Origin of the sequence: Rossellomorea sp. FM04394 (genome assembly GCF_041889765.1) — a bacterium.
GTDB lineage: Bacteria > Bacillota > Bacilli > Bacillales > Bacillaceae_B > Rossellomorea > Rossellomorea aquimaris_B.
The window spans coordinates 984,038-1,041,708 of record NZ_CP168654.1; the positions used below are offsets into that span (position 1 = coordinate 984,038).

The following is a 57,671-nucleotide window of genomic DNA, read 5'->3' on the forward strand; positions in this document are numbered from 1 at the left end:
GCAACAGGTAAAAGCTGAAGTTTTACAGAGAATAAATAGATGGATAGAAGACCCAGAAAGAAGCTTGGAAGGGAAATCCCTAATAAAGCGACGATCATCACGGAAATATCGGTAGCAGAGTATGGTCTGACAGCCGATATGATTCCAGCGGTCATTCCAAGGACAATCGTAATGAGAATACTGTAGAAGGCCAGTTCAATCGTGATCGGTAAGCGGGTCATGATTTCCTGGATGACCGGCTGCTGGCTCTTCAGAGATTGTCCAAGGTCACCCTGGAAAACATTCATGATGTATTCTCCATATTGAACATACAAGGGGCGGTTCAAGCCGAGCTCTGTCCGTAGTTGGTCGATCGCTTCTTTCGATGCCCCTTCCCCTGCAAGTATGATAGCGGGGTCTCCGGGGACCATCTGCATGATGAGAAAGACAACCAGGGTCACACCGAATATGACGGGGATGATTTCTATTAATCTTCTGAAAATGTATAGTATCATTTCCTATTCCTCCTTATTATGATTTCAGTCTCGGATCAAGTGCGTCCCGAAGTCCGTCCCCGAACAAATTAAAGCCGAGTACGAGAATGGATATCGCCAGCCCCGGGAAGAGGGCGATGTAGGGAGCCGTGAATAAAAAGTCCCTTCCACTGGACAGCATCGTACCCCATTCGGGTGAAGGAGGCTGTGCCCCTAAGCCAAGGAAGGATAATCCCGCTGCTGAAAGGATGGCGGTGGCGAGTCGCAAAGATCCTTGAATGATGATGGGAGATAAAATGTTCGGCAGGATGTGCTTGAAGATGATGATGAAATCATTGGCTCCAAGCGAACGAATCGCATCGATATATTCAAGCTTCTTCGTTTCAAGTGTCGATCCACGGACAACCCTTGCAAATAAAGGGATGGAGAACACCCCGACGGCAATCATGACATTCACGAGGCTCGGTCCGAGGGCAGAGATGATGGCAAGAGCCAATAGGATCCCAGGGAAAGCAAGCATGACATCGAGGATTCTGCTGATGAAGGTATCGATCCATCCTCCGTAAAACCCTGAAATCAACCCCATGATGATGCCGAAGAAAGCACCGAAGCCGACTGCGGCAAAACCGACCCCCATTGAAAGACGGGAGCCGTAGAGGATCCTTGCAAGGATATCCCGTCCTTTATCATCCGTCCCCATCCAATGTTCTGTACTCGGGGGCTGGAGTTTATTGTCCAGTTGAATGTCATAAGGATCATAGACAGCGAGTAAAGGAGCAAACAGGGCGATTAAAATATAGAAGAGAATGATACCTCCTCCAACTACAGCTGCCTTGTTTTTCGAAAAGGTGTCCCAGAAGGGTTTGATCCTTTTTTCAAAAAGGCTCGGTTTTGAATCAAGTATGGGTGATTGAAGTTCTTGAACTTTGAGTTCTGTCGACATGACATTTCCTCCTCATTGAAATGATTTGTGTAATTCAAAGATAGAGGAAGAGGGGCGGAAAAGGAAGGTGATAAGTTTGAATTGTCAAAATAATTAAAAAGTTGGTAAAGATATTGAAAATCATTCACTGTTTTCTTTTTTATAATGCAGATAGGCACCAACAATACGGAAAAGGGAGAGTGGAGGAATTGAAAGAAAAGAAGAAGCATTTCAGGGGGATCGCAGGATTATTGATCGTGATGGTCATGCTCATCACCCAGGCGTGTTCGACAAGTAATGTAGAAAGTGAAACCGCAAGTAAACAAGGCGGTGAATCAGAAGGCGGGGTACTGAAGGTTGTCCGATTATCCGATGCAACCAATTTGGACCCCCACTTCATCACAGATATTCCGTCCGCCAATGTACTTTATCAAAAGGTGTACGAAAGCCTTGTGACGTTTGATAAAGAAATGAACATTGTTCCGTCACTGGCGAAAAGCTGGGAGCAGCCGGACGATACGACATGGGAATTCACATTAAATGAGGGAATCACGTTCCATGACGGTTCTGAATTGAACGCTGAGGCTGTCAAAGTAACGTTCGACCGCTTACTGGATCCCAACACCGGTTCCCCTCAAAAGGATAAACTCGGGATGATCAAAGAGATCAATATACTGGATGAATATAAAGTGCAGTTCAAGCTGGATGCTCCTTATGCACCTCTCTTATCGATCCTTGCAAGTAACGAAGGAAGCATCATGAGCCCGAAAGCCGTGAAAGAAAATCCTGATAGTCTTGCTAAGCACCCGATCGGAACCGGGCCATTTGCCTTCAAGTCATGGAAATCAGGTCAGTCCATCACCCTTGAAAAAAATGATGAGTATTGGGGAGAGCAGCCGAATATCGATGGAATCGAGTTTCAGGTTGTACCAGAGGACGCTACCCGCTTAGCGATGATTGAAACGGGTGAAGCTCATATCAGTGATCAAGTGCCCGTGACTGAAATCGAGCGCATCGAAAGCTCCGACACATTGAATCTGTACCGAACAGATGGGCTGGCCGTGGAATATGTCGGATTCAATACACAAAAAGAGCCCTTCGATAATGTAAAGGTGAGACAGGCCATTTCCATGGCCATTGAAAGAGAAGCGATCATAAAAGGTGTCTATAACGGAGTGGGTACATTAGCGAATGCTGCCATGAGCCCACAAGTATTCGGTCATAGTGATAACGTGAAACCATATGAGTATGACCCGAATTCTGCCAAGGAGCTTTTGAAAGAAGCAGGATTCGAAAAAGGTCTGGAGCTGACACTGATAACAAGTGACCGTAAAGAACGGATCAATATGGCAGAAGTCATTCAGTCCCAATTGAAGGGAATCGGGATCAAAGTGAATATTCAAGTGCTTGAATATGGTGCGTATATTGAAGCCGTAGACACAGGAGAACAAGATATGTTCATCGGAGGTTGGGGGAATGCAACAGGTGATGGAGACTACAACCAGTACAACTTGTTCCACTCTGCTTCCCATGGTTCACCAGGAAACCATTTCTATTACACAAATGAAAAAGTCGATGATCTCATCGAGCAGGCAAGAAAAGAAGTGGACCCTGAAGCCAGAAAGACATTATATGAAGAAGCGATGACCATTGAAATGGAAGAAGCGGTATACATTCCAATCCGAAACTACGAGCATTTAGCAGTGTACAACAATGAAGTGAAGGATTTCTGGTTGAGTGCCGCCAACTACTTAATGGTGAATGACGCAACAATCGAATAGACCATGGTACGGATGGTGGATGAGCACCATCTGTAACCTTGTAAACAATAAATCTTGGAGGCTGATTTGATGAAAACAGTATGGATGAAGAATGTGAGAATGGAAACGGGATTTGAGAAAGAGAATGGAGTCGTGACAGGAACCGTTACGGAATGTGCCCATGTCAAAATAGAAGATGGAAAGATTACGGCCATCACGAAAGACGAATCAGAGATTGAAGTTGGAGCAGCTGTATTGGATGCAAGAGGAAAATTGATCCTGCCTTCCTTCCGTGAGATGCATATCCATATCGATAAAACCTACTATAGCGGTCCGTGGAAGGCATGCCGGCCAATCACTAAAGGTATTTTCACGAGAATAGAAGAAGAGCAGGAACTGCTGCCAAAGCAACTGCCATACGCCCAGGATAGGGCGGAAAAGATGATCGAGTTGCTGCTTCAACATGGCCACACTCACATCCGGACCCATTGCAACATCGAACCGACTTCCGGTTTAAAGCACCTGGAAGTCACCGTTAAAGCATTAGAGAAATATAAACATCACCTCACTTATGACATTGTAGCGTTTCCTCAGCATGGGCTCCTGCGCAGCAATTCAGTGGGACTGATGAGGGAAGCCATGAAAAATGGTGCCACCCTTGTCGGGGGAGTCGATCCGGCGACGGTGGACCGTCATATCGATCAATCACTCTATACAACGTTTGATATTGCCGCTGAGCATAATGCTGGTGTCGATATTCACCTTCATGACCCGGACACGCTTGGGGCTTTCACCTTTGAACGTCTTGCAGATTTTACAAGAGAGGCGAACTTGAAGGGGCGTGTGACGATCAGTCATGCCATTGCACTTGGTGATCTTAAGGGGCAATCTCTTACAGACATGATGTCCATCCTGAAAGATCAAGAGATTGACATTACTACGACGATCCCGATTAACCGTCCGACCATTCCGGTTCCGACTCTGGATCAGTACGGTTTACAGGTATCCGTCGGGCATGACAGCTTAACCGATCATTGGTCACCTTTTGGAACAGGGGATACGATCGAGAAGCTGAATATCCTTGCTGAACGATTCCGACTGATCGATGAGTATTCCATCAACCGTACATGGAAATATGCTTCGGGTGGGATCACGCCATTGGATGACGCAGGAAAACAGGTATGGCCTCAAGTGGGGCACGCAGCAGACTTCCTCCTGGTGGAAGCGAGCTGTTCAGCTGAAGCAGTGGCAAGGAGAGCCAAAATCGATTCTGTTTATAAGAACGGGGAAAAGGTGACGCTGCCTCAATCTGAATCTGTACTGATCAATAAATAATAGAAGGGAGACGGTTCGATGATCTGGCTGAAAAATGTAAAGCTTGAAGTAGGGAACATTGAAAATGAAGGAATGACCGAAACGAAAACAGAGCAATTTCATCTCGGGGTCAAAGAAGGGAAAATCGTCCAACAGCTGCCTCATACACAATCCATACACGAGAATGCTGATGTAGTCTATGATGTGAAAGGTCTCCTTGCCATTCCCACCTTTAAAGAAATGCATAACCATTTGGATAAAACCTATCTATCCCTTGGATGGAAAGCGACGAAGCCCGTTAAAAATCTGAAAGAAAGACTGCAGTTTGAAGCAGAGGAGCTGACAGAACTCGCACCAACGACCAAACAAAGAGCGAAACGTATGATCGAGGAAATCCTTTCAAATGGTTCAACGCATATCCGCACTCACGTAAACATTGATCCATACATTGGGTTGAAGAACCTGGAAGGTGTCATCGAGGCATTGGACGAGTATAAACATGCAGTCACCGCAGATATCATTGCCTTCCCGCAGCATGGATTATTAAGAGATTCCGTGCCGACATTGATGAGAGAAGCGATGCGAAATGGAGCCACCATGGTAGGAGGCCTCGATCCTGCAGGAATCGATCGCTCGATTGAAAAGTCACTCTATGAAACGATGAATATTGCAACGGAGTTCAACGCGGATGTAGACATCCATTTACACGATAGCGGGCATGTAGGAACATACACGATTGATAAGTGGATGGATATAGTGGAAGAGACGAACTGGCAAAACCGCACAGCCATCAGCCACGCCTTCTGTATCGGGGAAATACCGGAAGTGAAACAAATGGAACTGGCAGAGAGGTTAAGAGAAAATGGAGTGGCGATCATGTCGACCATTCCTCTGACAAAGTCCCTTCCGCCAATCCAGCTTTTGGATGACCATGGTGTGAAGGTCCATCTTGGGTGTGATGGATTCTATGACTCCTGGAGTCCACTGGGTCACGGGGACGTGTTAGAGAAAGTGTATAAATACGGACAGGTGACAAGAAAAAGCGATGAAGCATCCTTACGGGACAGTCTGAAATGGATTACTGGAGGCACGACGGCATTGACGAAAAAGGGTGAATACAAGTGGCCGAAAGTGGAAGATGATGCAAGCTTTATCTTCGTCGACGCCGCTTCATCAGCGGAGGTCATTGCCCGAAGACCGAAACGGCTTGCCGTGATGAACAAAGGGAAAGTGGTGTATGGGTCTCTCTGGAGTACCCATGAGCTGGTGAAATGAAAGAAAAGATAAATGGAAAGCCCGTGTATCTCTACATGGGCCTCCTTTTTTGTGTGGTCTGCTGGGGAAGTAATTTTATTTTCGGTGCGATTTTAGTTCACTATTTCAAGCCGATGGAAATCGCTTTTCTACGGCTTATTTTTATTACTCTGTTCCTGCTAATAGTGTTCTTCAAGCCAATTAGACAATTTTCTTCGTTGAAATCCATGATCGTCCCACTGGTGTTCATCGGTTTCATTGGCGTGACCTTGAATCACTGGAGCTTCTATGCCAGCTTGACCACGGCATCACCCGTAACGGCTGCCTTGATCCTGGCTACGGCTCCCATCTGTACATCCCTCATCAATTCGTTTGTATTTAAGGAACGTAAAAGTACATTCTTCTGGATTTGGAGCCTACTCAGCTTTTTCGGCGTGCTTCTGGTCATCATGAAGAAAGGGACCCTCGTGATCGGTATGGGAGAAGGATATATCTTTCTCACGATGCTTACATTTTCCGTGTTCATGGTCCTTGTGGAACGATATGCAAAGCAGCTTTCTTCTATTCTATTGACCTTTTATTCGACCATGGTGGGGTTGATCTTGATGACCGTGTTTTTGCCGTTCTCCGAGGTTTCTTTTCTGAGATCCGTACCCTTCAGCATTTGGATGCTGCTTTTCTTTACAGCGATCATCATGCATGGGATATGTCCGCTTATTTGGAACCATTGCATATCAGAAGTCGGCTCTACGAATACATCCCTGCTCCTGAATATAGAACCGTTTGTGGCAATGGTGGTCGGATATATTGTGTTGAAGGAATCGGTGAGTGGAATGCAACTGATCGGTGCAAGTATTATTTTATTAAGTGTCACCATGGCTCTTCATTCCAATCGGATGGGACAGGGAGACAGGTACCTTATCCCGACAAAATCAAAAACACTATGATAAATTTCTTTGGGACGAGGGGGGCGACCGCCTCGTCCTCCAAATTTCTACAACTATTTCCCCGGAAATTGATAAAAAATCATAGAATTCTACAAAGAGTGTCAGGCTGATTCGTCCATATTCCTCTCCTCCGATAAATAGTCAACATTTAACTACTAAAGGCGCAAAAACTTCTGTAGAATGATACGTAAATTGAGAGGGGGATGAATGATGGAACATACATATGGCTTGGAACCAGCTTTACTTTCCGATTTGAAAGCAATGAAAGAGACTTTTTGGTCAAACTCTTCACTAATATCCGGCAATCCTAATACCAACACTGTAGAGGGAAGGGATATTTATGAAGCCGAAGAGAGGCTTCTACGGTTTGCCCCATACATAAAACATGTATTTCCCGAAACAGAAGGGAAGAATGGTATCATTGAATCCCCTATCCAAGGGCTCCCGGATATGCAGTTGGCTCTACAGGAGTTTTATCACACCACTCTACCTGGAAAGCTACTGTTGAAATGTGACAATGAGCTGCCCATCGCCGGTTCCATAAAAGCCAGAGGTGGAATCTACGAAGTACTGAAACTGGCAGAAACACTCTTGCTTGATCACGGCCTGATCCAACTGGCGGATGACTACTCCGTATTAGCCAATCCCTCATTTAAGGAGTTCTTTTCACAGTACTCCATTGCCGTAGGCTCGACGGGAAACCTGGCCTTAAGTATCGGGACCATCGGTGCAGCCCTGGGTTTCAATGTGACGGTCCATATGTCGCGTGAAGCGAAAGAGTGGAAAAAGAAGCTTCTCAGGGAAAAAGGAGTAACGGTGATCGAGCACCAGAACGATTTCTCCTATGCCGTTGAAGAAGGGCGAATGCAATGCATGAAGGACTCGAATTGTTTTTTCATAGATGATGAAAATTCGAAGGATCTTTTCATGGGCTATGCAGTAGCTGCACTGAGGTTAAAGAAGCAGTTTGAGGAAGAAGGGATAAAGGTTGACCGGGATCATCCATTGGTCGTGTATTTGCCATGCGGTGTTGGTGGAGGTCCTGGAGGGGTGACGTACGGGCTGAAGCATGTATTTGGTGATCATGTTCATTGTTACTTTGCCGAACCGACCAATTCTCCCTGTATGCTCCTTGGTCTTTCAACAGGAAAGCATGAAAATATTTCTGTACAGGAAATAGGATTAAGTAATCGGACAGAAGCCGATGGACTGGCAGTCGGGCGCCCTTCGGCATTAGCTGGAAGGATGGTGCAGGAACTGGTGAACGGCGTGTATACTGTGAACGATGAGAACCTATTTAAAATGCTGGCTCTTTTACAGAAATCAGAATCCATTTCCTTAGAGCCTTCCGCGCTTGCGGGGATGTTGGGGCCAACCTTACCGCAAATACGTAAGCATCTTGAATCCCTTTCGTTAACTAGTCATCAATTACATCATGCGACTCATCTAGTGTGGGCGACAGGCGGGGACCTGGTGCCTGCATCGATCATGGAAAAGTATACTGCTAAGGGGAATGGTCTCCTATAATGCAGAGGGACGGACCTTGTGATTCACATCAATCATGAGGTCCGTCCCTCTATTTCTCACAAAAAAAGACTGCCAAACGAAAATCAATCGTCCGACAGTCTTTCAATTTATATTGATTAGTGTAGATATTTGTGGTAAATTAGAACAGAAACACTTAAATCGAGTGAATTAAAACATATTAACTCAATATTAATTATATAACATAATTTACTCTTTCGTCAACCCTCAATTTTTTTAGGAAAAGGAGTGCTTGAATGAACCTTGAAATTCGGCAGGAGCAGAAACGCGTGGACCGTGTCATTGAGACGATTGTGGAGCAAATCGGACGTCTGGAGAATGAAACCGGACGGCGCCAGGAGGAAGTGGTGGAGATCCGCAAACACTTCTGGGATGAGGTCAAGGTGAATACGGATACGTTCGATGATTTTCTGGAAACCGTCCTCAGTTTGAGGCAGCAGGCACAAGTGTTGACCGTCAGTCAAAGCACTCACAGACAGGCTGTAAAAAAGTTATCCGCCCTACAGCGAATGAAGGGCAAGCCTTATTTTGGACGCATTGATTTTACCGAAAAAGGAGAATCGGCACCTGAAAAGGTCTATATCGGTATAGCCACCCTCACGGATCAAGGTGGAGATGATTTCCTGGTCTATGATTGGCGCGCTCCGATTTCGAGCGTTTACTATGATTATCCCCCAGGTCCCGCAGAATACACCACACCGGGTGGCGTAATAAAAGGAACGCTGGAGAAAAAATGGCAGTATCTCATCCGGGACGGCGTCATCGACTCCATGTTCGATACCAGCCTGACGATCGGGGATGAAATTTTGCAGGAGGTGCTGGGGAAGCGGACCGATACCCATATGCATAGCATTGTGGCAACCATCCAGCAGAAGCAGAATCAAATCATCAGGCACGATTACGGTCGGCTGCTCATTGTTCAAGGTGCTGCGGGGAGTGGGAAAACATCGGCAGCCCTTCAGAGGATTGCGTATTTACTTTATAAATATCGGGGCAGTCTTAAGGCGGATCAAATTATTCTGTTCTCCCCGAACGCCATGTTCAACAGCTACGTATCGAACGTATTGCCCGAGCTAGGGGAAGAGAATATGGAGCAGGTGACCTTTCAGGAATATTTGGACCATCGTTTGAGTGCGGAGTTCGAATTGGAGGTTCCATACAGTCAATTGGAGTATGTCCTGACTGAAACGGATGCCCCATCATACCGGACCAGGACGGCAAGCATCTCCTTCAAGGCATCGACGGATTTCTTTGACATCATTAAATTATACAGAGCGTCATTGGAGGAATCCGGGATGCGATTCAAAGGGATTAAGTTTCGGGGAAAGCCGATCGTAACAGCAAGTCAAATCACGGAACGGTTTTATACCAGTGATGCGTCACTGCGTTTTCATAACAGGCTGGAGAAATTGAACGAGTGGATCAATCAACAGATCGATGAAGCAGAGAAGATTGAACGGAGCAAGCCTTGGGTGGAAGAAGAAATCGAACTGATGAGCAATGAGGACTATCACAAAGCACATCAGCGGCTACAGGAGAAGAATCCTTCGAATGATTATGAAATAGAGTATGAGGCGCTTGCCCGATTGACTGTTCGAAGGAGATTCAAGGGACTGCGTAAAGCGATCGAGAGATTCCGTTATGTGGACGTGAAGGGAATGTATCTACAACTCTTTGCTGATCCTGCGAACATCTCCACATTATGGAACGGGGAAATCCCTGAAGTATGGGAAGATATTTGCCGTTCGACTGTGAACATGCTCGAGGAAGGAAAATTGTCCTACGAGGATGCGACTCCATTTTTATTGTTAAAAGAGCTGATTCTCGGCTTTCAGACGAATACGTCGATTAAGCATGTGCTCATCGACGAAGCCCAGGACTACTCACCGTTTCAATTCGAATTCATCAAGCGGCTGTTTCCTTCTGCCAAAATGACCGTGCTCGGCGACTTTAATCAGGCCATCTTTGCCCATGCCCGAAAGCACGTGGATTTCAGCACGCTGACGGGACTCTACGGAAGGGATAAAACCGAGGTGATCAACCTGACTCAGAGCTATCGATCCACTAAACCGATCATCGAGTTCACACGACGGCTTGTGCCTGGGGGCGACGAGATATCCCCATTTGACCGGGACGGGGATAAACCGGTGCTCACCCAGGTCGCCGATCACAATGAACTTCACAGGCAGATTGCAGCAAAAATAGAGGAGTGGAAGGGCCGGGATTATCATTCAATAGCCATCATATGTAAATCTGCGAGAGAAAGTGAAGCCGCATACGCCTCCTTAAGCGGTGTGAGAGGCATCAAGCTCATGAAAAGCGCCTCTCTTGAATATGAGCAAGGTGTAGTCGTCATCCCTGCCTACTTGGCAAAAGGAATCGAATTTGACGCCGTCATACTCTATGATGCATCTGCCCTATCATATGGAGACGAAAGCCTCAGACGCTTATTCTACACGGCCTGCACAAGAGCCATGCATGAGCTGCAGCTATTCAGTGTGGGCGAACCGAGTCCATTGTTGGAACAAATAGAAGAGGACCTCTATAGTAGAGAGTAGCCTGAAACTATGAGGGACGGACCTTGAACATCAGATAGGATGTTCAAGGTCCGTCCCTCTTTCTGTCATTAACGATAAGGATCTTCACTTAATCTTCAATAAAATGGATAATTCGCCTTTGAAAACAAATACTACCTCTTGAGTAAACACCTGTTTACATAAAAAAATATCAGGAGGTATAAGGATGAAAAACAAAACATTTGCTTTGATTATGGCAGTATTCATGGTATTCCTGTCCCTTTCAAATGGAGTATCAGCTGCAGAGGGCCAGGCTCCGGCAACCAAGGATATCGTTGACACGGCTGTGGAAGCGGGGCAATTTAAAACACTTGCAGCAGCTTTAGAGAAAGCCGGCCTGGTGGAGACATTGAAAGGCGAGGGGCCGTATACAGTATTTGCCCCTACTGATGCTGCATTTGAAAAGCTGCTGAAGAAATTAGGCATTACGGCAGAAGAATTACTAGCAAGAGAAGATCTGAAAGACATCCTCTTGTACCATGTCGTTAGTGGGAAAGTGATGTCTACAGACCTAAAAGATGGGATGAAAGCTGAAACGCTTGCCAAGAAAACCGTGGATATCTCACTGGATCCAGTACGCGTCAACAATGCCAATGTAGTAAAGGCGGACATCCAGGCTTCCAATGGAGTTATTCACGTAATCGATGAAGTTTTACTCCCAGAGTAAAATACTGCATAAAAGGGGTTGGCCAAAAAGTCGCATGTAGACTTGGGCCAACCTCTTTTTAATGAATTCCCCATGCCCATCTCCAAAGTATGGGATTCTTTTCTCATGAACCATGAAGAGGGACGGACCTTATCATCACCCAACAATCCTTTAAAACAAGGGATTTCTAGAGAAATGAGGTCCGTCCCTCCCCAAGTGTACGAGTTAAACAGGAATTAAATTAGTGATTGAGTTATTGGAAGTATTTTGAAATAATTAGTAATAAGGGATGTTGGATTCGTTTAGTGCCGTTTTGTACGAATAGGAGGGCTGTAAATGAAACAAAATTTAAGGTTGGCCTGGATTGCTTCATGGTTTGCCCTTGTGGGACAGCTGGGGTTTTTCATCGGAGTGTCGCTTTTTACAGGAGATTGGCGTTATGTGATGTGGAGTTTTATCGTAAGTATGATGGCGGGGGTTCCGAGTATGATTCGTACTTGGCAAGAACAGAAAAAAGCAGATACTCAGAAGGTATAAATACGCTTGAGCACGAAGTTGATGGCATGAAAGGAGAACTGATTATTTCAATAAAAACGTTATCTGTAAAAGAGGACATTCCACTTATGTTTAAGGGGGATGAATAGGAAAATTGTGCTCAAAAAAGCGGCTACAGAACATATTAAAATGAAACGTATAAAAAAGAGTCGCCATAAAGTCAGCTTTTACTGATTTTAAGACGACTTTTTTATTTACGGATCATTCTAGTTTTGAAGGGCTGCCTCAACAACTGGGAAATTTCTTTTCGCCAGGACCACTCTGATCTTAAAAATCTTTATCCTTTTCTGACTTTCTTCTAAAGAATAGGATTGTGGCGACAATAAGGATCAGAATAATGGTCATTGGTATAAATACAAATAGCGCAGTACTTGTATCACCCATTATCAGAATCCCTCCTCTCGAGTGTTTAATCATAACTGGTCTATTCCCTTTTATTATATTGGTAAAACTTTATGGAACACATTACGTTCAAATAGAGGGACGGACCTTCACCCGAATACAAAGGTTTAGTTTATCACTAATGGATCGCAGGAAATTTAATCTTCACTGTGAATTCTTCCTCTCGGTATACAAAGTCCAGGTAGCCTTGATGATCATCGACTGTATCCTGGATGACCTTGGTACCGAGGCCTTCGTGATCTTCACTTTTTGTCGTATGTCCATAGCTCTGATAAAGCTTATCCAGAATGTGGATCGGGATTGAAAGGCTCGGATTTTGACAGATGAGCACGTAAAGGCCGCTTCGTTTGTAGAACTGAAGGGTGACGCTGGCAGGTTCGCCGTAGTGATTCTGCCAGCCGATGGAAGCTTCTATGCTATTGGATAATAGGTTTCCAAGTAGTGCCACCAACTTTTTATCTGGAATGGGCAGGGTGGATAGAGGCAGATCTACATTGTAAATCATGGACAACCCCGCAGCCTTTCCACGATTGTACATTTGATGAAGGATTCCTGCTACGCTTCCCCGTTCCCCCTTTATAGAGAGGTTCGTTTCCTCATAACCATCCACTAAATCATCAATGTAGGCTGTAGCCTCTTCATGGTGTCGGTTTTCAAGCATGTAATGGATGGAGGAAATATGCTTGAGGAAATCATGGCGTTCACTGCGTACGATTCGAAAGGTTTCCGTGAGTTGAGCCCGTTCTTCTTCGAATTGTCTGTTCTCCTGGATTAACTCTGTCATGTGCCTGGTTACGTTTAGTCGTACCCATTCCATCCCGATGAACATTACCAGAAATACTCCGTAAAACCAGGAGGTCTTCATGATAAAGTATGGGGTCAGGAGTGGTAACTGCATCAGGATGAGGGCCGTGTTCCAATGGAGACCTGTCTCAAGGAAAGTGATCCCGATTTTTTTATATAAAAGAAAGACAATCAGTGAGACTACTAGAAACGTTATATAAAAAGGAACCTCCCAAGGCATATTCAAAAGGAGTGCTTGTAGATGCACGAATCCCAGACAGGGGAGGATGACCCAGTAGATGTTCAAATATTTCACAGCGTTTCCACCTTCTAAAAGTAATGTTTTTGCAGGAAATCGACCTTTTCCTTTGTAATCATGGCTTGCTTGTCGACTCCCTCGAATGTGATCACATATGAATTTTTTGCATAGAGAGAGAAATTCTTGACGTAGTGAATGTTGATGATGAAGGAACGATGAGATCGGATGAAGTCCCGTTCGCGTAATTCACCCTCAAGTTCATTCAAGGTGAGATAGGTTTTGATTTCTTCATCCTTGGTGTAGATCGTAGTCGATCGTCCGGACCTTTCAATAAAGACAATGTCCTTCTTTTGCACAATATAGATATCATTCTTTTGTTTTAAATAGAGTCTTCCAGTCAATTCAGCGGACCTTGCCTTTTCCATCAGCCGCTCGATGGATTTCATTAAGCGGTCATTGGTATAGGGCTTCATGATATAGTCATGGACATTCAATTCAAAGGCATGGACCGCATAGCCGCTATTTCCCGTTACAAATATCACGGAAATGTTCAGGGCATGAGAATGAATGATATCCGCCAGCTCATAACCTGACAAATGGGGCATCTCGATATCGGCTATCAACACGTCAATTGTTTCTTTCTTGATTTGATCATAGGCTTCTTCTGCCGAAGTGGTGGAGAACACAATCTCCACATTCTGTATGCGGGAAATGATGCCATTCAATTTATCTAAATCTATCATCCGATCGTCTACTAGACCGATTTTCATTTCTTCTCGCCTCGCATCTTCTGAAGTTCCCTTTATTTTACCATTTTCAAAGAAGAATTTGGCATTTTCACGACATGAAATGGACTTTTTACGACATAAGTGAAGATAGTTTCCTCCTTTGTTTGTATGATGGATCTAAGATAATAAATGGATGAGGTGAGAGAAAGTGATACAGGTACACGAAGTAACGAAACAGTTCAAAGACAAGAAGAAGTATGTCACAGCGCTAAAGCACGTCTCTTTTTCAGTAGAAAAGGGTGAAGTCGTTGGTCTGTTAGGGGAAAATGGGGCCGGAAAGACAACCCTGCTCCGAACAATCGCGACCCTTCTGACGCCTACTGAGGGCTATGTGCAAGTCGCAGGATATGATACGGTCAAGAATCCAAATGAAATCAAGACGAAAATCGGTGTCCTATTCGGAGGGGAAACAGGACTCTATGACCGATTGACCGCTCGTGAAAACCTTCAATACTTTGCTTTGTTATATGGATTGAGCAAGCATGAAACGAAGGTGCGCATCGATGATCTCGCGAGGATGTTCGGGATGAGGGATTATCTTGACCGGAAAGTATCAGATTTCTCGAAAGGTATGCGTCAAAAGGTTGCCATCGCGAGAACGTTGATCCACAATCCTGACATCATCCTGTTCGATGAACCAACCACAGGATTGGATATTACATCTTCGAATGTATTTCGCCAGCTCGTCCATCAGCTGAAACGCGAAGGGAAAACGATTGTCTTCTCCAGTCACATCATGGAGGAAGTGTCCTTACTATGCGACAAGGTAGCGATGATGCATAAAGGGGAATTGGTGTATCAAGGAGACATTGAGCACCTCTACCAAACAGAAAAAAGCCGGGATCTGAACTATATCTTTATGAGCAAATTGGTGAGAGGGGATGAACACTATGCTTCTTAATATCTATTTGAAAGAATTGAAGGATAGCTTCCGCGACAGAAGAACCTTGTTGCTGACGGTCCTGTTGCCCATCTTCATGATGAGCGGGCTTGTACTCTTCTATGAAAATATGGTTTCGGGTGATGAAGGGGAATCGTACACCCTTGCAGTCGATTCATCTATTAACAAAGAAGTGACAGATCTATTTTCAGGGTATGAAACGATTGATATTGTAAAAACTGCTGATCCTCAAAAGTCCGTTGAAGAGGGGGATGCCCTTGCCGCCATGATTGTAAGTCCTGATTTCATGCGTAACATTGATCAAGGAAAAGAAGCTGGTGTGACCATCATCGGCGACTCCTTAAGCCAGAAATCCAGCAACCTTATGAATATTGTCACCACTGCATTGACCGCCTATGAGAAACAAGTGACAGCAGAGAGATTGGAAGCACAAGGGACGGACCTTTCCCTTATTGAGCCATTCAACATCACTCAACAGGAGATATCAGAAGATGACACAAGCATGTTCCTACTCGCCTTTCTTGTTCCATTGATACTGGCCATTTCTATAGGGGTGGGAACGGGGCCATCTGCAGCCGATTTGTTTGCCGGTGAAAAAGAGAAGAAGACGATGGAGGCCTTACTCATGACTCCCGTCAAACGCTCCACACTTCTGATGGCAAAATGGATGACCATTGCAACAGTGGGTGTGGTCACGGGTATCGTAACGCTGATCGTGCTGGCGATTGAAATCAGTCTCTTTACAGAAAATCTTAAAGCAGCTGTATCCTTTGGAGATAATGTGTATTTAATCATCATCCTTTCCTTGCTTCTCACCATCGTGTATGCGGTGTTCGTTGCATCTCTTCAAATGATCACCAGCATTATAGGGAAAACCGTCAAGGAAGCACAAAGCTACAGCGCACCGATCATGATGCTCGTTGCCTTTCCCGGTATGATCATCACGAATGTCGGACTGAATGAACTATCTTTCCAATACTTTGCCATTCCGGTCCTGAACCTGTTCAGCCAATTTAAAGAACTGTTCATGGGTGTGATCGATTATCAGCATCTCTTCCTGACGTTCGGAAGCAATCTTATCTTGATGTTAGTCATATTTGTGATTGGCAGAATCCTGTTCCTGAAGGATAAATGGGTGATGAACTAATAGTATGGATGAGCAATCACTATAGTGATTGCTTTTATTAAACAATGAGTTGGGAGTAAAAAAATGTCTTTCATTACACCAAAGTGGTTGTCTATTCTTGGAGTTTTCCTCTTTTTAATAGGAGTTTGGTACGAGCCAACGAGGGAAGAGACTGCCGTAATCGGGGGGCTTTTCCTAGCATGGTTGATTGCTGTCGGCCTGCATGAACTTGGTCATGTAATAGTAGGAAGATGGAATGGATTTGAATTTGGTTTTTTATCAGTAGGACCGTTTCAAATCGAACAAACGGAAAATGGGTACAGATTAACGGAAAATAAGCGCTGGTTCTTTTTTGGGGGAGTGGCTATGATGGTGCCCCCCGATATGAAAAAGGATGACCTCATTCCTAAATGGACAGCGTTCGCAGCGGGTGGACCCATTCTATCTTTCCTGGCAGGGCTCATCAGTTTCTTAGTATACGAGTGGCTATCTTATGGGGGAATATTCTTTCTTGCCATCATGAATGGTTGTATATTCGTTGCTACAATCGTACCCATGAAATCAAGTATGCGGACAGACGGACATATTGTCATTACCTTAATGAAAAAGAATGAGGAAGCTGGGAAACTGATGGACGACTTGCTTATCATGAGAGAGATGCTCAGCAGAAAGCATCCTCTGGAATGGAACAGGGATTATATTCAAGAAGCTAAACAGAAGGAAGCTATAGAGGAGAACATTCAGTATGCCATGCTGAATTATTATTTTGAAATTGAAAAGCATGGTCTTCCATCCGCGGAAGTAGCAATGGCTTCGTATAGTCAGATTCCCATCACGAAAGAAAATAAATTTCACATGGGATTTCTCATCCATATGAAACAGTTATCTCATTTTTTACAAGGTGATGGCACCATAGAAGAAGTCGCCCAACTCCAAAACTCACTTTCCAACATAGAGCCAGTCTCCTACTATAGGGGGAAAGCAATCATTGCCCATCTTAATGATAATCAAGAAGAAGCGATGAAACTTCTGAAAAAAGTCTATGACATCATAAAAGAAAATCAATCGCTATACGGATTCTACAAAGCTGAAAAAACACTCACCGAATTGGTTGAAGAGAAGATGCTCAGTTGAGTGTATGAGGGAAGAACCACGACAAAAGCGGAATTTCTAATCATAGAAGTTCCGTTTTTCTTAGGGTGCCTTATGTTACTATTAAGATATTATTTAGGCGGGGCAGGAGGGAGTCTCACATGAAGTTTTATATTGGCTCAAGCTTCAAAAATATAGATCAAGTACGCGACGTCAGTGATCGCTTGAAAAGAAAAGGATATACCCATACATATGATTGGACTCAAAATAACAGGGCCTCAACGGTTGAAGAGCTAAAACAAATCGGTGAAAAAGAAATGCAGGCCATCATCGAATCCGACGTGATCCTCGTGTTATTGCCTGGGGGGAAAGGGAGTCATGTTGAACTGGGAATCGCTCTTGGGCTGAATAAAAGAGTGATCTTATTTTCACCTAACAATGAAGTACATGACTTTGCACAGACAACGACTTTTTATCATCTGTCGGAGGTTGAAGTATGTACGGGGAACGTTGATGAGCTGTTAGAATATGTTTCTACAACGGAAGGGTGAGTATATTGGAACTTAGCGAATTCATCTCGGCCATTCCATCTCAGGACAGACCCATTCTAGGAATAGACGGCCTAAGCCGATCCGGAAAAACAACGTTCGTGGAACAACTCAGGGAATGCCTGGAACAAGAAGGTATTGCCTATCATATCTTTCACATCGATGACCACATCGTCGAACGCAAACGGCGGTATCATACTGGATTTGAAGAGTGGTATGAATATTTCCATTTACAATGGGACGTTCAGTGGTTAAGAGAAAACTTCTTTGGAAAACTGGCGCATGATAAACAATTCGACCTGCCATTTTACGTTCCTCATACGGATACCCACGATACGAAATCAGTTATGCTTCCTAAGGCAGGACTCATTATAGTTGAGGGTGTTTTTCTCCAGAGGAAGGAATGGAAAGAATACTATGACCACATCATTTTCTTGGATTGCCCCCGGGAAAAGAGATTTATGCGTGAATCAGAAATCACTAAACAGAATCGGGAAAAGTTTGAAAAGAGATATTGGAAGGCGGAAGACTATTATATGGAAACCTTTCGTCCGTTGGAAAGTGCTGATTTTGTTTTAAAGACTTGAAGATTAGTTGTATAGTATAGTAAACAACCAATTTGGAGGCATAAGGATTGAAATCATCATTCATGACCTACACAACATTATTCTTGGCCGTTTTTGCTCTATCCACTTCAGCCATCTTCGTTAAATTGGCAGATGCTCCAGCAACGATTACGGCATTCTACCGGATGCTATTTGCGGCACTCCTTCTGCTGCCATTTCTAGTGGCAAGCAAATCAAACCGGAAAGAATTATCTACCCTTACCAAGAAACAATGGGGGCTTGGGTTATTGTCAGGAGTCTTTCTGGCGACGCATTATGTCTTATGGTTCGAGTCCTTACATTATACCTCTGTGGCAAGTTCGACGGTGATCGTTACATTGCAGCCGCTCTTTGCCATGGTGGGAGGCTATTTCCTGTTTAAAGAGCGATACCGGTTGGGAGCCCTGATCGGCTGTCTGGTCGCGATCATTGGAAGCTTCGTGATTGCATGGCAGGATTTTCAAATCAGCGGAGAAGCATTATACGGCGACATCCTTGCCTTCATTGCAGCGGGAGTCATCACAGCCTATTTCTTTGTCGGCCAGCATATCCGTAAAAAGCTGTCCCTCGTTCCTTATACCATCATCGGGTATGCCAGTAGTTCAATTTTCTTATGGATCTTTGCGTTGACACAGGACGTTTCTTTCGTGGAATATCCTTCAGAAACATGGTGGTATTTCCTTCTACTAGCATTAGTTTCAACGATCTTTGGACAAACGGTGTTTAATTGGCTGTTGAAATGGCTGAGCACAACCGTGATCTCCATGGGCATCCTCGGGGAAACGATTGGAACCTGCTTACTCGCTTATTTCATTTTGGGAGAAGTGATTTCCCTGCAACAAGGGATTGGAATCGCGTTGATCCTGATTGGCCTTGCCTTGTTTTTGTTGCTTCAGCGACAAAACGTTAAGATTGCAGATGATAAACGGAAAAAACTGGATTGATTGGGGAAAGCTGAGAATCATCATGATGATTCTCAGCTTTCTTTTTTTACTATCGATTATTAAGTTTGTTACCGGAGGAGTTACCGTACTTTTTTACGTTCAGCTGGAATGTGTCGGTTAAATATCAAGTTTGAAATGGGGTATGGTAATAAAAACCATAAAGTGTATAATTACACTATAAGGGGTGAGCTTCATGAACAAAATGATCCTATCTCTCGTAGGTTCAATGGCTATTTTTACCGCTACATTAGGCTTTCAAGCGATAATAAGTGCCACACTATCTTGGGGATCGATTTTTACAGCTGTTGTTGCTTCCAGTGTAGTTAATTATTTTATTGTTAAAGTTTTAATCCATAAGGGAGTTTTTTATAAGCACTCTCTTTATCCCATCGCGTTCTATAACAGCGTGTTTGTCCTTCTCTCAGGCGTGATTGTGATCATAAGCTCAGGACAGTCCTATGTCCTGGATGCCTTTGATCTCCTATCTCCATATATTACGATTGGTATCATTTCCATTTTCCACGGACTAATCATGGCCATCATCATAAGTCAACATAGAAAACTGGTATAGATTAAAGACGTATTTATGACTCTCAAAAGGATGATTTCATACGCTATATAAGAGGTGATGGATGATGTTGTGGTTTGTAATCCTGATTACAGGTACGTTATTATTCGCGTTGCTCATCGATATCAGGCGAAAGAAAAGAGGGAACGACCGGCATGTACAGGGAATACATCCTTCTACCAAACCGGGTGAAGACCAGAATTACACGATGGGCGGTGGTCGTGACTCGGGGAGCGGTACGGGGCAGTGATAAAGGGACTGAGGGACAGGTTCATTGTCCCATCTGGCAAGGCAAACCGGGACCTGTCCCTCCGTCCCTTGTCTATTGAAAAAAATTCCATTATACTTCTAAAGGAGAGATGTAGACGAAAGGGGACTTCAACCGGATATGTGGACGATCTTGTAATGATGAACGAGATCAATAGACAATGATCCCATCAATCTGACGGGAGAAGTGTGTCTGTTTGACCATCATATACAAGGAGCGCCTGGTGTGATTGAATTCCCAACACCATGAGTGGATACCTTTGTATCCGCTTTTTTTGTGCCGGGATTTATACATCTCTTAGTTGCATCTTTTAGCTTCCTTTAAAAATAGGAGGAATATGAAATGACCAATCTAATAGGAAAAGTGGCCATCGTGACAGGGGCAAGTCGTTCAAAAGGAATAGGGGCAGCGATTAGCCGAACACTTGCGAGCGCGGGGGCTGATATCTTTTTCACCCATTGGACTTCGTTTGATGAGACAAGTGGGAATGGAGTGGAGAAAGAGTTTCCGGAAACCTTATGTGAAGAATTAAAAGAAATGGGCGTAAGCGCCTTTCATATGGAAGCTGACCTGAGTGATGAGGCATCACCGAGTCGAATCATGGATCGAGTGGAAGAAACTCTGGGGACATCTTGCATTCTTGTAAACAATGCGACATTCGAATCACCGACCAATTATCAAACGTTAAATAGAGACATTCTGGATAAGCATTACCAAGTGAATAACAGCGGGACGCTCATGCTGACAATGGAATTTGCGAGGCGATATGAAAAAGCCTTTCCTGAAAGAAAAGACGGACGGATCATCAATATGGTGTCTAAGGGTCCGGACCCAAATAATTTGGCCTATATCGCATCTAAGGGTATGTTGATTGCCATCACGGAGCCATTATCCGTCGGCCTCGCGCCGATTGGCATCACGGTTAATTCGGTTGACCCCGGCCCGACTGATTCAGGCTGGATCAATGACGAGTTAAAGGGGCACTTACTCCCGATGTTTCCAATGGGACGTATTGGTGAACCAGAGGATGCTGCAAAGTTAATCCGATTTTTAGCCAGTGACGATTCCGGATGGATTACAGGACAACTGATAAAATCAGAGGGCGGATTTTTGGGTAAGTAGATAAGAGGGACGGACCTCCAGCTTAGCGGAGGTCCGTCCCTCTTATGATATTTGTAAAAAAGGAAGTATATAAACTCCGAACCTACCATTCTATCTGTAGAAAAGATGGATGGATTACTGGGTAAGCGGCAGCGAACATCCTATTAACAGGAGTTCGCAGAAACCATTGCATTTATGGGAGGGGAATAGGAGACGGTGCCGCAGTCAACCTATTTACAAAATTATGAAAAAGTGAGATAATAAAGAAAATTTCGGGGGAGGGAAAGTAAGTTTATGGAACCAACTAATTGCTAATTAATTTATTTTTAAATTAATACGGATTTTGTAATGAGCGTGAAAGTACCTACGGAGATAGGTTTATTTGTTATGCTCTTTATGGAATTAGGGCAATTAGAAGGTAACTTACTTTACTGAATATCGGGATGATTATTGATCATGGAGCGTCCAGACTTGTCTGGATCATAGTTGGCAGTGGAATGCTTTTTTAGGCATGCGCCTGCTGTTTAGGCTCTTTATGAAAATAATGATACATTGTTGATACTGGACTGTAAGAAGAGACCCTCTTCTTACGGTCTTTTTTATTTCACAAATGAATAGGGGTAAAGGTCTTCTTGACCCGTCCATAAACAGCGTAACTTCAATTATGGATGAAAGAAGGAACGCGTATGTTGGAGCTTAAATTAAATGGGATCAAAAAATATATGGAAGCGACCCTGGTCGTGGAGGATGTATCGCTTGAAGTGTATGAAGGGGATAAGGTTGGAATCGTCGGGGCAAATGGAAGCGGTAAGAGCACAATCTTGAAGCTGGTTGCAGGCATTGAGCCGATGAATTACTATCCTGGTTACCCCCAGACATCGAGCTATGGATATGACGAAGGCCTCATTCATATGTCGAGGGGAGCGACCACTGCCTATCTAGAACAATCGCCCGCCTTTCCGAAAGGGTTTAAAGTCATCGATGTGTTGAATATGGCCTTTGAGGAGATCGACGCAATAGAGCACGAAATGCGTGAATTGGAAGAAGAGATGCAGGTCTTGCAGGGAAGGGATCTAGAGAAAGCACTGAATAAATACAGCGATCTGACTCAATTATTTGAGGTGAAGGGGGGATATGAACGGGACGAGAAAGTAAGCAAGGTGTGCACGGGGCTAAAGCTTTCGCAGAGTTTTTTAGGAAGGGACTTTGGTTTATTGAGCGGTGGGGAAAAGACGACCGTCGTACTTGGGAAGCTATTGATTCATCAACCCGATATCCTTCTATTGGATGAGCCGACCAATCATCTTGATATGGAATCCATCGAATGGCTGGAGGGCTATTTGAAGAGCTATAAAGGAATGGTCATCATCGTGTCCCATGATCGCTACTTTCTGGATAACGTGGTGACTAAGATCGTGGAAATAGAGGATATGAGGTCGACTTCTTACAAGGGCAATTATTCTTCCTTCATTCATCAAAAGGAAGAAAATATGCGCATTCAATACGAGCATTTCAGGGAACAGCAAAAGAAGATCCACCGCATGGAAAAGACCGTGTTGAGTCTGCGTGACTGGGCGATGAGGGCTGATAATACCAAGTTCTTTAAAAGGGCTGCAAGTGTTCAAAAGAAGCTGGATAAAATGGATCGCATCGATAAGCCCGTATTTGAACGAAGGAATATGAGACTTGATGTGAGAGTTGCAGAGAGATCCGGGAATGAAACCATCAAGGCTGTGGGGCTTTCTAAATGCTATGGAGATAAAATGATTTTCAACAACACAAATGTCATGATTCATTTTGGTGAACGAGTAGGCATGCTGGGTCCGAATGGAAGCGGGAAAACTACTTTCTTAAAGATGCTTGTTGGGGAAGTCCGGCCGGATGAAGGCGTGTTAGAGTTTGGTGCAAATGTAAAGGCGGCCTATTTACCACAAACCATTGCTTTTCATAATGAAGAAGTCACGGTGCTGGACTGTTTCAGGGAAGATACCTCCATACTTGAAGGAAAAGCCCGGGAATACCTGGCGAAGTTTATGTTTTACAAAGGCAGTGTCTTTAAAAAAGTGAAGCATCTTTCGGGCGGGGAGAGAATCAGGCTGAAGCTTGCCATCCTGTTATTTCAGGATATCAATTTACTGATACTTGATGAGCCGACGAATCATCTCGATATCGATTCAATCGAAACACTTGAGGAAGCCCTTGAAGACTTCGGAGGTACGATTTTCTTCATTTCCCACGATCGCTACTTTATCAACCGGATGGCTGAAAGGATCATTGCTGTAGAGAATCATTCCTTGAGGAGCTACCATGGGAATTACGATGAGTATAAACGTGAAAAAGAGAAGCAAAGCCAGGCAGATAGGAACGGAGCTGTCAGTGAAAGGATTAAGAAACCAATAGGGGAATCCCAGGTGACAAATCAGGAAGTTGCTCTTGCGAAAGTAGTGAAAAGAATCGAGAGTCTTGAAAAAGAAATAAAGGAGATTGACCTGGCAATGGCGTCGGGGATGGTCGATTATGATGCTCTTAATCAGCTGTATGGTAAGAAGCTTGACTACGTCAATGAGCTGGATTCCGCGATGGAGCTATGGCTGCGTTATAGTGAGGGATAATCTGGAGGGACGGACCTTTTGCATGCAAAAGGTCCGTCCCTCTCCCTCAATAAGTGATATAATGAGTGTCTGAAAAATACTTGTAAAGGCGTAGATGAAAATGAAATACATATGGAAGCAATATATGAAAGTACCATTTGTTTTGAAGATGTCTGTCGGTTTTCTACTTGGAATCATGGCTGGCCTGGTCTTCAAAGCAGATGCTGAGATCCTGAAGCCATTTGGAACCGTGCTCATTCATCTTCTTAGTTTGATTGCGATTCCGGTTATATTCTTAACGGTGGTGCAGGCTGTGAACAAGATGAGTGTCACACAGCTCGGCAGGATGGGTTGGAAGCTGATTCTCTATTATACGGCCACGACGGCTGCGGCGGTGTTCATTGGGCTTGGGTTGGCCTTTTGGTTCAATCCAGGGATGAATTTAACGTTGCCTGACGCTCAAGTGGAAGAGCCGAACACACCACATTTCTCGGATGTTTTACTTCAAATCATCCCTGATAATCTGTTTCAGGCTTTCGCAGGGGGAGACACGCTCGCGATCATGTTCCTTTCGGTGATTATGGGGATGGCGATTTCTTGGATGAAGTTTTCTCCGGATAGTAAAACGAAGGAGTACGGGAACCTTCTTGATAAGGTATTTGCTGCGTTCAATGAAATGTTCTACATCCTTTTAAAAGGGGTCCTTGCTTACGCGCCAATCGGTGTGTTCGCCATAAGCGCAGCCACCTTTGGGCAGCAGGGATGGGAAACGATGCAATCCCTTGCCAAGTTCGTAGGTGTCTTTTATGCAGGGATCATCCTGCTTTGGGTAGTGGTGTATGCAGGTTTCTTGAAGTGGTCGGGTCGACCGGTGCTCCATTTCTTTAAACAAACGAAAGAAGCTTATAGTACTGCCTTTTTCACCTCCAGCAGCATTGCGTCCCTGCCGGTTGCCATTCAATCGGCCAAGAAAGCTGGAATCTCTGAAAAGACGGCGAATTTTGCCCTTCCCCTCGGTGCCATCTTCAATTCAGATGGTGGAGCTTTAAGAATGGGAGTATCCATTGTATTTGCGGCAAACGTGACAAACTTACAGCTTTCGGTCTCGGATCTCCTGATGATCGTTCTGGTAGGAACCCTTCTTTCGATTGGAACCTCGGGAGTCCCGGCTGCCGGACTCGTCACCTTATCTGCTGTCCTGACAATGTTCGGCTTACCACTTGAGATTGTCGCACTCATTGCTGGTGTCGACGCCATCATAGGTATGGGGGGAACGGCTTCCAACGTGACCGGTGATATCGTCGGGGCTGCGGTTGTCGATGACCTGGGAGAAAGGAAAGAGGAATCTATAACTATATAAAACCTGCATGAATAGGGACGGACCTCCAGCTTTCAGTGGAAAGCGAGAGGTCCGTCCCTATCTGCTTATGAAGAACTCCCGATTAACTCTACCAATTCCCTGACAATAGATCCCGCCTCGCCATCTTCAGGATAAACAGAATAAAAAGGACGGTGGATGACATAAGGATCAATCGGGACGAGCATCCCTTGAAGCACTTCTTCTTTTACTATCGAGCTTGAAAGGAATGCGATACCGAGGCCCCTTACTGCGAGTTGCTTGATTAAGTAATGACTGCTTGCTTCAAGGATCTCTGTCGGCACGATTCGTTCGGATCTCAGGAAATCGTCGGCATATTCCCTCGTTCCTGATCCGATTTCACGGAGGATAAGAGGAGAGGATTGCAGATTCATGCGGCTACTGGCGAAAAAACGCAGCTCATCATGACTGATCACTTCCAGTTGAAAGGGGGCAAGTCCCCGGGTCCCCTCCACAAGGGCAAGGTCGAGTTCTTTGTGATTCAGCGCCTCCACGATGGTTTCGTGATTGTGGATCATCAGCTGAAGGCGGACGTGTGGGTAGAGGACCTTGATTTTCTTGACAAAGTCGGGAAGGAGTACATCACTGACGGTGTGAGTGGCTCCGATCCTTAATAGGATTTCCTCAGACTTTTGAGTAACCTGTTCCATCGTCCGCCACAACTCCAACATCTTCTTTCCTTGTTCAAACACTTGAGTTCCTGCAGGTGTTAACTGAAAAGCTTGATTGGTTGAGGACCTGTGGATTAGCTCGACTCCTAAGGATTGTTCCAATTTTTTGATGTGGACGCTGACTGTCGGTTGGGACAGGTTCAGGAATTCACTTGTTTTCGTAAAATGCTGAAGCTGGGTAAGAGTGACAAAAGTTCGAATCCAATCCAGTTGCATAGGGACCCTCCATTACAAAACGTAATCGCCTTCATTATTATTATTTATTTCTATTATAGCTTACCGAAAGATATAATGATAAACGAAGGAAGTGAACAACAAAATGGAATGGTTTTTATTTATGTCAGCTGGTGCATTCATCGGCATCCTTTCCGGTTTTTTTGGGATTGGAGGCGGGATTGTTCTTACACCAACTCTACTTGTACTTGGCTATGAACCGGGCCAGGCTATTATTCTTTCCTTAATGCTGACACTTGGATCGACAGTGACAGGCACAATATCTCACATTCGGTTAAAAAATGTAAATGGGAAATTAGCGGGGCTCCTCGGGGTATTCGGAATGATCGGATCAGTCATCACCGTGCCATTCGTGAAGTGGCTTGATGCGATGAATGGAGCTTCTACCGTAATCTCCATCGTTTATATAGGTATTCTCAGCTGGTTTTCATACCAGTTTTTAAGCAAACGACAAAAGGAAGCGGAAGCAAAAGGAACAGTTGTGGCTCCCTTTATAGGCCTGTTCACTGGTGTCATTTCATCACTTATGGGAGTCAGCGGTGGATTTGTCATGACCCCGCTCCTATCGAAATGGCTGAAGCTTGATGTTACTAAAGCGATCGGAACCAGCATATCGGCCGCCTCCATCATCGTGTTATCCGGGATCGGCTCGTACCTGTATGCAGGGGAAGCCCTCGATTACCGACATGGAATCATGCTGATCATCGGTGCCTTGATCGGTACCCCGATCGGCTCCATCCAGCTGAAACGATTTTCAAGTGTTACCGTCAAAAAGATGCTGGCTGTTTTGTATATGGTGGTTGCGGTCAGCGTCATTTTCAATATGTTATCCATCTCCGCTGTTTCACTTGGATTGATCATTACATCAGTGCTGGTGTTTTTTGGGATAATGATTTATTCCCAGCAGCAATCAAAGAGAGCAGAGAATTATTGATTTGTTGATTGAAAGCTGAAAGTAGTAAAGCACGTTAGTAGGTCTGACGATGAGATGGGCGACACGAAAGAGAGGTCATTCGCATAACGAGTGGCCTCTTTTTTTGTCGGGTTCGGTAACATACTTTACAATTTTTGGCGATTGGCCGGATTTTTTTCGGAAACGGGCGGTATATCACAAGAATCGGCTGAATTAATCGTGATTTCGGCCGGATTTTCGTGAAAAACGGCTGGATTTACGTTCATTATAGCCGGATAACCTTCTCCATTGAACGAATACAGAGATAGACAGGCACCTAGTTACCAAAAACACGGCGAAAACCCCTGAGTCAATCGCTTCATTTTCAAAAACCTGGCAGGATTAAGTGAAAATGTTCTAGAAACTAGTCTAAATAGGGAGTGGATGTAGAAAGGGGGAAGTGCAGGTATTCTATGAGTGTATTTTTCTGAAATTTCTTTCTTTTAGTCATTCTGTACGGATAATAAGATCTTTTATAGACAAAGTGTCTAATGATAAACAAGCTTTTTCAAAATAAACTAGGTATAAGTCTATAAAAATATGTAAGCAAAGGATGATTCTATGTCAATCAATCGAGAAAGATTAAAGCGTCATCTAGAGGAGTTAGCTGAAATCGGGAAAATCGGGGAGACAGGCGTTTGCCGCTTGGCCCATTCCAAGGAGGATCGCCAGGCGGTGGAAGTGGTGAAAGGCTGGATGGAAGAAGCGGGTTTGACGACAAGGATTGACGGCTTTGGAAATTTGATTGGGAGAATAGAAGGTGCCGACAGGGATAAGCCGATCCTTATGCTCGGATCACATATTGATTCCCAGCCATATGGTGGGAGATTCGACGGGACAGTCGGGTCACTTGGCGCGATCGAAGTGGTACACACAATGAAAGACAATGGACTCGTCCCAGACCGTACCATTGAAGTGATTTGTTTTTCCGACGAGGAGGGCTGCCGGTTTAACAAGGGAGTATTTGGAGTCCGGGCTATTGCCGGGATGCTGGAGGAAGGCGAACTGGACCGTAAAGACAAGGAGGGCGTGACAAGAAGAGAGGCGTTGAAGGAATTCGGGGTAGAGCCGGATATTACCCTAAGTCCTGTTTATCAAAAAGGGGATATCGCAGCGTTTCTGGAGTTACATATAGAGCAGGGTCCGGTCCTCGAGGAGAAGGGAAAACCAGTCGGAATTGTATCCGGCATCTCCGGACCGATCTGGCTGACCGTCACACTCGAAGGATTCGCGGGTCATGCCGGATCGGTGCCGATGACGATGAGGCAGGATGCACTTGTCGGTGCTTCGGAGATCATCAGGAAATTCGATAATCTGGTTAAAAAAGAAGGAACTGAAACAACAGTAGGAACGGTAGGCAGCATGCAGGTGTTCCCGAACTCAAGAAATATCATTGCCGAAAAGGTAGAGTTCACCGTTGACCTTCGTGATATAGACGTTGAAGCCCGAACAAAACTTGAGGAAAAGCTCTATCAAATCATCGAAAAGACGGCAATCGGTTACAACCTTAAATATGAGATCAAAGAAGATACCCGGAGCGAGCCAAGATATTGTGCAGATTGGATAAAGAATATTATGGGGGAAGAAGATAAAAAGCTTGGGCTTGATTCACCGACCTTGATGAGCGGGCCTTTCCATGATGCCTTATTCATGTCCTATATCAGCGATTACGGCATGATCTTTGTCCGCTGTGAAAAAGGCATCAGCCACAACCCGTTGGAATTCGCCGAAATGGATGATATCGAAAGAGGAGTTCAGCTCTTATACGCGACGGCATTGCGGATTTGTCAGGGACATGGGGACAGTCACCTTGTCCCAAAAGACGGCTCAGCTGCTGGTCAAGGAAAGTAAGAGAAGCCTGGGACGAGGGACCTGTCCCTCCGTCCCAGTTGGGAGGTGATTGTTTGAGAGCGACGATGCTCTTCATAAACGGAGAAGTGGTTACTGTGAATTCTGAATTTTCCGTGAAAGAGGCGGTTGCCATTCAGGATAATAAAATAGTCGCAGTTGGCACGGATGAAGAAATTCTACCATATGCAGGTGAAGGAACGAAGATTGTGAATTTGGAGGGTAGGAGTGTCCTGCCCGGCTTCATAGATGCCCATGCCCACCTCGAGCTGTATGGAACCAATAAACTCGGGGTGAACGGCAAGGAGGCAGGGAGTATCAAAGACCTCCTCGGGAAGTTGAAGGAGAAAGCCCGATTGACTCCAAAGGGGGAATGGGTACGGGGCTGGGGATATAACCAAAACACCCTAAAAGAAGGAAGGCATATAACACGGTGGGATCTTGATGAGGTTTCCACCGAACAACCGATTATTGTGGTTCGTACATGCGGGCACATATCCTGCGTGAATACGAAAGCGCTGGAGCTTGCAGGTATTCATCCTGAAACAAAAGACCCGAATGGAGGGAAATATGGCCGGGAAAATGGCGAATTAACCGGACTGCTGTTAGAAGCCGCGCATATGAACATGTTTCTTTTAGCCAATTATTCTGAAGAAGAAGTGCAGCAGGGGTTGTCCCTCGCTTCCCAGGATTATTTGGAAAAAGGAATTACGAGTGTCCATGATGCAGGGGGATATGGACCTGAACATATTAGGTTCCTTCAAAAAGCTGTAAGGTCAAAGAGAGTAAAGCAGAGGGTCTACGCACTTTACGGCTCGCTGCATGATTCGGTAGAAATGGTGGAGAAAGGCCTGGAAAGCGGAATAGGGACAGGCCTTGGGGATGAGTGGATGAAAATCGGGCCTGCCAAAGTGTTTATCGATGGAAGCAGCAGTGGTCCGACAGCCAAGACGAGGGAGGCATACACAAGCAATCCGAATGACTCCGGCATTTTATATATGAACCAGCAAGAATTAAATGAGTCCCTCGGAAAAGCCCATGGAGCGGGGTGGCAAATCACCGCCCACGCCATCGGTGACGAAGCGGTGGAAATGATGGTCAAAGCTGTCCGGACAGCTCTTGAACGTCACCCCCGTGAAAATCATCGTCACCGCATTGAACATTCCGGCATGACCCCATCGGATCTCATTCATCAGATAAAAGAGTTGGATATTGTTCCGATACCAAATCCAGCCTTCATTTATGAATTCGGCGACGGCTACGTGAAAGATTATGGAGAACGGGTCGGCATCATGTTCCCCTTAAAGAGCTTTTCAGAAGCACAGATTCCTTTCGCCATCGGCTCTGACAGTCCGATCACCATAGTGGATCCGCTACACGGGATATATTCAGCTGTCACCCGCAGGAGTAAATCCGGTGATGTGATAGCGGACCGACAACGAATCACTGTAGAGGAAGCGATTAAGGCCTATACATGGAACGGTGCATATGCGAGCTTTGAAGAAACTATTAAAGGCAGCATTGAAGCCGGGAAGCTCGCCGACCTGGTTGTGTTGAATGAATCGATTTTACACTGTGAACCTGAAAGATTACGAGATTTAAAAGTAGAGTTAACGATCCTTGATGGGAAAGTGGAATATGCAGCAAAAAAGGAGGGTGTCTTATGAGTAAAAGTATGTTTACGAAGATTTATTGCATGTCTCTGATTTTACCGTTTCTTCTACTGATTTTCCCCTTGTTTTCAATTGGAAACAGGGCAACTCCGATCATCATGGGGATGCCGTTTTCGGTATTCTGGGTGATTCTATGGATCATCATTACCTTTTTGATCGTTCTTGTACTCTATCGAATCGATCCCGACAAAGATGAAGAGGAGGTCAATTAATGGCAGATTGGCAGATTGCAATGATCATGATGATCGGCTACCTTGTGATTGCACTGGTAGTTGGTGTGATGGCAGGAAGAGGTCATGACAAAAATTCTTTAGATGAGTTTACCGTTGCAGGCGGAGGCCTCGGCTTGGTCGTGATGTGGTTCCTGATGGGGGGCGCTGTGTTTAGTGCCTTTTCATTCCTTGGCGCTCCCGGGTGGGCATATTCCAAAGGAGCACCTGCACTTTATATTTTAACTTATACCGCTTTTGCGATTCTCCCATGGTATATCATCGGTCCTAAAATCGGGAAGATCGGCCGTAAATTCAATATTTACACGGTTTCGGGCTTTATGAAAAAACGATACGGAGGTAAGACGCTGCCGATCTTAATCGGTGTAATTGCGTTACTCGCTTCTATTCAATACCTTGCTACACAGATGAAAGGGATGGCCTACATCTTCAATATCATGACAGAAGGACGTATTCCTCTTTGGCTAGGAGCCCTGCTAGCGTACGGAATCGTGGTCGTCTATGTTGCAACTGGTGGGTTGCGGGCAGCGGCATGGTCTGACGTGTTCCAGGGGATCTTGATGATCGTCATCTCCTGGGTAGTCGGCCTTGCGATTGTGAACAAACTCCACGACAGTGTGGGCGGGATGTTTACAAACCTCGTTCAGGACAACCCTGCCTTTTTTGAAATCGGTAATGAAGGGTCTACCATGTCAGGGACAGCTTATACGACCACGATTCTTGTATCTCTCATAGGGTTCTTAATGTGGCCCCACCTATTTTCAAAGTCATACGCCTCCAATGCACGAACGATTAAGAAAACCGTATTGGTGTATCCGATCTTTGCCCTGTTCCTTATACCACTACTATTTGTTGGCTTTTCCGCAGTGAATGTAGTCAATCCAGCTGACATTGGAGCGCCGGATGAAATCCTTCCTTACTTGATCACCACCGTTCTTAGCCTTCCCGGTTGGGTATACGGACTTGTAGGTGCAGGGGCACTAGCAGCAGCCATGTCTACGGCTGATGCCATCACCCACAGTGCTTCGCTGGAATTTACGGACGGAGTCATTAAGAATGTAAAACCGGACCTTTCTGATAAAACCACATTGCTTCTGATGAGAATCGGAGTGTTTGTTGTTGGAGGGCTTGCTTACTTTATCACTGTGTTCGGTGGTCAGGGACTCATCGCCCTATTGCTCGGAGCCTATGGGTCCATCGTTCAATTCGCTCCTGGCGTATACGGGGCACTCTATTCGAAAAAAGTGACGGGCCCGGCTGTCATCACAGGTCTCGTTGTCGGTACATTCGTAAACTACTATTACCAGCTAGTCACAGAAACCACACCTTTCGAAATCCATGCAGGTATCCTTGGATTGATCTGCAACCTCGTCATCGTCATCGCTGTCAGTGCTTTCACCCAGCAAAAAAGTGTCAATATTGCTGAAGAGTATCGGAATATCGGATCCTAATGGGACATGGGGACAGGCACCTCGTCCCATTAAGAACCAAGCGCAGGGACGGACCTCGTTGAGGTCCGTCCCTGTTTTTATTGCATACATAAATTTCCACGTTTTTCACAAAATAAGCAGGTATTCTATCCGGTAAAGGGGTGTATAAGGTTGATTTTAGTATGGGGACTCATTCTTTTTTTAGTCATTGCCATGATGTTCGTGCCAAAGAGGTTAACCGTTAGGGAAAATCTCATCATGTTTCCGTTCGTGGGATATTTTGCTGCGGTGGCCCACGTTCTGGTGGGGCTGATGTTGGATTATGTAGATTTTGGACCAACCAAAAGTGTGGAATTTTCCGATTTTGCACTGGTGGCCTTTGCTCCCTCGTTTATTGCGCTTTTATACTTGAATATGTTAAAACCTGATAAGTCTGTGTTTTATGTACTTATCTGGACATTTTTCTCGTTCTTTATAGAACTTTTGCTGAGTTATAACGGGTATATGAAACATTTAGAGTGGAAAATCTGGTACTCGATCCCCGTATATTTAGTGGCATTCTTTACGCTGCATTGGTTTTTTCAACGTGTAGTCCGAGACGGTTCAAAAGCGGGCGAATATTGAGGACATGATAGCGTAGTTTACAATAAAGAAGGCTGTTTTTCTTATAGTACTCACTCTTCTCTATTTTTTATTTATCCCTTACTAACAACAATGCGATTTCCGACCAACTTTTTCATTAGAGCACATCCCTTATTTTTTTCCAGAGGGATCGTGTTCTTTTTTATGAAAATATGCAATCTTTAAAGGTCAAATCAATCATTCTTTTAGAAAAATTTAGAAACTGAAATGGTCCTTGTACATCATTTGTTTAACTTTTTCTTTCCTTTCGTTCAAGGACATAGTACATTACTCTTATAAGCATATGAATAAGTCATTTAGGGTATAGACCACTAAGATAGTCTTATACATTCCTGCCCGTCAAGATCATGGCTTATGAACTGATCACAATATCTTGTCTTATAGAAAGTAGGTCGAATATGCAGGTAGAGGAAAAATTTTATGAATTTATGAAAGATCGTACGTGGCAACTGACGGAGAATTGGTATGAATCACTTGATAAGAGTGATGTCTCAGGCGTTTATGCTTCAACTGATCCACAGGTCATCCTAACGTTGAAGCGCCAGAATCACGAATTTCACCAACGTTTTTGTCTTCTTTTTAAAGATATAGGTCAGGATGCACTAAATAATTTCGCTGAATGGATCGAAGAAATTGCAAAAGATGAAGAGCACTTAAAAACCCCGACTCACTATATACTGAGGGAGTTCTTCAGAACCCAGGATCAATATTTGGAGATTTTGAAGGAATTTGACCGCCAGGTTGGCAGTGATTATCCATCGGAGAGAATCGATTCATTCAGAGAGTTGATCATTAAAACCTTTGGTCTCGTCATCTCCAAATTTGCAGAAGAAAATTACGAGTATGCACAAAGGCGTTTGAAGGCACAGCAGGAAATGATCAGGGAATTGAGTTCACCTGTCATCTTAATTGATAAAAAGACAGGGGTGCTGCCTCTTGTCGGTGATATCGATACAGGAAGGGCAAGGTATATCCTCGAGAATACACTTGCCGAATGCGTCGATAAAAATGTTGAGCACTTGTTTATTGATTTATCAGGTGTCATCATGGTGGATACGATGGTTGCTCATCAATTGTTCCAGATAATGGAGAGTTTGAATTTGATTGGTGTGAAGAGTTCGATTTCAGGGATTCGCCCGGAAATTGCCCAAACCGCTGTTCAACTTGGTATATCATTTGAAAATATTTCTGTTACTTCGACTCTTGAACGAGCATTGAAAGAGCAACGGTAGAAAAGAGCAAATTATTGAGCGGTTACACTGTAATCGCTCATTTCTTTTTGTTTTATAAAAACAATTTGTTTAAAACCACTCTATATAGGGAATTACCACCATTATAGAGTGAATTTAGTATAAAATGCCCTTGGGAAATTCACGCAAAAGGAGGGGCAGCAATATGCAATTCGTCAAAATGATTCGATTCGCCCAAAATGGATTTACCTGTGGTACACCTCAGTCCGACTCTAACTACATTCAGAGAGAGCCCATTTTTATCAATCGGGAGATCGACAGTCTGTTCCATAAAGGTCAATCGATTTACATGTCGGAAATGGTCCGACCGCGAAGTACTGATCGGCAATGGTCAGGATGTTTCTGCTATTTAGAAGAGTTCACACAGGTGGCTTCTGAAAATCGCCATATAGGCTTCCTCCCCAGGGAAAGCGTGATATGGGTGAGAAATAAGAGCCATCTAGGAGGTGGGGTTCCGTACTTTATCCTCTCAGGTGGATCATGGTTGAATAGAGTGACGGAAGATGACGACACGTGGGTGAAAATGAGGGTAGAGGATGCTCTGGAACGAACGCACCTTTGGAAGAAAGAACATGGTTCGGCCCCTGGTTGGATTACAGAATGCTTCTTGATGGAGGAACAGGTGAAACGTCTTGTCTATCCTTCTGCTAAAGAAAGGACCATGGAATTTTGGTTAAGTAGAAATTAAACATACCGAGAGTGATGAATGTCCCGCCTTTTTGTTATAATACATAGTAGTTGATCTTACAATCTAATGATGGTTGAAGTGTTACGTTTTTCGTTCACTTTCTATGTAAAAGGGGAATTCATTTGAAATTTGAAGAGATTAATCCAGAACTAGTGAAATTATGCCGGACATCCGATCCATTTCATATGGCAGAGTCGGTGATCGGAGACCGATTAAGAGGGTTGGATACCCTGTCGTTAAAGTCTATCGAGCGTAAAAATGCCCTTCCTGGAGACGTGGTCAACCTGTTGATCATCTATTTCTTCTCTGAGGTCAAAGGCACGGTCTACCACAGGAACGCACTTTCTAAGTTATACAATCATTGGGTCTCTAGCGAAGTGTTTACTTTCTCTAAGGCCAAAAAGATGATCGAGCTGGACATGCATGAGCAGCTTGGTGAAATCGACCGTTTATAGATATGCAAAAGGTCTGGACCATAGGGATCCAGACCTTTTCTAATATGATCGTCTGGGGTTGATGCTGTATCCCAGGCTCTTCAATGCATGGATTAACGTAGAGTGAATATGCAAAGATCCGAGGGGGATGCCGAGTTGAACGGCAGTTTGTGCGATGGCTGGCCTGATTCCCGTGATGACGGGATCGACCCCCACCAAAGTCAGGGTGTTCATAAGTTCAAAAATTTTCTGGGCGACCATGGTGTCGATGACAGGCACGGCTGAAAGGTCCACCACTAAATGCTTGATTTCCTTTTCCACGCACTTCTCTAGTGCATGCTCCATGATATACTTTGCCCTCGTTGTATCAATATCCCCAACCAGTGGGAGTATCGCGATTGTTTCGGATAATGGAATAATGGGTGAGCTCAATTCATTAATGAGCCCCATTTGGTCCTTGAGTCTGCTTTCATAATGAGTCTTGTAAGACATAACAAAGGTTTTTATGACTTCATCAAAGATGGAATGATAGTTTTCGATCATGGCATAGCGGTCTTCCAGCAGAAGATCTTCATTTTCCATCAGCCAAGTTTTCATAAATTGAAAATAAACTTTCCTGAAACGGTGAAATTGTTCAAGCACCTTATCAATACTCGTCCCGTCATTCACACGCTCTTTGGCAATGAGATTGGACCACTCAAGAAGCTCGTTGGAGAGTTTTTGTTCTTTATCGACCAACGCCTCGGTTATATAGAGTATAAAGCTTCCTGATTCCTCCCTAAGCTTTTCTTCAATTTCCTTTGGCGCATTCACATTAAAGATGGAAAATTTATCGACTTCCCTTAGCTCCAACCATTCACCGATGATTTCACCCTGCTGAAAGCGAAAGTAATCCATCAACTTGTCTTTTATTTTCATCTACATCCTCCAGCCTCTTAATAAACTAATAAATGACTCTTCAGTAAAAAAATTATATTAAAAATGGAATAAGTTAGTCAATTGTATTAATGGTATTTTCCAGAATTTTAAGAAAAAATGAGGGACGGACCTCATACTGTTTTCATTTTACTACTTACAATTTCCTATACCATTCAAGTTTAATAAAGAAAGGGAATACAAAAAAGCTTTTGGAACTCAATTTTCAGATGGTCTGATCGAAGAGTTAAAGCAGATAATTAAGAAAAGCTGCTTTTGTAGACGAGCTGGAAAAATAAAATATTTATGAAAGAGTAAGGGCAGACCAACTTGTCCGTGATTCGGTCTACCGTTTTTTTGCCCGAAATACGCACCCTAAATATGGTAAAATGAAATTAATTGTTTTATTTTTGTAATATTTCGTATTTAGAGGGGGATACACATATGGTCACACCGCAAACAGCTCCCTTTTTGCCCAGCGGGATGAGGGAAAAGGACTTGGAATCGGTCATGAATTGGTTTGTGCAGCATAGACAGTCTTTATATGCCCTGGGGCGGATGTATGTAAGGGAGCAAGAGGATCTGGAAGAGATATTTTATCGTTCGATCATGATCATACATAATGAATTACACCAATTTAAAAAAGGGGCTTCATTCGAACTACGGGCAGTTTCTTATTTTATACAAAAAGGTCGGGTGCTTTCTAAAGATAAGAGTTTCCAAGCTTTAGAGAGTCAGAACCCGGATCAAATGCTTTTTCAAGCTTTACACCAATTGGAGGATCAGGAGAAAGAGGCGATTGCTTTAACGTATTTCAATGAATGCACTTATGAAGAGGTTGGGCAAATTATTGATATTTCAGTAGAGAAGGTTAAATCCTGTGTTTTCTCTGGCGTGCGGAAGCTTAGGGAAGAGTTGGTCCAAGGTTCTTACGGGGGCTGTCCGGAATTTCATAGGCATTATCTTGATTACCTGGGAAGGTCGATGGATCGGCCGGAAAAGGTAGAGTTTGAGATGCATATTTACCATTGTCAGGGCTGTCAGGAGGATTTGGCCACTTTTCAGGAAGTGGTGCTTGCCTTGGCAGGAATGGCAGATTCCGTGGAAATCCCTGCTGGATTCATGGAGAAGGTCAAGAGTAAGGTGGAGGAAAGAGAAGTACAAAGGCAGAGGAAGAAAAAGAAGCGGAAGTCAATCGGGATTGCCTTCGCAGGTGTTTTCGCAATCCTCATATCTATAGGATTTGTGACAGGTGGATTCTCCAGTCTCTACTATGCATGGACAGAAGAGGATGAACAATTGCGTGCCATTCTCCAGCATGACCTTGGGGAACGTCTGAATCTTGAGGCGGAAAGCAATGGGGTGAAAATCACCATCAAGAGTGTCGTCGCCGATGATGTACAGACCCTTGTCTTTTATGAAATAGAGGATACCAAGGAAGAAAATCGATATATGATGAATAATCATGAAGGTGTCCATATCGAGAATGAATATGACGTCATGATGCGTGATGTGCAAAACATGTTTTACTCTCCTCCCGTCGATCAGGACGAAATACAAAATGAAGAGAAAAATGTGTATAGGGGCACTATGAGTCTCCTGCCGGTTTCCGTGGATAAAGGAACCATTAAATTGAATGTGGCAAGGCTCATGCAAATCGTTCAGGACCCCAAAAAGGAAGGGGGGTACCGTGGGGAGATGAGATTTGCCGAAGGGGACTGGAGCTTTGACATTCCGTTTACAAAGCAATCATCCCGGGTGCATGAGCTGGATAAAGAAATCAATATAGAAGGGATTCCGGTCCGCCTGGATAAGCTGACGATCGCTCCGACCACGACCCTCCTGCAGTACAGTTTTCAGAATCAGGATAGGGACAGACGGATTGATGTCATGACCTTTCATGCTCTTGAAACGGATAAGAAGAAGGTGGAGGCAGATCTCTTTGGAAACAATATTTTTGTGGAATCCTTCGATCAGGACGGATGGAATTCGTTTGCATCCAGCTTCAATACCCTGTATTTTGAAAATCCGAAAGAGGTGAACATTCAATTTGGTTCCATCCATTTATCCGTAGACGAGGGAAAAACGATCGAACTCGATGCTGCCAAGGATATGCCGCAAACCTTTGAATATCTCGGAAACACCATTTCCATTGATGAAATCAGGGCCGGAAATCCGGCAAAGGTGATTCTGACGCACGATGTATCGAAGGACCGTGCCTATGAAAGGGTGAATTATGGCTTTTCAAGCGACCTTTTAAGGAGTGACAATATCTCGATGGGAGTCAGTGATACTGATGGTGTATTAATGGATAAAAACGGTACAGTACAAAAAGTTGATATATATGAGTATGATTCATTGGATCAACCCCGCTACTTTGAAACGGTCCAAACAATCGAATTTTATAACGATTCTTCTCAGGAAGATATAACACCGACCAAGCTTGAAATCGAAGGCTACAGTACAACGAAATATGTGGACGACCGGGTGAATGTGAAGCTGGATTAGAAATATAGAAGAAGGGACGGACCTCAGATGGACAGGGGACCTTTGCCTCAAATCGGGTTTCGCCGATAAAATGGTGATTTCGCCGTTATTTCAAGAATATCGCCGATAAAATGAAAATATCGACGATAAATTCCCTTTCAGTCCTCCTCAATAAGGATATGAGTGGCAGAAGCCAGTTTTGAAATATTAATTGGGTTAAGAGAACAGCTCCTTGCTGTTCTCTTTTTTTATAGGTGAATATTAGTGAAATCGCCACTCCTTACTTTGGTCGAAAAGGTATTATAACGATGCATTAAACCCATCCGTGTCCTTTCTGTGACGCCCCCGCACCCACGCCAATCCTACAATCCCTCCCAATCCCATCAGTCCCCTTATTTTTCATCTAAAAAAAAGATAGAATTACCCTCATTCCGGGTGTAAAATATATAAAAATACACACGCAGGAGGAAACCGCCAGCCAAAATAAAGACTACAGTTATGTTTTGCCTATTGTTGCTATCGTTTTTTCTAGATTGGAAGAATCAAAGGATGCTTCCACCAATATAAGAATTCAGAATGTTAAAAATACGATAAGAGGTTGATGAAAGTTGGCAATGGATACTACTGAAATAGCTGTAAAGGAACAAACGATTTTTCACCATACGGGGAATAAGATCAAGACGGAAGACAGGGAAATTCAGATTATCGCAAAAATGGAGGAGCCGTTGATTGTTGTTCTTGGCAATGTGTTGAGTCATGAAGAATGTGATGAACTCATCCAGCTTTCAAAGGATCGTGTGCAGCGTTCCAAGATAGGGAATACCCGTACTGTCGATGAACTTAGAACGAGTAGCAGCGTTTTCCTTCAAGAAGGCGAACATGATGTTGTGACTAGAGTGGAAAAGAGAGTCTCTCAAATTATGAATATACCCGTCGAGCACGGGGAAGGTCTTCAAATCCTTAACTATAAACCGGGTCAGGAATACAAGGCCCACTTCGATTTCTTCTCGGCATCATCGCGGCCGGTGAAGAATCCTAGAATCAGCACCCTTGTCATGTACTTGAATGATGTGGAAGAAGGCGGGGAAACGTACTTCCCGAAATTGAATTTCTCTGTTTCTCCCCAAAAGGGAATGGCGGTTTACTTCGAATATTTCTATGATAACCAGGAGTTGAACGACTTGACTCTTCATGGCGGGGCACCGGTTGTCATCGGGGATAAATGGGCTGCAACTCAGTGGATGAGAAGAAAGGTTTTTAAATAAAACGGAAGGAGGGGCACCCCAGGGTGCTCCTCCTTTTTAGCTTGCTGATTTCACCGGCTTAATCGTACCGGCATTCATTTTTTTTACGTTCACGGTGTGGATGATCATGCCTGCGATGATCAGGAGGATGCCGATCAGGGCGAATCCTGACGGAAAGGGAACGGACAGGATTGCTGCTTCTCCCATGATGACGAACAGGATCTGGGTGGACTGGGTCGCTTCCACTGCGGCAAGCTTCCCGGGATGATGCCTCGCCAAGTTCGTAGCAAGGAAAAAGAGGGAGGTCGCAATCACCCCGGAGCAAATGGCGACGATAAAGGATTGCGTCACTTGACCCGTGCTGGGTGCCCCCACCTTAACAAACGCATAGCAACCCAGGATCAGCCAGAAGGGAGTGCTCGCCATCGTCATTCCCAGTACCCGTTGAAAGGTATCAAGCTTCCCGCCGCATACCTCCATCATTTTCCGGTTTCCGAGTGGATACGCAAAAGCTGCAAGGATCACCGGTAAGATTCCAACGGCCATTGCAGAAAAGGACAAACCACTGGCATTTTCCTGTTGAATGAACATTACCCCAACTAAAATGATCGATGAGATGGCGAGAGCCCTTTTTTGAATGGAGTGCCTGCGTCTGACTGGCCCGGAAGTATAAAACAAGGGAGCGAGCAAGATGCCAGCGACGATGGTAAATTGCCACGTACCCGCGACGAGCCAGCCCGGTCCATACGCTGCCGCATAAGTGAGAGGGCCGTAAAAGAGTACAAACCCGACAAAACTCCATATCAGCCACTCGAATGGTTTCTTCTTCAGTTCAATCCAGACTTGATTTACATTCTTCCTTAAACCTACAATAAGGAAAAGGAAAGGGAGCATGAACAGGAAGCGAAGGGACGAACTCCACATCCAGCTTCCACCGGCAAGTTCCATGGACCGGTTCAGAATAAAGGTGACGGCAAAGAACATAGATGAAATGGTACCTAGAGTTAGTTCCTTGATGATGAGCACTCCTTTCTAATACATATACTATAGTTTATTATATATATATTATAATATACTTCAAAGCATTGACTATAGAAAGAGGTGGAAATATGAGCAATGACGGTTTGACGTGGCAGGACCCGGAAAAATTGGCCCGACACGTCGGAATGACACTGAGACATATACGACATGAACGAGGCCTTAAACTGCAGGAGCTTGCAGCCATGACCGATGTGAGTACATTGACTTTGGGGAAGATCGAAAGGGGAGAGGCGAATCCATCTTTGACGATCATCTGGAAAATCGCGAACGGACTTGAGATCCCGATTTCTGCCCTACTTGTGGAAAAACAGGAAGTTCAGATTTCCAGGAAAAACGAAGGAAGCAAAGTGATCAGTGCCAATGAGTCCTTGACCCTGGAACCGATGTTTACTTCCTCTGGCTATAGCTCATTGGAAACCCACAGGGCTTTCCTGAAACCGGACAGTGAATACCGTGCCGATGCCCACCAGCCGGGGGTGATTGAATTTGTCACCGTCATGGAAGGGAGAGTACGAGTGAAAGTGCAGAATGACGTTTTTGAGCTCGGTCAGTATGACTCGATCAAATTCCATGCAGATAAAGGCCACAGCTACATCAATATGGGATCAACGGAAGCGGTCCTGCATTTTGTGATGATTTATACGGGACGGGCAGATTGAAGCTTATCGATGGGGATAAGCTTCTTTTTTAAGTGAAAAGCCTTACGATGGAAGATAAAAAAGGTTTTTTCAATCTTTCTTTGGCTTTTGGCTCATTTTCATTCAATCTTGGGGGCGTATGATCCCATCCATGCTACTTAATTGCGTCGAAGTCGTCCATGATTGCGTCATTTTCGAGGTGAATTGCGTCGATTTCAAATTTATTGCGTCGTTTTTCATAGTTTATGCGTCTTTTTGAAATAAATGGTAAACAACCTCAGTCTACATTGCACGACACCCCATAAAAAAATTCCTTGAAACTTTTCCCACCCCACCCGACTCTAATGAATGACAGGAGGTTAATCAATGGATGTAAAAATTGTGAAAAAAGCAATTAAAGGGAATGAACAGGCATTTGAAAGGCTGATCCACTCAGAAAGTGAAAAGCTGTACCGGACGGCATTCCTATATGTGAGAAATAAAGAAGATGCGCTGGACGTTGTGCAGGAGACGGTTTGCAAGGCATTCACCTCGATATCCCGGTTGAAGAATCCGGAGTATTTCAGCACCTGGCTGATTAAGATCCTGATCCATACGGCATACAGCTTTCTGAAAAAGGAAAACAGACTCGTCCTGACGGGGGATGATTTTCTCGACAGTGCCCTCATTACAGAAGACAAGGATGTGGAGGGACGGATCGATTTGATCACGGCCATGGCATCCTTGAATCAACACTATCAAACAGTCATTATCTTATTTTACTTTCAGGGGCAGTCGATCAAGACAATCTCCGAGACGATGGATACGCCTGAAGGAACGGTTAAGACGTATCTTCACCGTGCAAAGTTGGAATTAAGAAAGCTGTTGGAAGGAGTGAATCAATATGGACAGAAAATGGTTTGAGAAAGAAATGAACACCATCGAGGTGCCAAAAGAAGAGGTTTTTGAGGCGATTTCATCAGGAATCCAAAAGGGTAGAAAACAAAAGGTCCGTAAAAAAACGGCCAAAATAAGTGCCTCTTTTACCACCGCTGCTGCCTCCATGGTTCTCGTATCGGGCTTCCTGTTCGCACCTGTTAATAATGCACTGGCCAAACTGCCTGTACTGGGTGGCATTTATGAAAAAGTCGGTTCCGATATCGGAAAAGAACTCTACTTCAGCGATAAAGTGACGGAAGTTAATCAGGCCGCCACTTCCAATGGCGTCGATGTAACGATTACAAGCACATATTATGACGGGAACGTCATCGGGGTCACCTTCAAGGCGAAGGGTGATGAGCTTTCCATCGAACATATGGACAAAGGGAACCGTCCGGTGAGCGGCTACAGCTATCATCTCTTCGACGGTAAAGATCAGAATCAATGGGGATCCGGGAGCTCGGGTCTTAAAAAAGATGGGGATGAGTTCATTGGCTCGATCGAATTCTACCGGGACGGGAAAGAACCGCCGGAAAACTTCACCCTTCCGTTAACTTTCACCCACATGGCAGATGTAAACGGGACCTGGACTTTTGATGTACCGGTCAAGAGGATTCCGTCTGAAACAATCCAAACAGATGCAAGGACAGAATCGCCGGATGGGGAATTTGAGCTGCTAGTGACATCCATTACTAAAGGAAAAGCTACGACTACACTGGAGTATACATATTCGGTGGAGTCTCGGAAGGATACGTTAAATCTGATTGTGTTTGATGACTTAGGGAACCGTCTGTCGAAGTCCAGTGCAGATACACTCGATATCAAAGAAATCGATGGTAAAGTTCAAAAGACGGTCCGAGAACTCTTTACGAGTAAACTCAGTGACAAGGCCCGTTCGCTGCAGGTCCAAGCTCATATGAAGCGCGTAGATGCAGACGGCATCACCTCACTAAAGGGTTCACCTCCATTGCAGGTGAAGAGCCCTCGTTTTGGTTATCAGGTCACGATACAAGATATCCAAAACGTAAAAGGGAAGGTGACAGTCGATTTCACCATTGATCACATCAAAGAAAAACAATTCCGATATGACATTTTAGAGAATTTTGCTCAATTTATTCAGGTGATCCCCTCAAATAAAATCAAACGAAATGCAAAGGGGGGACTGGATTATAATGTGATGTTAAATCATATGGTCAGAAGTGCTGCAACAAAAACCATGGATAAGGAAAATCATCGCTATCAATCCACATTCACATTGCCTCAGGGTGCCAACCTTGAGGACTACTCTCTAATTGTTCCATTCGGGACATTGAGCAGAAATGATAAGCCGGTCAAAATGAAACCGTTCGAAATCAAACTGAAATAAAATGATTCACGAAATCCCCGGGCTCCATTCCGGGGATTTTGCCTATTTCTCTCTCGAAAACCAATTGACAACTATTTCAAGAGAATGATATAGTAATGCAAACAAAATAATACGTCACTCTCTGATAATAGAGGCGCGAGTATGATTAGTACCATCTTTGAGAATAATGGATTCCGGGATAAGTTGGGAAAGGCAGATCGCCGAAGCAGAAAATAGCCAATTCTATTTTTTGTTGGGCCAGCATTGAATAAATGTTGGACTGTCACAATGAAAAAGTTGTGGAGAACTATTGAAGAGATGTTAATACATAGTCTTCATCATGTTTCCAAAACTTTTGATGATAAACCGTATGAGCATCACTTCATACGGTTTTTTTGTGTTTTTTTGGAGAGAGTCAAAAGGAGTTTAGGATATGAGTAAAGTTGATGTGAATGTTCAAGGAGATTTAACAATAGGTGGGATGGGGACAGGTGAGTTGGTCGAAAGATACGGCACACCGTTGATGGTTTATGATGAGGGAATGATCCGTGGGAATGCGAAATTGTTCCGGGATGCCTTTAATGAAAGCGGTCTGGAATATCAGGTGGCATATGCGAGTAAAGCATTTCTATGTAAAGAGATGGTGCGTCTTTCAGAGCAGGAAAATCTCTCCCTGGATGTTGTGTCCGGCGGGGAATTGTATACGGCCCTTGAGGCAGGATTTCCAGCGGAGCGTATTCATTTTCATGGTAATAACAAGTCGGAAGAGGAGCTCCTCATGGCTCTTGAGGCCGAAATCGGCTGCTTTGTCGTCGATAGTTTCCTAGAACTTGAACTGCTGCATGACTTGGCCAAGGAGCGTGAGCAAGAGGTTCAGATCCTGATCAGGGTCACGCCTGGTGTGGAAGCACACACACATGAGTACATCACGACGGGTCAGGAGGATTCGAAATTCGGATTCAGCATTTCCAACGGACAGGCGAATACGGCGATTCAGTTAGCTCTCCGCAAGCCATACTTTTCCTTACTCGGGCTGCATTCTCATATTGGATCCCAGATTTTCGAACGGGAAGGGTTTGATCAGGCGATTCAAGTACTGGCTGATTTCCTGCAGCGGATCCGGATCGAATTTAATGTGACGATGCCGGTACTGAATATCGGCGGAGGATTCGGTGTCCGGTACACGGAAGAAGACCGGCCTCTGCCGATACCAACGTATGTGAAGGGGATCACCGATAGTGTGAAGACCTATTTTGCCAAGAATGAATATCCCCTCCCTGAAGTATGGGTGGAGCCGGGCCGAAGCATGGTGGCGGAAGCTGGTACGACCTTATACAAAGTGGGATCGAAGAAAATCATTCCCGGTGTGCGTACGTACGTCGCGATCGACGGAGGGATGACGGACAATATCCGCCCTGCTCTCTACCAGGCGAAATACCATGCAGTGCTTGCCAACCGTCCACAAGAGGAATGCACGGAGCTTGTAAGCATTGCCGGGAAATGCTGCGAATCCGGTGACATGCTGATCTGGGACCTGAAGCTGCCGCCGACGAATTACGGAGATATTCTGGCTGTGTTCAGTACAGGAGCCTACGGGTATTCCATGGCGAGTAATTATAATCGGATTCCAAGACCGGCTGTTGTGTTTGTAAAGGATGGAGAATCGCGGGTCGTGATCGAGCGTGAATCGTATGCAGATTTAGTTCGGAATGACCGGTGAAGAATGATCCACCTTCCAATTGAAGAGGAGATAACTAAGGGAAGACATATTTAAAACAGGATTTAGGTTATAATGGTAGGTCTAATATCCCATTCAGAAAGCCCCGATAAATGGTAACGTGAGAGCAGGTTGAATCCTTTGTGGTTCCGCCTGCTTTTTTTCTATCAATCATCCTCTTCAGAAAGCTGCATGAAAAAATATGAACTGGACTCGGGGACATCAAGCCACAATTGACTTTATGATTTAGCAGCGTGGTTTTGGTGATCGTATAAAGGTACGTCTTGCTGTTTCTATCTAACCTTCTTGAATACCTTTCTTTAGTAAACTTTCAGGGGACTTTAGGTGGGTATTGATATGTTCGATGGAAATGTATTCGTTGATGATATGAAATTCTTCACGCAGGATATTGATCTTGGTCATGACCTCTCCATGAACGAATTTATATGAAAGAATTCAGGTTTGTGCGTAGTTCTTTGGAGTTTTCAGTGCAGCCAATCTCTCCGCTCGATATCCAGTCTTAAAAACCTGCAAGGATGTGTCAATTTTCATAAAAAAGTTGAATACAATCCAACATTCACTACAGGGCTAGTTCCCTCCTCCCGGAAAATAACCCCAATTGAGAACTGGACGGGGTTAGACTTACAATTCAATTAACCACATAGCGTCTACATGACTTCAAGAAACCTTACCTATCACATCCTCAGAACTTCGAAAAACGACCTTTAGTTGGAGGTGGTGTTTTATTCTCATTCTGGTAGTCTTCCATTCTTTCAATTGAATTATTAGGACTACATACCTTCTTCATTTTTTCCCAACAAGAGTCTGCTCATATGAAACCATCAACATTTAATAGAATAGGAGAATGTTCATGAAAAAGCTGAAACCACTTCTCGTTGGATCGATTGCCGCTACGATGATTTCAGGCCCTATGTTTCAAGCGGATGCCCAAGGTGTCTCTTCCAAAGATGCTGCTCCTTCAAAGTCAACAACCGATGTAAATGCGGACATCAAGGGGGAGCACATCATCACCCTTATCACAGGCGATGTGGTGAAGGTATCCACCCTCCAAAACGGCAAACAAATCATCAATGTAGAGTCTGCTGACAAGAATGGCGAAGGTGTCAGGGTTATGACCATTAAAGACGAAACATTTGTATTCCCGAACTCGGCCATGCCTTATATGGCCGCAGGGAAAATGGATGAAGACTTATTTAATATTACGAAATTGATAGAGTACGGGTATGATGACAAGAATCAAGCATCGGTACCCGTCATCGCAGAATATAAAGAAACCAAGGCTAAGACTTTCTCAGCAACTCCTGCCCCAAAAGGATCAAAGAAAGTGAGAGACCTGGAAAGTATTAATGGAGCGGCCCTTTCTGCAGAGAAGAAGCAGGCAGAAACATTCTGGAAAGACGTCACTGTTCAAAGTGAAAAGAAAGAAACGGAGATAGCTCCTAAATTTGAATACGGGGTCGAAAAAATATGGCTGGATGGCCGTGTGGAAGCAGCCCTTGATCAAAGTGTGCCGCAAATCGGAACGGATTCCGCTTGGGAACAAGGCTATACAGGAGAGGGAGTCAAGGTTGCCGTACTTGATACAGGAATTGACTCGGAGCATCCGGATATAGCAGGGCAGATAGATGATGCCGTAAGCTTCGTACCTGGTGAAGAAGTGAAGGACGTCAATGGTCACGGAACCCATGTTGCCTCTACCGTTCTTGGGACGGGCGCAGGTGATGGTAAACATAAAGGTGTCGCACCTGATGCCCGCTTACTGGTAGGGAAAGTTTTAAGTGATCAAGGATTTGGGCAGGATTCCTGGATTATCGACGGAATGGAGTGGGCTTCAGAAAATGCGAAAATCGTCAATATGAGTCTTGGAAGCGATATGCCGAGTGATGGAACAGATCCAATGGCAGAAGCAGTAAATCGATTGACAGATGAGAATGGAACCTTATTCGTCATTGCTGCGGGTAACAGAGGCGGGGAAGGTACAATCGGTTCACCAGGTGCAGCAGATTCAGCCTTGACGGTTGGAGCAGTGGATAAAGAGGATGAACTGGTGTATTTCTCTTCCAAAGGTCCGCGCTATGGGGATATGGGACTTAAACCGGATCTTTCAGCTCCAGGTGTGGGAATCGTGGCGGCTCGTTCTCAATACTCCAGTGGGACCGGAGATTACAAAAGTTTAAATGGTACATCAATGGCGACTCCTCATGTGGCGGGTGCAGCTGCCATTTTAGCCGAAAAGCATCCTGAATGGGATGGCACTACATTAAAACAAGTTCTGATGAATACGACAAAGAAGCTTGATGGTTACCAGCCATACCATGTCGGAACAGGACGGGTGGACGTAGCTGCTGCCCTGGATTCACAGGTTAGAGCAACAGGATCGGTCTCATTCGGATTCTTTAAATGGCCTCATGATCAAGTGGCTCCTGTTGAAGAAGTTGTCACTTACTTCAACGATAGTGATCAAGATATCACTTTAGAACTGGACAGTAATTTTACAAATGCTGAGGGTGAAGAAGCACCTGAGGGGATGCTGAGAGTCTCTGAAAGCACGGTAACGATTCCTGCAGGAGGTACTGTGGATGTAAATGTCACCTTAGATTCAACACTTGGTGAAACCGGATCGCGCTATCAAGGTTTCCTTACAGCCAAAAAGGACGGAACAGAACTCGTACGCACGGCCATGGCCATGGTCAAGGAAGAAGAGCGTTACCCGCTGACCTTGAACGCAACTGACCGTGACGGATCAAAAGGACAGGCATATGTCGTATTATTCAGTGAAAAAATGGAGCCTGAAGTAGTGAGCGTCGATGGGACACTTGAGCTTCGCCTGCCGCCAGGAACGTATTCCGCCATGTCACTCATGGATGTCGATACAGAAACGGATCATGCAGGTGTAGCATTGGTGGGGAATCCGGAAGTGAAGCTGGACGGACCAAAAACCGTCGAGCTAGATGCACGAAAAGCGAAAGAAATCAAGGTAGAGGTACCGAAGAAAGCAGAAGCCAACTACAAACGACTGGAATACCATCAAACCATCGGTGACATGCCGATGACGAGCCTTTATTTAATGCCGGTTTGGATCGATAAACTATATGCCGTTCCGACCAAGGAAGTGAAAAGTGGATACTTCGAGCAGCTGACTCGCTGGCGACTGGCCAAGCCACTATTGACAATCAATTTTAACGGAAAAGAATTGGATGATATCCCATTGGCAGGAAGCACGATGATAGATGGAAAATACAATCTGAATACTGTGTATGCCGGAAAAGGAACTCCAACTGATTTTGATCGCCTGAAAGCTAAAGGAAAAGCCGTCATAGTGGATCGAAATGCTGAAGTAAACGTGTCCGAGCAAGCTACCAATGCTGCAGCTGCAGGAGCGAAGCTTGTCATCATCGTGAACAATGAAGATAAAGAATTCAGTCAATACGCTGGGACTCCGGAGTATACGGATAATCCCCTGGCTGTTGCTGCCATCAGTAAGAGTGAAGGTGACAGGCTCGTCAAGGCGGTACGTTCGGGGAATGTGAAGTTGAAGGTGGAAGGAAACGTCGATTCTCCATACGTATATGACTTGATGGATGTCCATGAAGGATCCATTCCGAAAGACTTGACCTATGCACCAAAAGGCAAGGATTTAGCGAAAATAGATACCCGCTACAATTCACATATTGAAACGGATGGAGGAGAGTTCCGCTTTGACCTTCGTCCACATACAAGAGGAGCGGTAGGTTTCCTGCAGAAAGTTTCACTCCCTAGTGCCCGTACGGAATATGTTTCCGCAACGGAAGACACAGGCTGGTATCACCAGGCCAACGTGCTGGATGAGGGATGGCAGATCCGTCAACCGCTGAAGTCGTATGATGGTGGGGAAAAAATGACAGAGAACTGGTTCTCACCTGTGGTCCGTCCAAGTCTCGGAGATGGTTACTGGCCACCGAGAAGACAGGGTGATTCCCTTCAAATCAATGTCCCCGCATGGGCTGATGCAGGAAAAGGGAACACAGGGGGGACAGGATGGGATGTATCTTTCCAAAACCAGACTTCTCAGTTATACAAAGGGGATACATTACTGAAAGAAGGAAAGGGACAGTCGTTGAATGTTTGGGACATCTTACCTCAAGAACGTACCCAATATCGATTCATCACAGACGCCAAGCGTGATGAAAATCGCTGGAATACATCCACCCGCACACATACGGAATGGACCTTCTGGACAGAAAAAACAGAGAACTGGATGGAAGACCTCCCGTTCCTGATACTTGATTACCAAGTGGATACAGATGTCAATGGAGAAGCCCTCGCCAATCGTCCGACCAACCTTGAGCTATCTGTAGGTAAGGTCGAAGATGCTGTAGGATATGGAAATGTAGAAGGTGCAACCTTGGAGGTATCGTTCAACGAAGGGAAGACCTGGAAGAAAGTGAAACTTAATCAAGAGGGGGAGACGTTCAACGTAACGATTCAAAACCCTAAAAACGCCACATCTGTTTCATTGAAGGCAAGTGCTTGGGATGATGAAGGAAATAAGATCACTCAAGAAATCATCAAGGCGTATGGATTAAGGTAGTTTTAGTAAAGAAGATGCCTATTTTTTAGGGGCATCTACTTTTGCTTTAGTAAGGCGGAATCATCTTTTAGAAAATTAATTTGGAGGGAAAAATAAAATAGGGACTTCCTGAAATAAAGGAAGTCCCTATTTTGTTTACTGAAATGTACATTATGGTTTCAATCAGCTGAAAATCAGTTCACTGTCGGGAAACCAAATCCTGAAGCATAGTCATCACCAGCTGCAGCACCGGAGCCGCCCAAGATATCATTGCTCTTAGCACGATTTTGGATTTCGGCACGAAGCTGGGCTGCAGATAAGTTAGGGTTTGCGGCCCAAATTTTTGCTGCTAACCCTGAGACATGCGGGGTAGCCATGGACGTTCCACTGATTGTATGGTAAGTTCCATCATACCATGTAGATTCGATTGCTCGACCTGGGGCAGAAACCTCGACATCACGCACCCCGATAACATAGTCTCCATCCGTATTTGGGTTTCCTCTAGAAGAGAAGTCAGCTACACGATACGTTCCATTTTGCTGAACATCTTCAAGTGCGGCTACTGCTACAGCATTTACCAGTGCTCCAGGATAACCTATGGTGTTTGCACTTGGACCTGAGTTACCTGCTGCCGCTACGACTAATACACCTTTATTATAAGCGTAATTAACTGCATCCGTTATAAGTGGACTTTCGGAACTTGAGCCTAGTGACATGGAAATCACTGTTTTTACATTTAACCGATCTGCTTCGTCTGCGGCATAACGAATCGCTGCTGCGATGTCATCCGAGTAGCCCGAACCACGATCGTTCAGTACTTTATATGCCCAAAGCTTTGCATCCGGTGCTACACCGTAAATCCCATCACCGGCTCCGCCATCTGCAAGCACCGTTCCGGCTACGTGAGTACCATGTCCGTTTTTATCTTCACAAAAGTTTGTAACAAGATTGGATTTTCTCTGTGAGAAGTCATTACATTGTTCAACGTTATTCGTGAGGTCAGAGTGATTGGTATTCGCCCCGGTATCAAGTACGGCAACTTTAATTCCGCTGCCTCCGGATGTTGCAGTAATAGTAGGATCCTCATACATAGCTTCCATTCCCCATGGTGTTTGATCGCTCGGTGCAGCTACTGCTGTTCCACCCGGCTTGGCAGCCAGCGAAACCTCCTCGACAAGCTTGACTGACAAGTTTTTATTCTTTTGGAGTGCATTGAACTGTGCTTGAGTCACATCAGTAGAGAAACCACTTTGGTCGAAACTCCAGCGAACACCGTAATTCTGCTTTGCATGATCTACTTCCTTATTATTTGTTGAAGAAATGAGAACACGAACCTTTTCAGAGTTTTCAACCGCATCCACAGGACTTGTGTAAGCAGGTGCAATTAATAAAGTACTTAAGACAACGCTCCCTAGAATCTTTCCTACTTTCATTTCCAACATCCTCTCCTCTTTTTTTGTGTCGATACTTACACCACTATACGAATTTCGAAGAACGCGTTCCTCCCCGCTAGAACGTTTTGACAAGAATCATAGTGATAGGCGACTAAACCAATATGTAATGAATCTTGCAGATTAATAGTAACAAAATTCCGTTATTAACTGAATAAGTCGAATTTTCTGTAAAAGTAAAATATTAGGACTCTGGAAAAATGAGTGCTCATTTAATGCGTTGTTTATGAAAATTTTCATTTTGGACAGGTAGAATCAGCGTTTCTTTGTAGGGATAAAGTCATGTGTTTTTTCAACCCATTTTTGAAACTTTTTTAAGAATGGTTGTTTAGAAGTAAAATCGACAAATTCTTGGTGTGTTTTTAGCTCCTTGATTATGGGGGAAGGAGGAGGGGTAACATCATCAACAAAAGGTGATGGGACTTAGACACACTAGATTCACGGAATACCTGACTGAAAACTTATCAAGTTCAATTAAAAAGTGCCTGACACCCAGAGATGGTGTCAGGCACTTTTTAATTGATTTTCTTCAAAATTAATGCAGACGTCACATATTTCTTCGTGGCAGCCTGATAAAAAGCCGACTGTACAGTCAGCACCGAAACGATCAACACATTCAGGACAATGTTGAGGTTCTCTTCTTTAACCCCTTCAAATGAAGGTAAAAGCCCCTTACATTCTTCCTTGATAAATTGATCAATCAACTCATTGACTGAACCGGTAGCGGAACTTTTCATTGTTGGCAGCGTATGATGATGGATTTTATCAAAGACGGATGAGTAGGCAGCGTATAAATCGGTGGGATTTACAATGTCGTCTGTACGGTCTTCTATGTTGTTGAACACCAGTGTCAGGATATTCCGAATGGATTCAAAGTCCAGCGTGGCTTTGAGATCTTCGACGATGAATAGCATGGCAGCTTGTTCGATGGTATATTTTTTTCCTAATTGCGGAGATCCTATCAGCTCTTTCACGTCGCGCTTCACCCAGTTTTGGACGGTGCTTTGGGGGAAGTTGGTGAATTCAATTTGATTCCCAAGAGAGACGATTTCATTTAGAGAGAAGCCGATTTCGCGTTTGGTTGGTTTGATGATCTTATGGACGATGGGAGGCATATCGCTTGAGATGAAGGCTTCTAATGGTTCTTTATGAGTATGTATAGTGTTCCACGCATCTTGTAATACCATGAGCGGGGTAAGCTTCGTTGTGCCGTTTAGGGATAATAACAGGTCGGCCATATTTTTACGTGTCAGTTTAAATATTGTCATCATGAACACCCCGTCTCTTTCCAATTATCTTCTTTAATACTACTGGTTCCCTTTGGTCTCGTCAATTCACCTTGTGAGAGATAATTTTCCTTGTATTTTCCCTGAGAAAAATATATAATTATCTCAGATACAGGTTCAAATGAACTTGAAATGAGAGTGAGGAGACAAGATGGGAAAGCGAATATTCTATTTCCTTTTAACAAACGTTCTAGTATTACTGACGATTAGTATTATTTTTTCACTTACTGGAGCAGGCAACTACATTAACGCTTCAGGTGGAATTGATTTCGGAGCGTTATTAGTTTTTAGTGCGATTATCGGTTTTTCCGGGTCGTTCATTTCTCTGGCCATGTCTCGTTGGATGGCAAAGAAAATGATGGGCGTCCGTGTTTTAGATCCGAATGGAGCATTGTCTTCTGAGGAGCAGATTGTTGTTGAAAAAGTCCACCGCTTATCAAGAGCGGCTGGTTTAGTGCATATGCCGGAGGTAGGAATCTACAACTCACCTGAAGTCAACGCCTTTGCGACGGGGCCTTCTAAGAAACGCTCTTTGGTTGCCGTTTCGACTGGATTGCTTCGCGAAATGGATGATGATGCAGTGGAAGGCGTCATTGCCCATGAGGTAGCCCACGTTGCCAACGGAGATATGGTGACGATGACGTTGTTGCAAGGTGTCGTCAACACATTCGTTGTCTTCCTGGCAAGAATCGCAGCTTGGATTGCATCACGATTCGTAAGAGAAGAAATGGCACCGATCGTTCATTTCATTGCCGTGATCATTTTCCAAATCGTATTCTCGATTTTGGGAAGTTTAGTAGTCTTTGCATACTCCCGCCACCGCGAGTTCCACGCCGACCGAGGAGGAGCAGACCTGGCTGGTAAAGATAAGATGGTCCATGCCCTTCAAATGCTGAAGGCATACTCAAGCCGTATGAAAGGTGAAGATGACACAGCCATCTCCACTTTGAAGATCAATGGCAGAAGAAAATCGGCTATTTTCTCCACTCACCCGGATTTGGATGATCGGATAAGTCGTTTGGAAGCGAAATAATAAATAGAATGTCTGTCCCGACACGCTGCAAATCTGCGTAAAGGGGCAGACATTTTTTGTTAGGGACGGAGGGGCAGGTACCTTGTCCCAAATTCTACATTGAGCTGAACCTAGGGGAAGGGCATGGCGTTGCGCGGGACAAGGTGCCTGTCCCCATGACCCTGTTGCATTCATCCAGTTTTTTTTATAAAGTATAGAGTTAGAGAGCATTTTGAAGGAGGACTCAACAATTGACGAATACTAAACCAGAAACAATGGTTGCTACTATAGAAGAATTAGATCAAAAAGGGTCGGGCCAGGCGGTGATTTGGCGAGAGAATGAGCTGGGAAATCCTAAGAAGTTGAGACTTACGATTCCCCAGACGCTTCCGGGAGAAAAGGTGCGTGTAACGGTTGATCAGCCTGATCGCAGAAGAAGGAAGGCCATGCCGGATGAAATTCTGGAAGCCCATCCTGAAAGAACGGAAGCTCCATGTCCGCATTTTGAGCGGTGTGGCGGATGTGTATGGCAGCACTGGGAATACGAGGGTCAGTTAAAACAGAAGACGGATCATGTGAAGCATGCTTTGGAAGGCCAAGGCTTCGATCCGAAATTAGTGAGAGACACCATGGGAATGGATAACCCTTGGCGTTACCGTAATAAGATGGAATTTACGTTTTCACCGGAAGGTGCCCTTGGACTGCATGAGCAAGGGAACTTCAGAAAAATTATTTCTCTTGAAACATGTTTGATTGCAAGTGTTGAGATGGTGGAAGCGACGATGGAAGTCGCTGATTGGGTGAAAGACCACGGGTTAAAAGGGTACGACAAAGATAAGCATGAAGGCTTACTGCGTCACTTAATGGTGAGACAATCCTTTGTGACGGGCGAGCTTATGCTTGCGCTTTTTGCCACGGAGGCACCTGACGCTCATCAAATAGCGGTAGACGATCTTGTAAAGCGTGTCGGCGAGAAGTTCCCACATGTTAAAAGCTTACTATGGCTTGAAAATACAGCATGGGCAGACCGTACACAGGCGGAGGAAATCCATCTCCTGTCCGGTCGCGATTTTATCTATGATGAAATGGATGGATACCGTTTCCGTCTTTGGTTTGATACCTTCTTCCAGACGAATCCGACACAGGCTCAAAAGCTTGTTGATTTAGCAATTGAAATGGGACAACCGAAGAAAACAGAAAAAATGATCGACCTTTTCTGTGGAGTGGGGACATTTTCTCTTCCATTTGCAAGCAGAGTCGGAGAACTAGCCGGCATTGAAATCGTGGAAAGTTCAATCGAGTCAGCGAAACGTAACGCTGAAGATAATGGCATCTCGAACACGACATTCCTCGCTAAGGATGCTCGAAAAGGAATTGACCAAATGCTGGAGAGCTTTGGACATCCACAACTATTAATGTTGGATCCGCCTCGATCTGGTGCAGGCGGAAAAGTCATGAGACGAATCGGACGTGCCCAACCTGAGAGAATTGTGTACGTATCCTGTAATCCTGATACATTTGCGACGGATATCAAGGAGCTGGAACCATTCGGATACACCCTGGATGGTGTTCAACCTGTTGACCTATTCCCTCAAACGGTCCACGTTGAATGTGTAGCCACCTTGACGTTGAAGAAATAAATGAAAACAGTGCCCGGCCCTTACAAGGGTCGGGCACTGTTTTTGTAATACATCCCCTATCATGTGTAAAATATAATAGACACGTAGAAAATCATAGAAACCCTATTGATTTTATGTTTTATGAAAATAAGCCAAAACCAAAAGAAGGAGATACCATGACAAAGGGAAACGAAACAGGATGGAATATAGAAAATAGTTATGCAAACCTGCCCGAATCATTTTTCACAAAGCAGGAACCGACTCCAGTAAGTGATCCGACGCTGCTCGTTCTAAATGATTCTGTCGCAACAGCACTCGGACTCAACGTCAAAGAATTGCAGGGAGAAAAAGGAGAATCGTTGTTCTCCGGCAATGACATTCCTGAGGGCGCTGAGCCGATTGCGCAAGCGTATGCTGGGCATCAGTTCGGATATTTTAATATGCTTGGAGACGGCCGCGCTGTCCTGATCGGAGAACAGATCACCCCATCAGGTGAGCGTTATGATATTCAGCTCAAAGGTGGAGGGAGAACCCCTTATTCCCGAGGTGGGGACGGCCGGGCGGGACTTGGACCGATGCTCAGGGAGCACATCATCAGTGAAGCCATGTACGGACTTGGGATTCCGACTACCCGGAGCTTGGCAGTGGTCACAACGGGTGAGCCGATTTACCGGGAAACGGAGCAGCAGGGTGCGGTCCTGACCCGCGTAGCGGCTAGTCATCTTCGCGTCGGTACTTTTCAGTTTGCTTCTAAATTTGGAACGATGGAAGATCTCCGTGCACTGGCTGATTATGCAGTGGAGCGTCATTATCCGGAAGGTCTGAATGTGGCGAACCGTTATCTTTACCTGCTTCAGGAAGTAATCAAACGCCAGGCTGCACTCATTGCCAAGTGGCAAATGATCGGGTTTATTCATGGAGTCATGAACACGGATAATATGACGATCAGCGGAGAGACCATTGATTATGGACCATGTGCTTTTATGGATACGTATGACCCGGCAACGGTATTCAGCTCCATTGATACCGGAGGACGTTACGCCTATGGTAATCAGCCTCAAATTGCCGGTTGGAATCTTGCCCGATTCGCTGAGAGTCTATTGCCGATTCTTCATGACGAACAAGAAGAATCGCTGAAACTCGCCCAGGATGCTGTAATGGAATTCCCTAAGCTATATGAAGCTCACTGGCTCGACGGAATGAGAGGGAAACTCGGTATTTTCAACGAAGAAGAAGGGGACGAGTCCCTTGCAAAAGATCTTCTGGGATTAATGAAAGAAAATCGTGCCGACTATACGAATACCTTCCGTTCGTTAACAATTGAAGAAGAAATCGATTTGTTTGAAAAGCCGGAATTTGTTCAATGGAAAGAACGCTGGGAAGAAAGGCTGAACAGGCAAGAAGAATCGAAAGATGCCTCTCATGAGTTAATGCGAAAAAGCAATCCTTCGGTGATTCCCCGGAATCATCGTGTGGAGGAAGCGTTGGAAGCTGCTGTGGAAAGCAATGATTACAGCGTGATGGAGCGTTTACTTGAGGTTCTTAAGAATCCTTACCAGTACACGCCACAACAGTGCGAGTACGCGAAACTCCCGGAACCATCTGCTCGTCCTTACCGAACGTATTGTGGTACATGATGAATGATGCTGAAACAGGAAGCCTAAAAGGTTTCCTGTTTTTTTGAATGTAAGAGGACTTTCTCACTGATAAGTCGAAACTATTCAAAGTTAGATGAAGAGAAAAAGGATATAAAGGGGTTTTTCTATTGAACCAAGCATTGCTCGTAATTGATGCCCAGCAGGAATTAATTGAAGGGAATGAAGGGGAACAAGCTGTATTCCAAAAGGAGAGGCTGATTGAAAACATTAACCAGGTCATCCGTAAGGCAACCGAAATGGGTGCTCATCTTGTCTTTATACGAGATAAGGATGTCGGGGGCGGGGAAGGTGATGGCTTCCAGGTTCACAGGGACATCCATGTTCCGGACAATAGCGTTGTGTATGATAAATTAGCGACCAATTCGTTTTATG

At 44.6% G+C, this 57,671-nt stretch carries 50 protein-coding genes and 1 riboswitch (2 of these 51 running past the window's edge); of the genes, 39 read left to right on the plus strand and 11 right to left on the minus strand.

The genetic code is table 11. The features are described from left to right. A protein-coding gene (locus ACCB35_RS05010) for an ABC transporter permease (RefSeq protein ID WP_044338889.1) crosses the window boundary here: on the minus strand, positions 1-494 show its 5' portion. It extends 427 nt beyond the left edge of the window; only the first 494 of its 921 coding nucleotides appear in the window; it begins with the start codon at positions 492-494; its stop codon lies beyond the left edge, outside the window. 16 nt (positions 495-510) lie between these two features. Next, positions 511-1,416 (minus strand): ABC transporter permease, encoded by a 906-nt coding sequence (locus ACCB35_RS05015; RefSeq protein WP_374056023.1) that lies wholly within the window; start codon positions 1,414-1,416, stop codon positions 511-513. Between the two features lie 239 nt (positions 1,417-1,655). On the opposite strand from ACCB35_RS05015, the gene ACCB35_RS05020 reads away from it, so the two are divergent. The 8 genes from ACCB35_RS05020 to ACCB35_RS05055 all read left to right on the plus strand — a co-directional run bounded on the left by ACCB35_RS05020 (position 1,656) and on the right by ACCB35_RS05055 (position 11,974). After that, positions 1,656-3,176, plus strand: coding sequence for a glutathione ABC transporter substrate-binding protein (locus ACCB35_RS05020; protein ID WP_374056954.1), 1,521 nt, complete (start codon positions 1,656-1,658; stop codon positions 3,174-3,176). A gap of 69 nt (positions 3,177-3,245) precedes the next feature. Further along, on the plus strand, positions 3,246-4,490 hold the full coding sequence (locus tag ACCB35_RS05025; RefSeq protein ID WP_374056024.1) for an amidohydrolase family protein: 1,245 nt from the start codon (positions 3,246-3,248) through the stop codon (positions 4,488-4,490). A gap of 18 nt (positions 4,491-4,508) precedes the next feature. After that, positions 4,509-5,744 carry an amidohydrolase gene (locus ACCB35_RS05030; RefSeq protein WP_374056025.1) on the plus strand — a complete coding sequence of 412 codons (1,236 nt, stop codon included), beginning with the start codon at positions 4,509-4,511 and terminating at the stop codon, positions 5,742-5,744. Further along, positions 5,741-6,670: a DMT family transporter gene (locus ACCB35_RS05035; RefSeq protein ID WP_374056026.1), complete on the plus strand. Its 930-nt coding sequence runs from the start codon at positions 5,741-5,743 to the stop codon at positions 6,668-6,670. Before ACCB35_RS05030 ends, ACCB35_RS05035 begins: the two co-directional genes overlap by 4 nt. A gap of 207 nt (positions 6,671-6,877) precedes the next feature. Next, positions 6,878-8,197 (plus strand): D-serine ammonia-lyase, encoded by a 1,320-nt coding sequence (locus ACCB35_RS05040; protein ID WP_374056027.1) that lies wholly within the window; start codon positions 6,878-6,880, stop codon positions 8,195-8,197. A gap of 254 nt (positions 8,198-8,451) precedes the next feature. After that, positions 8,452-10,773 (plus strand): RNA polymerase recycling motor HelD, encoded by a 2,322-nt coding sequence (gene helD, locus ACCB35_RS05045; RefSeq protein ID WP_374056028.1) that lies wholly within the window; start codon positions 8,452-8,454, stop codon positions 10,771-10,773. A 184-nt stretch (positions 10,774-10,957) separates the two neighbouring features. Beyond that, a complete protein-coding gene (locus tag ACCB35_RS05050) occupies positions 10,958-11,458 on the plus strand; it encodes a fasciclin domain-containing protein (RefSeq protein WP_374056029.1) in 501 nt (166 codons plus the stop codon). Between the two features lie 315 nt (positions 11,459-11,773). Beyond that, a complete protein-coding gene (locus ACCB35_RS05055) occupies positions 11,774-11,974 on the plus strand; it encodes a hypothetical protein (protein WP_374056030.1) in 201 nt (66 codons plus the stop codon). A gap of 285 nt (positions 11,975-12,259) precedes the next feature. On the opposite strand, the gene ACCB35_RS05060 is transcribed toward ACCB35_RS05055, so the two are convergent. The 3 genes from ACCB35_RS05060 to ACCB35_RS05070 all read right to left on the minus strand — a co-directional run bounded on the left by ACCB35_RS05060 (position 12,260) and on the right by ACCB35_RS05070 (position 14,206). Continuing rightward, on the minus strand, positions 12,260-12,376 hold the full coding sequence (locus ACCB35_RS05060; protein ID WP_374056031.1) for an LPXTG cell wall anchor domain-containing protein: 117 nt from the start codon (positions 12,374-12,376) through the stop codon (positions 12,260-12,262). A 136-nt stretch (positions 12,377-12,512) separates the two neighbouring features. Continuing rightward, the gene (locus ACCB35_RS05065) at positions 12,513-13,493 is read right to left on the minus strand and encodes a sensor histidine kinase (protein ID WP_374056032.1); all 981 of its coding nucleotides are present in this window, start codon (positions 13,491-13,493) and stop codon (positions 12,513-12,515) included. Positions 13,494-13,507: 14 nt separating this feature from the next. Continuing rightward, entirely contained in the window at positions 13,508-14,206 is a 699-nt protein-coding gene (locus ACCB35_RS05070; protein ID WP_374056033.1) for a LytR/AlgR family response regulator transcription factor, read from the minus strand. A gap of 166 nt (positions 14,207-14,372) precedes the next feature. Here ACCB35_RS05070 and ACCB35_RS05075 point away from each other — a divergent pair, with 166 nt between their 5' ends. The 11 genes from ACCB35_RS05075 to ACCB35_RS05125 all read left to right on the plus strand — a co-directional run bounded on the left by ACCB35_RS05075 (position 14,373) and on the right by ACCB35_RS05125 (position 25,328). Next, positions 14,373-15,125: an ATP-binding cassette domain-containing protein gene (locus ACCB35_RS05075; protein WP_374056034.1), complete on the plus strand. Its 753-nt coding sequence runs from the start codon at positions 14,373-14,375 to the stop codon at positions 15,123-15,125. Further along, positions 15,115-16,272: an ABC transporter permease gene (locus ACCB35_RS05080; protein WP_374056035.1), complete on the plus strand. Its 1,158-nt coding sequence runs from the start codon at positions 15,115-15,117 to the stop codon at positions 16,270-16,272. Before ACCB35_RS05075 ends, ACCB35_RS05080 begins: the two co-directional genes overlap by 11 nt. Before the next feature lie 63 nt (positions 16,273-16,335). After that, a complete protein-coding gene (locus tag ACCB35_RS05085; protein WP_374056036.1) occupies positions 16,336-17,385 on the plus strand; it encodes a site-2 protease family protein in 1,050 nt (349 codons plus the stop codon). 119 nt (positions 17,386-17,504) lie between these two features. Continuing rightward, entirely contained in the window at positions 17,505-17,894 is a 390-nt protein-coding gene (locus ACCB35_RS05090) for a nucleoside 2-deoxyribosyltransferase (RefSeq protein WP_374056037.1), read from the plus strand. Between the two features lie 5 nt (positions 17,895-17,899). Beyond that, positions 17,900-18,478 carry a kinase gene (locus tag ACCB35_RS05095; protein WP_374056038.1) on the plus strand — a complete coding sequence of 193 codons (579 nt, stop codon included), beginning with the start codon at positions 17,900-17,902 and terminating at the stop codon, positions 18,476-18,478. A gap of 62 nt (positions 18,479-18,540) precedes the next feature. After that, the gene (locus ACCB35_RS05100) at positions 18,541-19,440 is read left to right on the plus strand and encodes a DMT family transporter (protein WP_374056955.1); all 900 of its coding nucleotides are present in this window, start codon (positions 18,541-18,543) and stop codon (positions 19,438-19,440) included. Positions 19,441-19,633: 193 nt separating this feature from the next. Beyond that, on the plus strand, positions 19,634-20,011 hold the full coding sequence (locus ACCB35_RS05105; RefSeq protein WP_374056039.1) for a hypothetical protein: 378 nt from the start codon (positions 19,634-19,636) through the stop codon (positions 20,009-20,011). Between the two features lie 61 nt (positions 20,012-20,072). Beyond that, complete coding sequence (locus ACCB35_RS05110; RefSeq protein ID WP_374056040.1) at positions 20,073-20,258, plus strand: hypothetical protein; 186 nt, start codon at positions 20,073-20,075, stop codon at positions 20,256-20,258. 360 nt (positions 20,259-20,618) lie between these two features. Further along, complete coding sequence (locus ACCB35_RS05115) at positions 20,619-21,398, plus strand: SDR family oxidoreductase (RefSeq protein WP_374056041.1); 780 nt, start codon at positions 20,619-20,621, stop codon at positions 21,396-21,398. A 665-nt stretch (positions 21,399-22,063) separates the two neighbouring features. Next, entirely contained in the window at positions 22,064-23,989 is a 1,926-nt protein-coding gene (gene abc-f / locus ACCB35_RS05120; RefSeq protein WP_374056042.1) for a ribosomal protection-like ABC-F family protein, read from the plus strand. A gap of 100 nt (positions 23,990-24,089) precedes the next feature. Beyond that, positions 24,090-25,328, plus strand: a complete 1,239-nt coding sequence (locus ACCB35_RS05125) for a dicarboxylate/amino acid:cation symporter (RefSeq protein WP_374056043.1) — start codon at positions 24,090-24,092, stop codon at positions 25,326-25,328. 65 nt (positions 25,329-25,393) lie between these two features. On the opposite strand, the gene ACCB35_RS05130 is transcribed toward ACCB35_RS05125, so the two are convergent. Continuing rightward, the gene (locus ACCB35_RS05130; protein WP_374056044.1) at positions 25,394-26,233 is read right to left on the minus strand and encodes a LysR family transcriptional regulator; all 840 of its coding nucleotides are present in this window, start codon (positions 26,231-26,233) and stop codon (positions 25,394-25,396) included. A gap of 103 nt (positions 26,234-26,336) precedes the next feature. Here ACCB35_RS05130 and ACCB35_RS05135 point away from each other — a divergent pair, with 103 nt between their 5' ends. The 9 genes from ACCB35_RS05135 (at position 26,337) to ACCB35_RS05175 (ending at position 35,419) form a co-directional block, all read left to right on the plus strand. Continuing rightward, positions 26,337-27,185: a sulfite exporter TauE/SafE family protein gene (locus ACCB35_RS05135; protein ID WP_374056045.1), complete on the plus strand. Its 849-nt coding sequence runs from the start codon at positions 26,337-26,339 to the stop codon at positions 27,183-27,185. A 579-nt stretch (positions 27,186-27,764) separates the two neighbouring features. Further along, complete coding sequence (locus tag ACCB35_RS05140) at positions 27,765-29,054, plus strand: M20 family metallo-hydrolase (protein ID WP_374056046.1); 1,290 nt, start codon at positions 27,765-27,767, stop codon at positions 29,052-29,054. Positions 29,055-29,107: 53 nt separating this feature from the next. Then, positions 29,108-30,718 carry an amidohydrolase gene (locus ACCB35_RS05145; RefSeq protein WP_374056047.1) on the plus strand — a complete coding sequence of 537 codons (1,611 nt, stop codon included), beginning with the start codon at positions 29,108-29,110 and terminating at the stop codon, positions 30,716-30,718. Next, the gene (locus ACCB35_RS05150) at positions 30,715-30,936 is read left to right on the plus strand and encodes a DUF3311 domain-containing protein (protein ID WP_052504539.1); all 222 of its coding nucleotides are present in this window, start codon (positions 30,715-30,717) and stop codon (positions 30,934-30,936) included. Before ACCB35_RS05145 ends, ACCB35_RS05150 begins: the two co-directional genes overlap by 4 nt. Continuing rightward, the gene (locus ACCB35_RS05155) at positions 30,936-32,405 is read left to right on the plus strand and encodes a sodium:solute symporter (RefSeq protein ID WP_374056048.1); all 1,470 of its coding nucleotides are present in this window, start codon (positions 30,936-30,938) and stop codon (positions 32,403-32,405) included. Before ACCB35_RS05150 ends, ACCB35_RS05155 begins: the two co-directional genes overlap by 1 nt. Before the next feature lie 150 nt (positions 32,406-32,555). After that, positions 32,556-33,008: a hypothetical protein gene (locus ACCB35_RS05160; protein ID WP_374056049.1), complete on the plus strand. Its 453-nt coding sequence runs from the start codon at positions 32,556-32,558 to the stop codon at positions 33,006-33,008. Between the two features lie 446 nt (positions 33,009-33,454). Continuing rightward, positions 33,455-34,258, plus strand: a complete 804-nt coding sequence (locus ACCB35_RS05165; protein WP_374056050.1) for an STAS domain-containing protein — start codon at positions 33,455-33,457, stop codon at positions 34,256-34,258. Between the two features lie 163 nt (positions 34,259-34,421). Continuing rightward, positions 34,422-34,964: a hypothetical protein gene (locus ACCB35_RS05170; protein WP_374056051.1), complete on the plus strand. Its 543-nt coding sequence runs from the start codon at positions 34,422-34,424 to the stop codon at positions 34,962-34,964. A 122-nt stretch (positions 34,965-35,086) separates the two neighbouring features. Then, positions 35,087-35,419, plus strand: a complete 333-nt coding sequence (locus tag ACCB35_RS05175; protein ID WP_374056052.1) for a hypothetical protein — start codon at positions 35,087-35,089, stop codon at positions 35,417-35,419. A gap of 39 nt (positions 35,420-35,458) precedes the next feature. Here ACCB35_RS05175 and ACCB35_RS05180 read toward each other — a convergent pair whose 3' ends face one another. Beyond that, a complete protein-coding gene (locus tag ACCB35_RS05180) occupies positions 35,459-36,316 on the minus strand; it encodes an STAS domain-containing protein (protein ID WP_374056053.1) in 858 nt (285 codons plus the stop codon). 441 nt (positions 36,317-36,757) lie between these two features. Here ACCB35_RS05180 and ACCB35_RS05185 point away from each other — a divergent pair, with 441 nt between their 5' ends. Together ACCB35_RS05185 and ACCB35_RS05190 are read left to right on the plus strand one after the other, a co-directional pair. After that, entirely contained in the window at positions 36,758-38,821 is a 2,064-nt protein-coding gene (locus ACCB35_RS05185; protein WP_374056054.1) for a DUF4179 domain-containing protein, read from the plus strand. Positions 38,822-39,414: 593 nt separating this feature from the next. Next, complete coding sequence (locus ACCB35_RS05190) at positions 39,415-40,065, plus strand: 2OG-Fe(II) oxygenase (protein WP_374056956.1); 651 nt, start codon at positions 39,415-39,417, stop codon at positions 40,063-40,065. A gap of 36 nt (positions 40,066-40,101) precedes the next feature. On the opposite strand, the gene ACCB35_RS05195 is transcribed toward ACCB35_RS05190, so the two are convergent. Next, complete coding sequence (locus ACCB35_RS05195; protein WP_374056957.1) at positions 40,102-41,061, minus strand: multidrug resistance efflux transporter family protein; 960 nt, start codon at positions 41,059-41,061, stop codon at positions 40,102-40,104. A gap of 92 nt (positions 41,062-41,153) precedes the next feature. Here ACCB35_RS05195 and ACCB35_RS05200 point away from each other — a divergent pair, with 92 nt between their 5' ends. The 4 genes from ACCB35_RS05200 (at position 41,154) to lysA (ending at position 45,706) form a co-directional block, all read left to right on the plus strand. Further along, the gene (locus ACCB35_RS05200; RefSeq protein ID WP_374056055.1) at positions 41,154-41,744 is read left to right on the plus strand and encodes a helix-turn-helix domain-containing protein; all 591 of its coding nucleotides are present in this window, start codon (positions 41,154-41,156) and stop codon (positions 41,742-41,744) included. Positions 41,745-42,089: 345 nt separating this feature from the next. Then, positions 42,090-42,626 (plus strand): sigma-70 family RNA polymerase sigma factor, encoded by a 537-nt coding sequence (locus ACCB35_RS05205; protein ID WP_374056056.1) that lies wholly within the window; start codon positions 42,090-42,092, stop codon positions 42,624-42,626. Continuing rightward, entirely contained in the window at positions 42,607-44,007 is a 1,401-nt protein-coding gene (locus ACCB35_RS05210) for a DUF4179 domain-containing protein (RefSeq protein WP_374056057.1), read from the plus strand. Before ACCB35_RS05205 ends, ACCB35_RS05210 begins: the two co-directional genes overlap by 20 nt. Before the next feature lie 120 nt (positions 44,008-44,127). Beyond that, positions 44,128-44,304, plus strand: a riboswitch (Lysine riboswitch). A gap of 115 nt (positions 44,305-44,419) precedes the next feature. Further along, positions 44,420-45,706: a diaminopimelate decarboxylase gene (gene lysA / locus ACCB35_RS05215; RefSeq protein ID WP_374056058.1), complete on the plus strand. Its 1,287-nt coding sequence runs from the start codon at positions 44,420-44,422 to the stop codon at positions 45,704-45,706. A 294-nt stretch (positions 45,707-46,000) separates the two neighbouring features. Here lysA and ACCB35_RS05220 read toward each other — a convergent pair whose 3' ends face one another. Continuing rightward, positions 46,001-46,126 (minus strand): hypothetical protein, encoded by a 126-nt coding sequence (locus ACCB35_RS05220; RefSeq protein WP_374056059.1) that lies wholly within the window; start codon positions 46,124-46,126, stop codon positions 46,001-46,003. Positions 46,127-46,574: 448 nt separating this feature from the next. Here ACCB35_RS05220 and ACCB35_RS05225 point away from each other — a divergent pair, with 448 nt between their 5' ends. Continuing rightward, positions 46,575-50,294: a S8 family serine peptidase gene (locus ACCB35_RS05225; protein WP_374056060.1), complete on the plus strand. Its 3,720-nt coding sequence runs from the start codon at positions 46,575-46,577 to the stop codon at positions 50,292-50,294. 173 nt (positions 50,295-50,467) lie between these two features. Here the strand turns inward: ACCB35_RS05225 and ACCB35_RS05230 are convergent, their stop codons facing one another. Both ACCB35_RS05230 and ACCB35_RS05235 read right to left on the minus strand, forming a co-directional pair. After that, entirely contained in the window at positions 50,468-51,706 is a 1,239-nt protein-coding gene (locus tag ACCB35_RS05230; RefSeq protein ID WP_374056061.1) for a S8 family serine peptidase, read from the minus strand. A 533-nt stretch (positions 51,707-52,239) separates the two neighbouring features. Beyond that, the gene (locus tag ACCB35_RS05235; RefSeq protein WP_374056062.1) at positions 52,240-52,995 is read right to left on the minus strand and encodes a DUF1836 domain-containing protein; all 756 of its coding nucleotides are present in this window, start codon (positions 52,993-52,995) and stop codon (positions 52,240-52,242) included. Positions 52,996-53,161: 166 nt separating this feature from the next. Between ACCB35_RS05235 and htpX the strand changes: the two genes are divergently transcribed. The 4 genes from htpX to ACCB35_RS05255 form a co-directional block, all read left to right on the plus strand. Next, complete coding sequence (gene htpX, locus ACCB35_RS05240) at positions 53,162-54,043, plus strand: protease HtpX (RefSeq protein ID WP_374056063.1); 882 nt, start codon at positions 53,162-53,164, stop codon at positions 54,041-54,043. A 254-nt stretch (positions 54,044-54,297) separates the two neighbouring features. After that, positions 54,298-55,662 (plus strand): 23S rRNA (uracil(1939)-C(5))-methyltransferase RlmD, encoded by a 1,365-nt coding sequence (gene rlmD / locus ACCB35_RS05245; RefSeq protein WP_374056958.1) that lies wholly within the window; start codon positions 54,298-54,300, stop codon positions 55,660-55,662. Between the two features lie 155 nt (positions 55,663-55,817). Beyond that, positions 55,818-57,278, plus strand: a complete 1,461-nt coding sequence (locus ACCB35_RS05250) for a YdiU family protein (protein ID WP_374056064.1) — start codon at positions 55,818-55,820, stop codon at positions 57,276-57,278. 128 nt (positions 57,279-57,406) lie between these two features. Continuing rightward, positions 57,407-57,671, plus strand: partial view of an isochorismatase family protein gene (locus tag ACCB35_RS05255; protein ID WP_374056065.1) — the beginning only. Its footprint extends 308 nt past the window's final position; 265 of the gene's 573 nt are visible here — the first part of the coding sequence; its start codon is at positions 57,407-57,409; its stop codon lies off the right edge, out of view.

Bases quoted from the DNA above. Each gene is read 5' to 3' on its own strand.
- ACCB35_RS05205 (WP_374056056.1), top strand. From the start codon at position 42,090: ATGGATGTAAAAATTGTGAAAAAAGCAATTAAAGGGAATGAACAGGCA.
- abc-f (WP_374056042.1), top strand. From the start codon at position 22,064: ATGTTGGAGCTTAAATTAAATGGGATCAAAAAATATATGGAAGCGACC.
- ACCB35_RS05055 (WP_374056030.1), top strand. From the start codon at position 11,774: ATGAAACAAAATTTAAGGTTGGCCTGGATTGCTTCATGGTTTGCCCTT.
- helD (WP_374056028.1), top strand. From the start codon at position 8,452: ATGAACCTTGAAATTCGGCAGGAGCAGAAACGCGTGGACCGTGTCATT.
- ACCB35_RS05190 (WP_374056956.1), top strand. From the start codon at position 39,415: ATGGATACTACTGAAATAGCTGTAAAGGAACAAACGATTTTTCACCAT.
- ACCB35_RS05130 (WP_374056044.1), bottom strand. From the start codon at position 26,233: ATGCAACTGGATTGGATTCGAACTTTTGTCACTCTTACCCAGCTTCAG.
- ACCB35_RS05105 (WP_374056039.1), top strand. From the start codon at position 19,634: ATGAACAAAATGATCCTATCTCTCGTAGGTTCAATGGCTATTTTTACC.
- ACCB35_RS05050 (WP_374056029.1), top strand. From the start codon at position 10,958: ATGAAAAACAAAACATTTGCTTTGATTATGGCAGTATTCATGGTATTC.
- ACCB35_RS05025 (WP_374056024.1), top strand. From the start codon at position 3,246: ATGAAAACAGTATGGATGAAGAATGTGAGAATGGAAACGGGATTTGAG.
- ACCB35_RS05165 (WP_374056050.1), top strand. From the start codon at position 33,455: ATGAAAGATCGTACGTGGCAACTGACGGAGAATTGGTATGAATCACTT.
- ACCB35_RS05060 (WP_374056031.1), bottom strand. From the start codon at position 12,376: ATGGGTGATACAAGTACTGCGCTATTTGTATTTATACCAATGACCATT.
- ACCB35_RS05235 (WP_374056062.1), bottom strand. From the start codon at position 52,995: ATGATGACAATATTTAAACTGACACGTAAAAATATGGCCGACCTGTTA.
- ACCB35_RS05030 (WP_374056025.1), top strand. From the start codon at position 4,509: ATGATCTGGCTGAAAAATGTAAAGCTTGAAGTAGGGAACATTGAAAAT.
- lysA (WP_374056058.1), top strand. From the start codon at position 44,420: ATGAGTAAAGTTGATGTGAATGTTCAAGGAGATTTAACAATAGGTGGG.
- ACCB35_RS05155 (WP_374056048.1), top strand. From the start codon at position 30,936: ATGGCAGATTGGCAGATTGCAATGATCATGATGATCGGCTACCTTGTG.
- ACCB35_RS05040 (WP_374056027.1), top strand. From the start codon at position 6,878: ATGATGGAACATACATATGGCTTGGAACCAGCTTTACTTTCCGATTTG.
- ACCB35_RS05230 (WP_374056061.1), bottom strand. From the start codon at position 51,706: ATGAAAGTAGGAAAGATTCTAGGGAGCGTTGTCTTAAGTACTTTATTA.
- ACCB35_RS05250 (WP_374056064.1), top strand. From the start codon at position 55,818: ATGACAAAGGGAAACGAAACAGGATGGAATATAGAAAATAGTTATGCA.
- ACCB35_RS05110 (WP_374056040.1), top strand. From the start codon at position 20,073: ATGATGTTGTGGTTTGTAATCCTGATTACAGGTACGTTATTATTCGCG.
- ACCB35_RS05090 (WP_374056037.1), top strand. From the start codon at position 17,505: ATGAAGTTTTATATTGGCTCAAGCTTCAAAAATATAGATCAAGTACGC.
- ACCB35_RS05150 (WP_052504539.1), top strand. From the start codon at position 30,715: ATGAGTAAAAGTATGTTTACGAAGATTTATTGCATGTCTCTGATTTTA.
- ACCB35_RS05080 (WP_374056035.1), top strand. From the start codon at position 15,115: ATGCTTCTTAATATCTATTTGAAAGAATTGAAGGATAGCTTCCGCGAC.
- ACCB35_RS05185 (WP_374056054.1), top strand. From the start codon at position 36,758: ATGGTCACACCGCAAACAGCTCCCTTTTTGCCCAGCGGGATGAGGGAA.
- ACCB35_RS05035 (WP_374056026.1), top strand. From the start codon at position 5,741: ATGAAAGAAAAGATAAATGGAAAGCCCGTGTATCTCTACATGGGCCTC.
- ACCB35_RS05225 (WP_374056060.1), top strand. From the start codon at position 46,575: ATGAAAAAGCTGAAACCACTTCTCGTTGGATCGATTGCCGCTACGATG.
- ACCB35_RS05220 (WP_374056059.1), bottom strand. From the start codon at position 46,126: ATGACCAAGATCAATATCCTGCGTGAAGAATTTCATATCATCAACGAA.
- ACCB35_RS05200 (WP_374056055.1), top strand. From the start codon at position 41,154: ATGAGCAATGACGGTTTGACGTGGCAGGACCCGGAAAAATTGGCCCGA.
- ACCB35_RS05135 (WP_374056045.1), top strand. From the start codon at position 26,337: ATGGAATGGTTTTTATTTATGTCAGCTGGTGCATTCATCGGCATCCTT.
- ACCB35_RS05125 (WP_374056043.1), top strand. From the start codon at position 24,090: ATGAAATACATATGGAAGCAATATATGAAAGTACCATTTGTTTTGAAG.
- rlmD (WP_374056958.1), top strand. From the start codon at position 54,298: ATGGTTGCTACTATAGAAGAATTAGATCAAAAAGGGTCGGGCCAGGCG.
- ACCB35_RS05070 (WP_374056033.1), bottom strand. From the start codon at position 14,206: ATGAAAATCGGTCTAGTAGACGATCGGATGATAGATTTAGATAAATTG.
- ACCB35_RS05100 (WP_374056955.1), top strand. From the start codon at position 18,541: ATGACCTACACAACATTATTCTTGGCCGTTTTTGCTCTATCCACTTCA.
- ACCB35_RS05015 (WP_374056023.1), bottom strand. From the start codon at position 1,416: ATGTCGACAGAACTCAAAGTTCAAGAACTTCAATCACCCATACTTGAT.
- ACCB35_RS05140 (WP_374056046.1), top strand. From the start codon at position 27,765: ATGTCAATCAATCGAGAAAGATTAAAGCGTCATCTAGAGGAGTTAGCT.
- ACCB35_RS05020 (WP_374056954.1), top strand. From the start codon at position 1,656: ATGGTCATGCTCATCACCCAGGCGTGTTCGACAAGTAATGTAGAAAGT.
- ACCB35_RS05115 (WP_374056041.1), top strand. From the start codon at position 20,619: ATGACCAATCTAATAGGAAAAGTGGCCATCGTGACAGGGGCAAGTCGT.
- ACCB35_RS05085 (WP_374056036.1), top strand. From the start codon at position 16,336: ATGTCTTTCATTACACCAAAGTGGTTGTCTATTCTTGGAGTTTTCCTC.
- ACCB35_RS05170 (WP_374056051.1), top strand. From the start codon at position 34,422: ATGCAATTCGTCAAAATGATTCGATTCGCCCAAAATGGATTTACCTGT.
- ACCB35_RS05180 (WP_374056053.1), bottom strand. From the start codon at position 36,316: ATGAAAATAAAAGACAAGTTGATGGATTACTTTCGCTTTCAGCAGGGT.
- htpX (WP_374056063.1), top strand. From the start codon at position 53,162: ATGGGAAAGCGAATATTCTATTTCCTTTTAACAAACGTTCTAGTATTA.
- ACCB35_RS05210 (WP_374056057.1), top strand. From the start codon at position 42,607: ATGGACAGAAAATGGTTTGAGAAAGAAATGAACACCATCGAGGTGCCA.